We start from the raw sequence: 56531 nt of genomic DNA on the forward strand, positions 1-56531 counted from the left end.
CGTGCGAGGTCTGACGGTGGGCAGTGAACATCTGCCTGGAGGCAACAACAGGTCTGATGTGAAGGGACGTTGGGGATGGGGCTTCAGCTACGCCGCGCCCCCGTCCGAGGGTGTCGAACTGAGACTGAAGATCGAAGGCGACGGACCGCTGAAGCTGCGCCTGCTGGCGGAGTCCCCCGGCTTCCCCGGCGGAGCTCTGAACAAGGAGCGCCCGGCGACCGTCACCTGGGCTCCCTTGGATGCCGGATTCACCCTCGTCTCGAAGGAGTTCACCGTCTGATGGCCCTGCTCGCCGGCGTCCCTGGCGGGTTCGCGTGGAAGCGGCGTGGCAACGGGCGACGGGGCAACGGGGCAACGGGGTCCGGACGATTCCGTGGGGGCACCGGGTGCCGGATGATGGGGAGTGACCGGGGGACAGCGGATGCGAGGGGCGGCGTAGTGACAGACAGCGAATCCAGCCGGGTGGAAACAGACCTTCGGTCGGCCGATGGCGGGTCGGAGACCGACGTGGCCGCCCCCCGGGCCGAGGCCGAGGGCGGGAGTCCGCGTCCTCGGCGGTCCCTGCGGCGGCGGCTGGGCGGAGCTGTGGTCTTCCTCGTCCTCGCCATGCTGTTTTTCGTGCCCTGGTGGACGCTGTTCGCCTCCGGCGTCGACTGGCCGTTCCCGGTCTTCCTGGCCGGCACGGTCGTCTTCGCCTGCTGGCTGGTCTCCTTCCCCTTCCTCATGGCGGCGGGCCACGGGGCTCGGAGGGCCGACCGGGCGGCTCGCGTCGCGGACAGCAGCCTCGGGGCGGTCTGGGTGCTGTTCACCTGGTCGGTGCTGGGCGGGCTGGTGCACCTTGTGCTGATCGGGCTCGATGTCGGCGGAGACGGCGGTTCCGACCGGGCCAGGATCATCGCGGTGGCCGTCGCTGTGGTCTCCGCCGGACTGTTGGGCTGGGGACACTACGAAGCCATGCGCGTGCCCCGGGTGAAGCGGCTGGACATCCGCGTACCCCGGCTCGGCGGCGGTCTGGACGGGGCTCAGGTCGTCGTCCTGGCCGACACCCATTACGGACCGATCGACCGGGCCCGCTGGTCGCAGCGGGTGACCGAGGCCGTCAACGCGCTCGACGCGGACGTAGTGATCCACGCCGGTGACATCGCCGACGGCACCCCCGCCCAGCGCCGAGAGCAGTCCGCGCCGCTCGGGACGATCCGGTCACGGCTGGCGAAGGTCTACGTCACGGGCAACCACGAGTACTTCGGGGAGGCGCAGGGCTGGCTGGACCGCATGGCGGAACTGGGCTGGGAACCGCTCCACAACCGCCATGTCGTGGTCGAGCGCGGCGGGGACTCCCTCGTCCTGGCGGGCGTGGACGACGTGACCGCGGAGTCCTCCGGCCTGGCCGGGCACCGCGCGAACCTGACCGGCGCGCTGGCGGGGGCGGACCCGGACCGGCCGGTCCTGCTCGTCGCCCACCAGCCCAAGTACGTCGCACAGGCCGCCGCCGCCGGCATCGACCTACAGGTCTCCGGGCACACCCACGGCGGCCAGATCTGGCCGTTCAACTTCCTCGTCCGGATCGACCAGCCGGTGGTACACGGCCTGAGCCGACACGGCGAGCGGACCCAGCTCTACACCAGCCGCGGCACCGGCTTCTGGGGCCCGCCCTTCCGGGTCTTCGCCCCGAGCGAGATCACACTGCTCACACTGCGCTCGGACGCCGTCAGCAGTTGACCGCGCCTACGCCCTTCGCGGTGAGCGCGCCCTGTGCATCACCGCTGGCCAGAGCGTTGATGAACCCCGTCCGGACTCCCGCACGAACCACAGGAGAGGCGTTGGGTCGAGCCTGGCCCGGCCGGCGTCCGTCAGGAGGATGGCTGATCAGAATGCAGACGCGGAGCAGCCTCAACCCGATGGGCTTGGAGGCGGTGCGTCCGCCGGCACACGTCCGTGGGTGCTTCCGCATGGGCAAGTGACCAGGCTCTCATCGACTGTTGGGCGACTTCGGCGCAACGCACCGGGAACGTGCGCGAGCAGCGCACGGACGCTTGCTTGTTGACGCTTTCGGCCTCCAGCAGATGGTGTTCCGCCTCGTGTGCCGGACCATGCCGGAGGAGAATCTCTGCCAGCCGCACGTGGTGGAATCCTCGGCCAACCAGCCGTCCGGGAGCCATCTTCTGAGCTTCGACGTAGCGCAGGAGCGCTTTCTGGTATTCGCCCCGGGCCGCCGCCACCCGGCCACGGTAATGCAGGGCAGTGGAGACCGCCTGAGCACGTGCGGGATCATCACGAAGATCGACGGTCACGCCGTCCAGACCGATGGCGATGACTCCCAATTTGCGATCGGGCAGAGAAACCAGTCTTGGATCGTCTTTCCCCAAATGTCGGATGAAGTTCCCGGGCGGCATTCTTCGCCGAGGTCCAGACGATGCGGTTGAAGTGCCCGGTTCGGCGGCACAGGTCGACAGCATCGAAAGCGACTGCAGTTTGGCATGACGGCGCCACCCGTCTTCGGAACCCGTGCCGGCACGTGCGCCTGGCTCGGGCGTCTCGGACGCTGTCACCGCTGCGGCGGCTTGAGTGTTGCCCTCCATCTCCGCGCAACGACAGGAACGCTCCTGCGGTCAGGCAGCCGACGACAGCCACAGCGATCACAGAGGCAAGTGGCCAGCCGCCGAGATTATCTGCAAGAGCGTCAATCAGGTCTTTCAACGTAACTCCCGCTCAAATAGGCGGTGACGGTCCCAAGCCAGCAAGCTGTGGCGCGTCTGCGCCCAGGTCCGCGATCCGCACCCGCATCGCGGGGTTGTGTCACAAATCCCATGTGTGGCAGAGCGCGGCGACCAGCGTGCGCTGTCTGGTCTCCAAGATGGCGGGGGTCCAGCTTTCCGAGCGCACAACCTGTGTGGTCAGAGCGAAGTTGACCACTCCAAGCTTGCCGCTGAAGTACCGGGACTTCTTCGTCACGAAATCATAGTTCTGCGCCTGGGAGTTCTTGTAACGGTTGAGCAGTACGAGGTTGGCAAGCCGGTTGGTCCAGAAGTGCCGTTCATCCTCGGTGAAGTCTGTCAGCCACCCGGATCCGTCCTTCGGGTTCTGCGGCAGAACATGCTCGACCGTGATCAAGGGGTGCGAGTACACAACGCCGGAGCCGTCGGCCAGTACTTCGTCGAGCCGCAGCAGAAGGTACTTACGGGTCTTGATGTCCAGGTATACGGGCCCCTCGATGCGCTCCCGAGTCGCGGCCTGCTCCGCTTCGGTGAGCTGGAAGGAGGGCGAGGAGAGACCTTGGTCCGCGTCCAACTCCTTGAGCAGGTCCGCGTAATGCTGGACCCGTGGAGTCGTGTACACCCGCCGGATGAACATGCTGGCGGCCAGGCGCTCCAGGGCCTGGAAGAAGCGGTCGAGCCAGTCCGGGTCCGCCCCGTGATTCCGCAGTGCCCACAAGGCGGAGGGCCGCCAGTCGTTGTTGTCGATCTGCACCAGCCGCCGGAACCAGGCATTGACCCGCTCCGCGCCGGTTTCGGCATGGTAGTCGTGGTCTCTGATCTGGGCGTAGGCATCCGCGTAGGGCACCAGTACGTCATCGACGAAAGCCTGCGCCTTGCCCGGCAGGAAGTGAGGTTCGAGGACCTGCCGGGGGAACTCCTTGAGCAGCTCCGCCTTGGCGCGTTCCTTCGCGTAGACCATCCGGAGATGCAGAAAAAGATCCGCGAAGTCGTCACGGCCAAGCTGTTCCTCCGCGTCCTCCCACTTGGCGGCCGCCGCGTCCCCGACCTCTCCTTCGCCGATGTCCCCGATGATCCGCGACTTGAAGATGTCGGCCGGAGAGAGGTCCAAGCCGCGGGAGTTCATGACACTGAAGATCCGATGGGCGCTGCTGAGGTCGGGCGTGGTCACGACGACCAGGAAGGTTCGCACGATCAGCATCTGCACCAGCTCAAGCCGCCGATCGGCCGTCCAGGAGGAGATCTCCTCGTAGAGCGCCGTCGCGTTGGCCCGTACAGCCTTTTGCGCGTCCGTCTTCAGCCCTGCCGCCGGCATCTGCAGCAGCGCCGGGACAGACCCCTTCGTCTGCACGTGGATGCGGAAGAAGTCGGCATCCTTGGGGCGCAGAGTCAGCCTCGGCTTTGCCGACAGCCCCTTGGAGATCTTCCCCGGCTCGCAGACCGCCGCGTCGAGTTCTGCCTTTAGGCCCAGATCTTCCGTCAGATCCCGCAACACCGCGAACAGGATCGTCAGGGTGGTCAGCCTTTGCTGACCGTCGATGACGTCGGCGCCGGAGCGGGTCGGCTGCTTCACCAGCACGATGGAGCCCAGAAAATACGGCTCGTCCGAGCCGCTGTCCAGTGCCTCCACCAGGTCGGAGAGTAGCTGTTGGGCCTGATCGACCTCCCACGCGTACGGACGCTGATAGGTCGGAATGCGGAAGTCGTAGTCGCTGCAGAACACCTTGTCCAGCGGCATCTCGTGCGCTTCGAGCTGCTTCATGACGCCATCGTCACTCGGTACACGCGCATACGCCCGCAGAACGCCGATTCTGCCTCGCCCCCTTACGGGGACGGCAGTTCGGGTGCGTCCAGGTGGGCGCGCACCTGCTCGTCGGCGCTACGGGCGACCCAGGGTACGCGTGTCGGTGATCCCTACAACCATCTGCGGGCAACGTGAGTCTGGCCCCGCGTAGCCCACTGGCCTCACACGCCACCGGGGAAGCTTTCTCTCACCGCAAAGGAATGCTCACTGATGCTTGCACGGCACCTTCTGCGCACCACGGCCGTCTCGTTGGCCCTCTCCTCCCTGTTGCTCACAGCCGGCGGTGCCAACGCCGTCGGCGCGGAACCGGGCTGGGAGGTGTCTCTTTCCGGGGCGAGCCATGCCGGGTCCCTGATGTCTGTCTCCTCCGTAAGTGACGACCTCGCGTGGGCCGTTGGAAGAAAGAGCGGCGCGGGTGTCATTCTGCGCTGGGACGGAGCGGAGTGGCATGAGGATGCCACTCCGGCGCTCCCCGCCGTCTGGGAGTGGTCAGCGGTCAGCGCCGTGGCCGCGGAGGATGTCTGGGCTTACGGCACAGTGGGCAGGGACCAGGTCCTCGCGCACTACGACGGCGAAAGCTGGAGCAGCGTTTCGACAGCCGGTCCCGCCGACGACTCGTGGCCCGAGGTACCGATCGACGCCGTTCCCGGACGGCTCTTCAAGGGGGGTACGGCCCTGTACACCTATTCCGGCGGCGTCTGGACGACATTCGCGCTGCCGAGCCACGTCGACATCCGGGACATCGACGCCCTCTCCGCCAACGACGCGTACGCCACCGGTATGCGGTATCCGGTGGAAGGCGGTCACCCGGTGACCTATCACTGGGACGGCACCACCTGGACGCTGATGGACGAACCCCCCGTGCCCAGCGGTACCGATACCGCCAAGATCGTCGCCGAGTCCCCGGCCAGCGTCTATGTCGCCGGGTGGGCCGAGGCCCCGGACGCCGACCCGCCCGTGCCGAGCGTCACCCACTGGAACGGCACCGCCTGGGAGGACATCACAGGAGCCCTCGCCGATTTCTACCTCCAAGCGATCGCCCCGGACGGCAACGGCGGACTGTGGGCCACCGGGAGCGACCAGGCCGAACCTGCCAGTGCCGAGCCTGTCTTCTGGCACTTCGACGGCACCACCTGGACCAAGGAAGCCGGCGCACTGGCACCCGACGGGGAGACACGGTGGCCGGACTACTCGTTCTACGATCTGGCACCGGTCGGCGACTCCGGCGGCTTCTGGGCAGTCGGTGACTACTCCACCCCCATGGACGCGAACGGCGACCAGTCGGTGAACAGCCTGATCGAGCGATCCACGACGCTCCCCGGAACGCCCACCATCCGCTGAAGGACCTCTCGGACGACGATGTGGGCTCCGGCCGTTGGAACGGTCGGGGCCCACGGACATCTCTCGCGTTCGCCGAACTTCCTCGTCGGGTCAGGCCGCCGTCTTGGTGATCAGGTGGTCCGCCGGGATGCCGGCCTTGTCCGGGGCGTAGTAGTCCCGGATGCCCTCGTCCCACGTCGCTACCGCGATGCGGTCGTCGGGTGTGGGGGCGAAGGCGTCGAAGAGGGCGTCGATGTTGGGGCGTTGGAAGCCGATCGCCGTCATCAGGTCGATGAACAGGGGGCGTTCGACGAAGCCGGTGCCGTCCGGGTCTCCCAGGGTGGACAGGGCCGTGGCGAACTGCGCGATCGTCGGCTCGAAGCGCTCCGGGGACAGGACGCAGGCGGTGAATTCCTCGAAGCTGATCTCGCCGTCGCCGTTCGCGTCCAGTTCGACGAGCAGGGTCGTCCAGTAGCGGGCGAAGGCCGCGCGGATCGCCTCTTTGGCGGGTCCGTCGGAGCGGGCTGCCGCGGCGACGACGTTGTCGCTCATCAGGGTGAAGTCCTCGGCGTCGAGGACTCCGTTCCCGTTCGCGTCGAACAGCGAGAAGATCAGTGCGACCCGCTGGATGGCCTCTGTGCGCATGATTCCGACCCCTTTTCCGCGCCGGGTCCCCGGCGCCCGTAATGGCTGTCCATCTGGCCGGTGCGCATTCCGGCAAGCGTCGCCATTCCCCTGAAAGGGGGAATCCGCCGCGATGCGCTTACGCCCCCGCCAGCAGCGGGTCGAACGCGGTCGAGGACCGGCGGCCCGCCATGAAGGAGAGGAAGTCCTGCACGAACTCGCTGCGGGAGTAGCGGGGTTCGGCGCCGGGCAGGGTGCGGCGGAAGGCGGTGCGGAACAGGGCTCGGTACTCCGCCGCGTCGATGAACTCGTTGCCGTCCGCGTCGGTCACGTCGAAGAGCACCTCGGCGACCCTGATCAGCGCGGGGCCTGCCAGGGACGGCACGGCGGCGGCGTACTCGTCCTTGCTGACGCGGCCGTCGCCGTCGATGTCCAGGGCCGACTGGAGTTCCCGCCACCACGCCGCGTACGCGTTGTAGAGCTTGGTCTCCTCCGGTTCGTCCAGATCGAGGCGTGAGGCCAACTCGCGTGCCATGGCGGCGAGATCGGGCCAGTCGAGATAACCGTCCCCTGTCTGGTCCAGGACCGCGCTGAAGAAGTCCTCCGCGCTGCGCCGGGGTGTCGTCCCCTCGGCGGGCTCGCGTGGGGCGGGAAACGGGGTGACCAGCCGGAACAGCGCGCTCGCCCGCTTCATCCGGCCGCGCAGCGCGGTCAGCGTCGCGGTTTCGGAGTCAGCGCCGTCGGGGGACGGATCCGGCGTCAGGTAGAGCAAGTTGGTGAGGCTCTCGGTCTTGAGCCAGTTGTCGGGCAGGAAGCGCGCCAGTCCCGCCGTCAGGTAGATGCTCTGCATCAGCGTCTGCGCGCCGGGGACTTCGGGCAGGCCCGCCCGGCGGCGGAACGGCTCGGGGAGGGACGCCACGGTGATCGTGCCGATCACCGGGCCCGCCAGCGCCCGGCTCGCGGCCCATACGGTGGGCAGGCCGTCCAGCAGGGGCGGCGCGGGGAGATGGTCGAAGAGGCGGTAGAGGATGATGCGCAGCGCCTCCGTGTTCTCCAGCTCCTCCTCCACCATGCGGTCGTAGTACACCCAGAACTCGGGCACCGTGGGCGGCAGATGGCCCGCTTCGCTGCCCAAGGCCGCCAGGAACGCGCGGAATTCGGCGTAGAGCTGCTCCATGGTGTCCTGGTCGAGCGGCTGTCCGCTCAGCCGGCACATCGTGACGGAGCTTTCGAAGAGTGTCGCGACGACCCAGGCGCGCACCTCGGGGTCCATCGCGTCGTAGGGCCTGTTCTGTACGTCGGTGCCGCTCAGCCGGGCGTGCAGCCGGTTGAGCCGGGCCGCTTCCCGTTCCCGTACCGCGTCGTCCGTCCCGAACATGCGCTGCAGACTGACGAGCGTGTTGCGCAGCCTGCGCCACGGGTGGGCCACGAACGTCGAGTTGTCGAGCAGGGCCGCGCCGATCTGCGGGTGGGCCGCCTCCAGCACCGTCGCCCTGACCATCGCGAGCGCCCAGCGCGGGTCGTTGAAGAACCGGTGGAACTGGGAGTTCTCGCCGAACAGCGAGCCGATCTCCGGGGCGGGGGCCGGGTGCGGGGAGCTGGAGGTCGCCTCGGGGGTCGCCTCGGGGGTCGCCTTAGGGTGGGGCTCGGGCTTGGACTTGGTTTTCTTCGTCACGAGTGGTGTTCTCCGATCACGTGCGGCGGCACGCCGCCGAAGCGGCGATTGCGTTGCTGATAGCTGTGCAGGCACTCCAGGAAGTGCGGCCCGCGGAAGTCGGGCCAGAGCACCGGCGGGAAGATCCACTCGGCGTAAGCCACCTGCCAGAGCATGAAGTTGGAGATCCGCTGTTCACCCGAGGTCCGGATGACGAGATCGACGTCCGGGGTGTCGGGAAAGGGCAGATGGGCCGCGAAGTGCCGCTCGTCCACGGCGTCGGCCCGCACCCCGCTCCGGATGAGGGATCTGGCCGCCTCGACGATGTCCCCGCGCCCGCCGTGGTCGAACGCGATCGTCAGCGTCATGCCACGGTTCGCGCTGGTCAGCGTCATCAGATCGGCGAAGTCCTGGGCCAGCGGCGCGGGGATCCTCGGGTCGGCCACGCCGAGGAACCGGCAGCGGATGCCGCGCGCGTGCAGCAGCGCGGCGTGTTTGCGTACGACACGGCGTACGAGCCGCATGAGGAAGTCGACCTCGTCGCTGGGCCGTCGCCAGTTCTCGGTGGAGAACGCGTACAGGCTCAGCCAGCGCACCCCCGCCGTGCGCGCCGCCTCGATGACGTCGATCACCGTCGTCTCGGCCGCCCGGTGACCTGACGTACGGGGCTGGGAACGCAGCGCCGCCCACCGGCCGTTGCCGTCCATCACGCACGCGACGTGGTGCGGGACACTTCTCCGTACTACGGCCACACGTGCTCCCCCGGCTGGCACCGCACTCGGATCGACATGCAGCAGCGTGCCGGTGGCCGCGCCTGGACACACGGTGATCCCGGCATATTCATCCACCGCACGCCTGTCCGAATTACGGCGAATAAGGGGGAGTTATCTCAGTCGGCCGTCAAAGCCCGCTCCCAGGGCGCCAGTTCGTCCTCCGCCGGGAGCTTCCGCGTGGCGGTGTAGCGGCGCATCCCCACGGACACCTTCAGCACCTGGACCGGGACGAGCAGCAGGGAGCGCCTGGTCCTGAGGGTCGCCTCGGTCACCCCGGCCGCCCCTGCGGAGAAGATCCCCTGGAGCACCTTGCCCGCGTGGTCGTCGACGACGTCGTCGAAGATCCAGTCGTCGAGCAGCAGCCGCACCTTGCGCGCGTCCGGTGACTTGCCGGTGAAGGCCACGTACACGTCGGAGTCGGCCAGCTTCCCCGCCCAGTCCGCGAACCACCGGCCGCGCCCCACGGGCCGCTGGTTGAACGAGGCGCGCACACCCAGGGCGCGCAGGGCCGTCTCCGCCTGCGCCACGGCGGGCGACTTGTTCATCCGTTCCGAGGCCATACCCCCACGGTACGGCGATGGCGGCCGGCGCGGTCAGCTCGTACCCGACCCGGCGCTCAGTCGCCCGGCGGCCCGCCAGCGCCCAGCTCTCCCAGCTCCCCCGGCGGCCAGTGCTTCGCCGACTTCCCCGGCGCGAGGTTCTCCACGACCTCGGCCAGCTCCACGCACACCTGCTCGATCTTCCGGTGGACATTGCGCTGCTCCGTCACGATCGCGGCGAGCAGCAGCGCGGTCAGCGCGACCGACCCGTTGAGCGCCTGGAGCGCGATCATGGTCTCGGTCAGGCTGTGGTTGATGAAGGGGCCTGTGCCGTCCGTGGCCGCCACGATCGTCAGTACGGAGACGAGCAGCGCGCACGGCACGGCCCCGGCGAGCTGGAAGCGCAGGGCCGCCCAGATGAGGACGGGGAAGACCAGGAAGAGCAGCGGCACGGTGCTGTGCGTGACCAGCGGTACGACGATGAGCACGACCACCACCAGCGCCGCCGCCTCCACCGTGCGGTACGTGTCGCGGAACGGCCGGACGCCGCCGGGGCCGCGCGCCACGCGGGCCAGCCACGCCTTGCGGATCAGCAGGAACAGCGGGGTGACCACGAGCACTCCCATGGCGTCGCCGGTCCACCACGCCGTCCAGACCGGCCAGAAGCCGTACTCCGGCAGCGTCCCGTCGACCACCAGCACGGCGGTGCCCACCGTGGGACTGATCAGCATGCCGGCGAGCGCGCCGACGACGACCAGGATGAAGCCGTCGCGCAGCCGCTCCATGTCGAGCTGGAACCCCAGCCGCCGGAGCGCGAGATAGACGCAGACCGGGGCGATGGTGTTCCCGGCGAGGATCACGAAGCTCGACGCCCCCAGCGGGCCGAGGGTCAGTACGGTGCCGAGCGCGCCGAGCGCGATGCCCGGCCAGATGCGCAGTCCCATGAAGAGCAGCGCGGCGAGGGCGACACCGGTGGGCGGCCACAGGGGCGTGCAGGTGGCGCCGTCGATGTAGAGCCGCTTGATCAGACCGAGCCGGCCAGCCCCGTAGTAGGCGGCGGCGACGACGACGATCCCCAGAGCGGTCTCGGCAAGGCGTCGGAGTTCCTGGGTACGCACCACAGCAGTCATCAGACAACGTCCCCGGCCCAGGCCCGGCCGTGACACGCGCTACGGAGGGGGCGCTACGGAGGGGGCGCCGCGTCGTGGCGCAGGACCAGGACGGCGGCGTCGTCCGAATGCCCGGTCAGCTCGGCCACCTTCAGCACCTCGGCGGCCAGCTCGCCGGGCTCCGCGTCCGCGCCCTCCCTGACCAGCCGGGCCACCTCGGCGAGGCCCTGGTCGAGCGGGAAGGTGGGGCCCTCGATCACCCCGTCCGTGAGCAGGACGTACGCGCCGGCCCGCGTCAGCCGGTGCCGGGTCACCGGGTAGCTCTCGCCCGGCTGGATGCCCAGCGGCAGCCCGCCCTCGTCCTCGGCGAAGCCGTACCGGCCGTCGACGGTGGCCCAGACCGCCGCCACATGCCCTGCGCGCGCGGTGCGCAGCTCCCACTCGACCGGGTCGAAGGAGACGAAGCTGCAGGTGGCGAAGAGGGTGGAGTCCATCGAGAGCAGCAGCTCGTTGGCGCGGCGCAGCACCTCGCCCGGGTCGGTCGCCGTGTTGGCGACGGCCCGCAGTCCGATCCTGATCTGGCCCATGAACGCGGCCGCGTCCACGTCGTGGCCCTGTACGTCGCCGATCGAGTAGCCGAGCGTGCCGTCGGAGAGCGGGAAGCCGTCGTACCAGTCGCCGCCGATGTCCAGACCGTCCCTGGCGGGTACGTAACGGGCGGCCACCCGCAGCCCCGGTACGGCCGGCAGCGCGGCGGGCAGCATCTTGCGCTGGAGCGCGACGGCCAGCTCGACCCGGGCCTGCTGAAGCTCGGCGCCCTCACGTGCCTGGGCGGTCAGCCGGCCGAGGGTGCTCAGCAGATCGTCCGCGCTCACCGCATGGGAGGGACGCCGCCGAGTCATGCACCACTCCGATGTACATCAGCGAAGGGAAGACCGTGGAATAGGTGGAACGGGAGGGACAGGGCACCCAGTATCCGCAAATGACACGAATGCATTATTTACTGTATTTCGGTACGGCCGTCTCCGCAGCCGGTCAGCTCCGGCGACCGCGGGTGAAGTCGCCCCGCGCCACCCGCTCGGCCATGCCGTCCGGGCTGCCGGACGGCTCCAGCGAGCCGTAGCCCGTCGCCGCCCAGACGCTGTCGCCGGACGGCAGCTCGAAGTACGGCACCTGGACGCCGTCGGCGCGTACGTCCGTCAGCACCTCGGGGGCGCGCTTGGCGCGCACCGCCGTGAGGCAGGCGCCGCACGCGGCGACGTCGAGCCGGTCGCGGCGGCCCATGGGACGCCAGTCGACGCGTCGCTCGGCCCGGCCGTGCAGCGGGTCGAAGAAGCACAGCGGGAGCGCGTCCGACCGGCCCGCCAGCGCGTCACGCCCCGCGGTGACCAGCGCGAGCACCCCGGCCAGGTCCGGCAGACCCCGCGCGCCGTCGAGGACCTTGCCCGCCGCTGCGTACGCGTCGAGCGCCTGCCCGAGGCCCGGCACCGCCGCCACGTCGGCCGCCTCCACCGCCTCGCCGAGCGCGAGCACCTCCGCGTCGGCGCGGCGCCGCAGCTCGCCCTCGTCGGCCGCGCGGGCCGCGGCGAACACCGCCTGCGGGAACGCGAACGGCGAACCGTACGCCCGCCCCCGGCGGCGCCGTACGAGATACAGCGCGCCGCCCGCGCAGAGCACCAGCGCGACGACCCCGATCGTGACCGGCAGCCACACCCCGCCGCCCTTCGACGACGCGGGCCTGTCGCCGGCCGACGACGCGCCACCGCCCAGCCCTGCGGTCTCCCGGTCGTACACCGCCGAGCCGTCCCCCTCGGCTATCAGGTCGACGGCCTTGTCGACACGGTCCGCGAGCCCCGCGTCCTCCATCGAGTCCATGAACCCGACGGCGCTGACCGCGTCCTGCACCTGGTGGGTGTCGGACGGCCATTCGTATCCGGACAGCGAGTCGGCGAAGTCGTCCATGGTGATCAGGACGAGATCACCATGTCCGAACCGCTCATGGATGATGTCGGCCAGGATCTGCGGATCGCCGCCGAAGGCGTCGCCCTTCACCAGCGGTACCAGCGCGACCTTGATCGGCAGGTCCGTCCTGCCGATCCGGGCCACCAGCTCCTTCTGCCGCTGCGGCGGTACGGCGCCCGCGTACGCCGGGTCCACGTACACCGGCGACACCCGCAGCGCGTCGGCGATCTTCTGCCCCGGGCTCGGGGCTGCGGCCGTGGCGGGGGACGCGCCGACCACGGCCAGCGCGAGCAGCGTGAGCGCGGTGAGCGCGGTGAGGAGCGCCGCGAGCAGCGGCTTGCGGTCACTGGACACTGGCGTACTCCCTTACCTTCACGATGAGCTGGGGTATCCCGTCCCGGGCGGCCGGCAGCGCGCCGGCCGCCCGCGCGTACGGGATCCGGCCTCCGCCGCCGTCCGGCAGGGTCAGCCCCGGCGCGACTCCGCCGGCGCCCGTCCGGCACGCCGCGCACAGCCACGGCCGCTGCCTGCGGCCCTTGCCGCTCCGAGCGGCCGGTCCGTGCATCGGGTTGCGTTCGCAGCAGTGCTGATAGGTCTGCTCGGTCCTGAGCATCGCGAGAGCCGTCCGGGCGAGCGCTATCGCCGCAACCAGGTCGGCGACCGGCACGTCCTTGTCGACGAAGCCGTCCGGATCGCGGTCGGTCAGCAGCATCGCGGCGTCGAAGCAGTCCCAGACCTGCGCCCGCACCTCCGCGTTGGCCGACTCCGCCGCGAACTCGGTCCCCAGCGTGGTCAGTTCACGCTGGGCCGTCCGCCGCAGATACGCGAGCGACGGCGCCGCCGGAGCGTCGAAGTCCGTCCCGGCCGTCCCTGCCGTCCCTGCCGTCCCCGGGGAAGCCGTTTCCCGTCCGCGCCGCCGCACCTCCACCAGGCGCGCGATACCGAGCCCTGAGGTGATGAGGCCGAACAGCAGGGCCGCACCGAACGCGCCGATCATCAGCCCCGGCCAGAAGTCTCCCGTGTACAGCCCCGGCAGCGCGTTGTCGTAGAGGGGTTCGGGCGTGGGGTCCGCACCGCTGCCCGAGGTGTCCGGCGCGTCCGCGCTGTCCGAGGCGTCCGAGCGTGGAAGGCCGCTCAGGAACGTCATCAGTTTGTCGAGCCGCTGCGCGAGACGGTGATCGTCGGCGGGATGCTCGTAGTCCTCGTGCCGGATGTCGTCCGGCAACTGGAAGCCGAGCCCGTCCGGGTCCAGTGGGAGGCCGTAGTTGACCAGGTCGATGGTGCCGTTCAGCGGGTCGGCGACGACATAGGCGCCGTCCTTGCCGAGCCTGCGGTGCAGGGCCGCGGCGAACACGTACGGGTCGTCGCCCGACTCGTCGTCGGTGAGCTGCGGTACGACGGCGACATAGACGGGACCGGGCGTGAACGCCTTGATCTCGGCCTCCAGCCGCTTGCGGCTCGCCGGGTCCAGGAGCTGCGGGCTCTCCAGGTCCGTGTAGACGGGGTCCTGCCGCAGTCCCGCGGCCACCCGGTCCAGCCGCGCCGTCAGGTCGGCGCGCGTGGGCGTCACCGTGGCGCTGTCGATCGTCTGGTCGAAGACCTGGGGCGCGCCGACGCCGATCAGAGCCGCCAGGACACCGGCGACGACCAGCTCGATGATGTTCGGCAGGGCCCGCGGCCCGCGCGGAACCCGCTTGATGCCGGATACGCGCTTCGTACCGGATACGCCCTTCGCGCCAGGGACACTCCTCGTCCCGGAAACGCCCTTCGTCAGGGAAATGCCCTTCGCGCGCGGAACGCCCTTCCCGTCCCCTCCATCCGTACGGCGATGCCGCCACCGCCGTACATAAGGACCGGTCAGCAGCACCAGCAGCGGCACACCCAGGAGCAGCATGCCGGTGACGAACGACTGGTTCTCGCGGTCGGTCCGGCTGATGTAGAGGTCTTTGACCTCCGCCTTGTCCCCCGAATGCGCGGCACGCAGGGAATCGGCACGCTGCGCCGCCCGCTCCGGGCCCTGTGCCACGGCGCCGACGAACTCCCGGAACGAGCGCAGCGCTCCCGCGTCGTACGGCAGGGCGTACAGCGCGACGGTCACGGCGTCGGCCGCCGGGGCCCGCACCCCGAAGGCCCGCGCGTCGGTGACGCCCGTCCTGCCGATGAGGACATACAGCCCGTCCTCGCCGAGCCGGTCGTGGACGGCGCCGAGCAGCGACCTGCCACCGCTCCCGTCCGGCAGGACGAGCACGTACGTACGGACGCCGGTGCGCTTCGCGAGCTTCGCGTACGCGGGGGCCGTGGAGCGCGGCACCTCGCGGGGCATCTGATCGCTGACATAGACGGGGTCGCGGCGCAGCAGCTCGGCGAGCCTGGCCGATTGCGTCCCGCCGTCGTCACCCCCCGCGGCCGACGCCGCGGAAGCGCTGCTCATCAGCACCGTCAGCGCCGTCAGCACCGCCACCGTCGCGAAGACCAGGCACCCCAAGACGGCAAGGGGACACCGCACCGCCCCCCGCGCTGTCGTCATACCGAACGGCATGGCCGCCTCCCCCGATTGACCGCGTCGCCCGCAATGCCCCCGTTGGCTGCACACGACAACGAACCCGACTTTACCGGCCACCCCCCACACCGCGCCCCGCCTGTGGACAACCCGGAGAACAGGCAGGTCGGACGGGGTCATGAGAGCGTGGAGGGGGTGTCCGAAGATGTCCGAGGCCGTCAGCCTGCGGCCGGGAAGAGGCGATCAGGATGAGCGATCTGCAGGCGCTGGCCAGTGACGCGTACGTCTACGGCTATCCCATGGTGTTCAACCTCGACGAGGTCGACCGGTTCACCCGCAAGGGCATGAACGCCGTCGGCGCCGCCCCCTTCAACACCTTCAGCCACGCGACGAAACTCGCGGGCCCCGACGACACCTTCGTCAGCGTCAACAACGACACCGTCTACTCGATGGCGCAGATCGACCTCAGCGCGGGCCCGCTGCTGCTCACGGTGCCCGGCACCGGCGGGCGTTACTACGTGATGCAGTTCGTGGACGCCTGGACCAACAACTTCGCGTACGTGGGCCGCCGCGCCACCGGCACCCGCCCCGGCAGCTACCTGTGCACACCGCCCGGCTGGTCGGGGAAGGTCCCCAAGGGCGCGACCCGGATCGCGTTCCCCACCACCGTCGCCTCGATCGTCGGGCGCTGGGCGTGCGCGGGCGAGGCCGACATCGCCGCCGTACGCGCGCTCCAGGACGCCACGGCGCTCGAACCGTACGGCACGCCCGGCGCGGCCGAGGGGCTGCCGGTCGCCGACGTCGGCGTGGTCGACGTCATCGACGGGGGCCTGATGTTCTACGAGAAGCTGCGGGTGCGGATGGCGGCCTTCCCGCCGGCCCCCGCCGACATCGACTACCAGGGCACGTTCGCGCCGCTCGGGCTGCTGAAGGCCGTCAGCCCGTACACGTCACCGGATCCGGGACTGGCGGAAGCGCTGCGGGCCGGGTTCGCCGACGGCAAGGAGAAGGTGGAACTGGCCACCACGCACGGCACGAGCCCGGAGGACAACGGCTGGAAACTGGCGTACCACGCCTTCGACTACAACGCCGACTTCTTCGAGATCGGCACCGTCACCGACCCCGCCTGGATCGTCGAGGACCGGGCCAGGGCCCGGGTCATGCGGGCGGCAGCGGCGCGCGCCGGGCTGTGGGGCAATCACGGGTACGAGGCGGCGTACGCGATGACCTGGAACGACGCGGCGGGCGAGCCGCTGGACGGCGGCAGTGCGTACACGCTGCGCTTCGAAAAGCCGCCGCCCGTCGACGCGTTCTGGTCCGTGACCATGTACGACCTGCCCGAGTACCACCTGGTCGACAACCCTGCGGACCGGTACTCGATCGGCGACCGCACCCCCGGCCTGGTCCGCGCGTCCGACGGTTCGCTGACGCTGCAACTGCGGCGCGAGCGCCCGGCGGACGAGACCGAGGCGGCCAACTGGCTGCCCACACCGCCCGGTCGCTTCCGGCCGATCCTGCGGATGTACGAGCCGCGCGACGCCGTGGTCACCGGCTCCTACAAGCTGCCGCCCATCACGCGCGTCTCCTGAGCGCTCGCGTCCTCGACCCGCGCCTCCCGAACCACCACTTCCCGACCATCCGTCAGCTCCGTCAGATCCGTCAGAACAGCTCCGCCCGCCACGGCATGGCACGCCCCCCGCCCGTCCGCCCTGCTCACGATCCGGCCCGCCTCGACCCGTATCGCGACCTCGGTCTCCTCGCTCACGGCCGGCACACCGGCCGCAGCCGCCACCACTCCCGACGGGTCGACCACCACCTGCAACCCCGGCCAGGCGGCTGTCGGGAACGCCTGGCGCAAGCAGCCGCACAGGTCGGCGACGGCGAGCCTGGCCAGCGGGGCGAGTTCGTCGGGACTGCCGGTGACCAGCACGGCCGTGACGGTCGTGCCCGGCCGCGCCGCCCGTACGGCGTCCTCGACGGACTCGATCCGGTGCAGGCCGAGTACGGCCACCACCCCGTCGCCGCCGAGCCGCGCGGGCGCGTCCCGTACCGCGTCGACCGCGCCCTGCGGCGGGGACCACGGTTCGTCGGCGGGCAGCGCGCGGGTGATCACATGCGTGGGCGCGTAGCGCTCCTGGAGGACGAGACCCGCCAACTGGCGGCAGGCCCGTACGATATTGAACGATTCGACGAAACCCGGTGCCGCGGCCGCCAGTTGGCTCGCGCCGTGCAGCACGGTCAGGACGGCCTCGGCCACCCGCACCAGGCTCCCCGCCTCAGCAGCGGACCCGGCCCCGACCCCGGCCCCGGACCCGACCCCGGCCCCGACTCCGGCCCCGGGCGCCGACGACAGAGCAGCCCCGCCCCGCAACCGCTCCAGCGCCAGCCCCAGCAGCAGCGCGTCCAGCTTCATCAACTGCGCGTACGGGCGCCGGATCCGCTCCTCCGCGAGGACTTCCGGCACCACGTACACCCCGAGTCTGGCCGCGCCGTGCTGCTCGTCCGTGTCGGCGAGCGGCAGCCGCGCCACCCAGGCGCGGGCGAGCACGCCGAGCGCCTCGCCGAGGGTGCGGCCGGGTTCGGGCCGTGGAGCCGCTGATACGCGTTCGGTACGCTCGGCCCGCTCGGCGAGCACGGCGAAGTACAGCCCGCGCTTGCCGGGGAAGTTGGAGTACACGGCGCCACGGGTCAGACCGGCCCGTTCCGCGATACGGTCCACCTTGGCGTCACGAAAGCCGCTGTCGGCGAACTCCCCTTCGGCGGCTGCCAGTACCCTGGCCCTGTTGCGCTCCTGCAGCTCCGCCCTGCTGAGCCGACCCATCACCCTCACACTCACCAATCGATCCGCCCGTCATCCTCCAGATGGTAACGTCATATGTTCTGAGCATTCAGAGCCGTCCGGGCCCCCGGGGTCCGCACAACCGTTGAGGAGACGTTTCCGAGTGGCACGTATCGGTGACGGCGGCGACCTGCTGAAGTGCACGTTCTGCGGGAAGAGCCAGAAGCAGGTCAAGAAACTGATCGCGGGCCCCAGCCCGTTGTGCATCTGCGACGAATGCGTCGGGCTCTGCAACGAACTGATCGAGGAGGAGCCGGACGCGCTCGCGGGCGGCGACCGGGACGGCGAAGGCGCGGGGCCGCACGAGACGCCGAAGCCCATGGAGATCCATGAGTTCCTCGGCCAGTACGTCATCGGGCAGGACAGCGCCAAGAAGGCACTCGCCGTCGCGGTCTACAACCACTACAAGCGGCTGCACGCGCTGGCCGCCTCCAGCGGCCGGCACGCGGCGAAGCAGGACACGATCGAGCTGGGCAAGTCGAACATCCTGCTGCTGGGCCCGACCGGCTGCGGAAAAACGTATCTGGTGCAGACTCTCGCCCGGATGCTCGACGTACCGTTCGCCATAGCCGATGCCACCGCGCTGACCGAGGCGGGATACGTCGGCGAGGACGTCGAGAACATCCTGCTGAAGCTGATTCAGGCGGCCGACAACGATGTGGAGAAGGCCCAGACCGGCATCATCTACATCGACGAGATCGACAAGGTCGCGCGCAGGAGCGAAGGCCCCTCGATCACCCGTGACGTGTCGGGCGAGGGTGTGCAGCAGGCGCTGCTGAAGATGCTGGAGGGCACGACGGCCAACGTGCCGCCGCAGGGCGGCAGGAAGCATCCGCAGCAGGAGTTCATCCAGATCGACACGACGAACGTGCTGTTCATCGTCGGCGGCGCCTTCGCGGGACTTGAGCAGATCATCGAACAGCGGGTCAGCCACCGGGGCATCGGCTTCGGCGGCGCCGTCAGCAGCCAGGAGGAGCGGGCGGCGCGCGACACGTTCGCCGAGGTCATGCCCGCCGACCTGCTGAAGTTCGGCCTCATCCCGGAACTCGTCGGGCGGCTGCCGGTCATCACGACCGTACGGCCCCTGGACGGCGCGGCGTTGAAGCGGATCCTCACCGAACCGCGCAACGCGCTCATCAAGCAGTACCAGCGGCTGTTCGAAATCGACGGTGTGGAGCTGGAGTTCACGGACGACGCCGTCGAGGCGATCGCCGAACAGGCGCTGCTCCGCCGCACCGGCGCGCGGGCCGCCCGCACCATCCTCGAAGAGGTCCTGCTCAATGTGATGTACGAGGTACCGAGCCGCGACGACGTCGCGCGTGTCGTGGTCGACCGCGACACCGTCCTCGACAACGTGAACCCGACCCTCGTACCGCGCGGCAGGCCGCCGAAGCGGGAGCACCAGGAGAAATCAGCGTAGTGACCCGCGAGATCACCTGGCACGACATGGCCATCGCCGTCGCTGCCGTCCTCATCGGTCTGGCCGCCGGTGTGCTGCTGCGGATCGCGCTGCGCTGGCTCGGTGAGCGGGCGAGCGCCACCCGCTGGGGCGGCGACGACATCGTCGTCTCCGCACTGCGTACGCTCGCGCCGTGGGCGGCGCTGGCGATCGGCGGTTCGGCGGCGGCCGCAGCGCTGCCGCTGACCGCCACGGTCGGCCACCGCGTCAATCAGGTGATGATCGCGGTCGTCATCCTGGCCGCCACCTTCGCCACGGCGGGGGTGATCGCCGACCTCGTGAAGTCGGTGACGCTGTCGCGCTCGGCCGTCGCCGGATCGGCCTCGATCTTCGTCAACATCACCCGGGTCACCGTGCTGGCGATCGGCGTGATGGTGCTGCTCCAGACGCTGGGCGTCTCGGTGGCACCGCTGATAACGGCGCTCGGGGTGGGCGGCCTCGCGGTCGCGCTGGCGCTCCAGGACACCCTGGCCAACCTCTTCGCCGGCGTGCACATACTCGTGTCGAAGACGGTGCAGCCCGGCGACTACATCGAGCTGAGCAGCGGCGAGGACGGCTACGTCGTCGACATCAACTGGCGCAACACCGTGGTGCGTCAGCTCTCCGACAACCTGGTGATCATCCCGAACTCCAAGCTCGCCGGCACGATCATGACCAACTACCACCGGCCCGAGCAGCAGATGAGCCTGCTCATCCAGGCGTCGGTGGGGTACGGGAGCGATCTCGACCAGGTCGAGCAGGTGACCATAGAGGTCGCGACGAAGGTGATGTCCGAGGTGACGGGCGGTGTCGCCGACTACGAACCGTCCGTGCGCTTCCACACGTTCACGGAAGCCGGGGTCGGCTATACGGTGATACTGCGCGCGCTGGAGTTCAGTGACCAGTATCTGATCAGGCACGAGTTCATCAAGCAGTTGCACATGCGCTACCGCGCCGAGGGCATCGAACTGCCCGTGCCCGGCAGGTCTGTTGTCGTGCACGAGCGCGTCGGCATCCCGCAGGACCAGGCCGCCGCCCGGCAGGGCGAGGTCACCGCTCAAGCCCGGCCGGCAGTGCCAGGTCCGGCGGCACCGGCGTCGTAGACAGAAGCTCCCGCAGGACAGCCCGTACCGCGACCGGATCAACCTGGTCGCGGCCGTGCGGGTGGTTCTTGAGCCGTACCGCTCCGGCGCGGAACAGATCGCTCCGACGGCTCGTTCCAGCAGGTATGGCAACTCTTGGACTCATTGGCAGTGGACACATCGGCAGCACCCTGGCGCGGCTCGCCGTCGCGGGCGGACTCGACGTGGTGCTCAGCAACTCACGCGGGCCTGAGACGCTCGCCGACCTCGTCGCCGAGCTGGGCCCGCGCGCCAGGGCGGCGACGGCGGCCGAGGCGGCGGCGGCAGGCGACTGGGTCGTGGTGACGATCCCGCTCAAGGCGTATCAGCAGGTGCCGCAGGAGCCGCTGATCGGCAAGACCGTTCTCGACACGAACAACTACTACCCGCAGCGCGACGGCCAGATCGCCGAGCTGGACGCGGGGAAGACCACGGGCAGTGAGCTGCTCCAGGACCACCTGAGCCAGTCGCATGTCGTGAAGGCCTTCAACAACATCTTCTTCAAGCACCTCGCCGACCTGACCCGCCCCAAGGGCGCCGCCGACCGTACGGCGCTGCCGATCGCGGGTGACGACGCTGCGGCGAAGGCGAAGGCGACGGAGCTGCTGGACACGCTCGGCTTCGACGCGGTCGACGCGGGCTCGCTGGCCGAGGGCTGGCGCTACGAGCCGGGGACCCCGGCCTACGGGAAGCCGTACGCGGGCGTGCCCGGTGACGACTTCATGTCGCAGCCCGGCGGTCCGGCTTCGGCGGCCGACGTGTCGGCGGCGCTGGCGGCGGCGCAGCGCTGAGAGCCACACCCTCGCGGTCCGTTCACTCTCTGCCGGCCGGTCCTGCGGCCGGCACAGCGTGAACGGGCCGCAGGTCCGCGCCCCACCTCTCCTCGATCCGGCCGTTCCTCGCGGGTCGGTGAAGCTCCGTCACTGCTTCGACAGGTCGGCGTCGACCACCGGCACGGCCGAGGTCGCCACCAGCGAGGGCCCCATCTTGGCGCGGGCCGGGATGCCGAGGACGACCAGCGCCGCGACCACCGCCGCACCCGTACCGATCATGAAGGCGACGCGGAAGCCGCTCTCGGTGGGGATCGAGACCGGGCCGAGCCGGGTGGTCATATGGGCCAGCACGACACCCATGACCGCGCTGGAGCTCGACGTACCGATCGAACGCGCCAGGCTGTTCAGGCCGTTGGCCGACGCGCTCTCCGACGGCGGTACGGCGCTCATGATGAGCGCGGGCATCGCCGCGTACGCGAAGCCGACGCCGGCGCTGATGATGGCGGCGAACGCCAGCACCCCCCACGTACTGCCCATCAGGCCGAGCGCCGCACCGTAACCGACGGCGATGATCAGCGCGCCGAGCAGCAACGACAGCTTCGGTCCGTACGCCGCCGAGACCTTGGCGGCGAAGGGCGAGACGGCCATCATCACCAGCCCGGCGGGCGCCATCCAGAGCCCGGCGGCGAGCATGGACTGGCCGAGGCCGTATCCCGTACTGCCGGGGAGCTGGAGGAGCTGCGGGGCGACGAGCGACATCGCGTACATGGAGAAGCCGACGACGACGGACGCCAGGTTGGTCATCAGGATCGGCCGCTTGCCGCTGGTCCGCAGGTCGACCAGCGGGGCGGGGTGGCGCAACTCCCAGAGGCCCCACAGCAGGAGGATCACCACGGCCCCGCCGAACAGGCCGAGCGTCGTGCCGCTCGCCCAGCCCCAGTCGGCGCCCTTGGAGATGGGCAGCAGCAGGCAGAGCAGCCCGGCGGAGAGGGCGAGCGCGCCGAGTACGTCGAAGCGGCCGCGGGCGGTGACCGAGGACTCCGGTACGAGCAGCAGCGTCAGCAGTCCGACGACGAGACCGAGCCCGGCCGAGCCCCAGAACAGCGCGTGCCAGTCGGCTCCTTGCGCCACGGCGGCGGAGAGCGGCAGCCCGAGCGCACCGCCGACACCGAGCGACGAACTCATGACGGCCATGGCCGAACCGAGCTTCTCGGCCGGCAGCACGTCCCGCATGATGCTGATGCCGAGCGGGATGACACCCATCCCGAAGCCCTGCAGGGTGCGGCCGATCACGACGGGTGTCAACGAGTCGGCGGGCGCGCACACCAGCGAACCTATGACCAGCAGGGCGGTGCTGATCAGCAGCATCCGCCGCTTGCCGTAGAGATCGCCGAGCCGCCCGACGACGGGGGTGGCGATGGCGCCGCCGAGCAGGGTCGCGGTGATGGCCCAGGAGGCGTTGGCCGCCGAGGTGTGCAGGAGTTGGGGCAGATCAGGGATGAGCGGGACAACGAGCGTCTGCATCACGGCGACGGTGATGCCCGCGGCGGCGAGGACGCCGACGATGACGTTGCTGTTGGTGTTGCCCGGTCGGGAGGCTTGCATCATGCACAGAGTATGCACGATGCAAGGCATGTGCACCATGCACACCTACCAAGGTAGGGTCGGGGGGAACCAGGTGAAAAGCCCCAGGAGGAACAGGCGTGCAGACGGACCGGGATACGGACCGGGATACGGACCGGGAGCCCGACGGGCGTGCGGCCCCCAGGCGGGACGCGCAGATCGAGACGATCGAGCGCGAGCTGAGACTGGTCGGCCGGCACGCCACGATGGGCTCGCTCCACCACTGCCCGCCCGGTGTCCGGCTGGAGCGCAGCGCCCATCTGCTGCTCAGCCGGCTCGAAGCCGAAGGGCCGCTGTCCATCGGCCAGCTCGCCGACGCCTTCGGCCTCGACACCTCCACCGTCAACCGCCAGACGGCGGCGCTGCTCCGCGTCGACCTGGCCGAGCGGATCCCCGACCCGGACGGCGGCATGGCACGCAAGATCCGGATCACCGAGGAGGGGCTGCGCAAGCTGCACGCGAACCGCGCCTGGGCGACGGAGGGCCTCGGCACGGTGCTGGAGGACTGGACACCGGCCGAAGTCGCCACGCTCGCCGACGCGTTGCGGCGGTTCAACACGACGGTGGAGGAGAAGGAAGGCCGCCCGTGGCCCCGCGCAGCCGAGGCGGACGGCTGACACGGGGCGCACGGGCTCGTGCGGGATGGGGACGCCGGCCCGCACGAGCTGACGGACCTTCGCGTACGGACTGACGGACCGTCACGTACGAGCTAACGGACCTTCACGAAGACGGGGTTGGAGTAGAACCACAGGTCGTCCCACGGGCTCTCCAGCCCGTCGGCGAGCGGCTCGGCCTCGTCCCTGCTCGTACCGCGCACCCGGGCGTAGAGGTCGCCCTCGACGTCCTTCAGGGTGTGCCGGATGACGTACTCGTTGCGGTGCTTGTCCCAGTCGCGCGGGCCGAACCGTGCGACGACCTTGGTGGTCGGGTTGGTGTCGGAGTCGAGATTGCGGCTCGGTCCGGTGATCTTGCCGACGATCAGGTCGACGCGGCGGACCTGCGGGCGGTCGCCGTTGGCGTTCTTGCCCTCCAGCGGCCGGAACCTGATCTCGATCTCGACGTCGGTACGGCCCCGGCTGCTCACGCTCAGCGTCTCGCCGACGGCCGCGGAGCGCCCGTGGTTGCTCGCGCTGACGTCGAGGCTGGAGATGAGGTCGCCGGTACCGACCCAGATGCGCCCGTTGCGGAGCCCGTCCATGATGTCGGCGTAGTCCTGGCGCGCCAGCACATGCGTCTTGCTGTACTCGCCGGGCCAGAAGTCGGAGCCGCCGCGCGTCCAGTGCACGTGCGAGTCGGACGTGGCGGTGATCCACCAGCGCCTGCCCTCGCCGAGCAGCGAGTCCCACAGGCCGCCGACCCGGGCGGTCATCTGGTCGAAGCCGCCGTGCGTCGGGTAGTTGCTGTACGAGCCGCGCGCCCCGCCGTTGAGCGGTCCGGCCTGGTGTCCGGGCGCGCCCTCGAAGCCGACGTAGATGTCGGGCGCCGCGTTGTTGCCGTTACGGAACTCGCGGGGCGTGTCCTGCCCGTACACGCCGAGCCCGGTCGCGGACCGCGAGGCGTGGTGGGCGATCACCAGCGGCTTGCGCGGCATGCCCTTCGCGGCCTTGAGGAACTCGACCATCTTGGCCTCGGTGTCCCGCGAGGGGTCCGCGGGGAACGGGTCGAGCTTGGCGAAGCGGCTCTCCAACTCGTAGAGCTGCTGGGCCTCGTCGCTGTGGTGCGGGATCATGAGCGTGTGGTGGTCCAGCGCGGGGGCGTCGAACTCCATCCCCCAGAACTGCAGCACCTCGGGTACGAGCCGACGCGACCGCAGCAGGTCGGGGTAGGCCTGCTCCAGGTTGACCTTGGAGTGCGTGGGGCCGCCGTGGTCGGTGCACATCGCCCAGGAGAGGCCGAAGTTCTTGGCCATGATGGCGTTGGTGACGATGGGGTAGACGGCGTCGGCACCCTTGTGGAAGACCGGCGGGTTCTTCGTCGTGTCGAACTCGCCGCTGTACTCCGAGTGCACGTGGTGGTCGCCGGCCCGCCACACGCGGTTGCGGTCGCCGCTACCGGACTTCCGCGCCTCGTCGTCGTCGGCCCAGGCCGTACCGCCACCCACCAGCGGACTGGCAGCGGCCAACGTGGCCCCGACACCGGCGTACTTGACCAGCCGCCGCCGGGACAGCGCCGCGTTCTCGGGGTCTTCGCTGTTCTTGTCCTTCACGGGAAGCCTCTCGTTCGACCGCTGGGGGGCTCACCGAGTGTCGAAGGGTAAAAGGAACGCAAAGTGAACGGAGGCCCGGCATCACGAGAACAACGCGACGGCCCGCGCGCGTGGTCGCGTCACGCGCTACGTCACCGACGCCGGGGGCTCGGCCGGTATCACCGGCTTGTTCCGGCAGTCGAGACCGCCGATAACCACGCGTGCCGCGTGCAGCAGGTGGGTGAAGTGCGTCCGGGCGCTCTCGTCACCGGTGAGGCTGTCCCGCATGTCCGCCTCGATCGGCACGGCCTTCTCCTGCCGCGCCTGCGTACCCGGCAGCTTGCAGGTGACGAACGCGACGTACATGACGCTCCCGGCATCCTCTTCCCTGATCAGCAGCCGCACATCGGAGTTGACCGGCGTCTCGGTCAGGTTGCCCTTCTCGACGGGAGCGTCGAAGGGCAGGACGGACGGTCGGAAATCAATGGTCACCGCCGGTTCTCTGCCGCCGCCGACCACCCCTGCGCTGCAGACATCTTTGGCGGCCATGAACAACTGGACTCCGTCCGTGGACGGCCGCCACTTCTCGATCTGGCTCCTCAGCAGCGAGCGCGTCGCCGTCAGGTCATGGGCGCTCTGCAGGCTGAGCTTCCCGGCCCCACGCGTCGCGTCCTCCAGCCACTTCACGCCCGCGCCACCGAAAAGCTCCTCGCACGTGGCGCGCTCGGCGGCCACAGTGTCCGCCTTCTCCGCCGTCTCCGCCTTCTCCTCGTCAGCGTTGTCCGCGCTGCACCCACCCGTCAGCAGCATGAACGCCGCAGCGGAAACCGGCAGGACTCGCCTCAGCATCAATATCCTCGAACGTCGTCGGTGTCGGCCGCGTCATCGTCTTGCCGTCGAGCGACGGCATCCCCGTCACGATCTTCCCCTCCTCGGCCACGCCGATTCCGCTGCGCTCCACCCTTGCCGCTCGAACATCCACCGGCAAGTGGACGTTTGGGGGGCCTGGGGGACCACGGGCGGGCTGGGTTCGTGGTGGCGAGTGGTTGGTCGGCGGGGGCGGGTGCCACGCGGCAGTTGCATGGGGCGACTCGGGCCGGCTAAGCGTCCACCCCGGTGGGTGGTCGGCTGGGGTGCATGCCCCGCTGGTCACTGGGGTGTTGTCGGGTGCGGGTCAGGGCGCATGAGCCCGAACCTGTGCGGACCGGAAGGATTAGCCGCCCGTAGGGCCGCCCCCTGAGCTTTGAGTGTCGCGGCTCCGGTCCGGGCGTCAAGGGCGCTCCTTCGTCGCGTCGCTCCGCGATGGGCTGCGCCCACCCTTGACCCCCGAACCTCCACCGCAAGTACCACTTTTTTGGGGGGGGCGGCCGGGAGGACCACGGGCAAGCTGGGATCGTCGTGACGGGTGCTTGCCCGGGTGCGGGTGCCACGCGTCAGTTGCATGGGGCGACTCGGCCCGTCTCGGCGTCCACCCCCACCGGTAGCAGTTGCGACTCATGCCCCGCTGGTCACTGGGTGTGGGTGGGGGACGGGAGGGTGCCCTGGTGGAGGTAGTTGGGCCGGGGCGACGGGCCGGTGGGTGGGGCGGGTGTGACTGGGGTGACGGGGGATAGCTCCTGGGGCGGTGGTCTGGTGCCTTTTGCGTGGGGTGTTGCGTTAGGTGCGTCGCGGAGTGCATCTGGCAGGTGCGGCCCCCGGCGCTGTGGCGTGTGTGACTGGGGTGACGGGGTATGGCTCCTGGGGCGGCCCTTGGACATCTTTTGCGTGGGTGGTTGCGTTAGGCGCGCCATGGGGCGCACCCGGCGGGTGGAGTGACTCCGGGGGTGGGGCGGGTGTGACGGGAGGGACGCGGGGTGGTTCGTGGGGCGGCCATCGGGCGCCTTATGCGTCGGGGGTTGCGTTAGGGGCGCTGTCGAGGGCACCCAGGCCACAGATGGGCCTGATGGCGGGGTGGAAGTGGACGGCCGCCGGGCCTGTTGCGCGGGCGGGCACTCGCAGCCCCTGTCGGGTGCCTCCCTGGGCACACAGGTCACACCCGCCCCACCGCTCGGACACTCCACCGCCCTGATGCGCCCCGACGCGCGCTCAACGCAACCACCCACGCATAAGGCTCCAGATGGCCGCCCCACGGGGCATCTTTCGTCACACCCGTCACATCCGATTCACCCACCGGGTGCTCCCACCGGCCGAGTGTGCCTGGTGGCGCGCTGAACGCAACTCCCCACGCAAAAGGCGCCCGACGGCTGCCCCACGGGCCGTCTTCCGTCACACCCGTCACACCACCCACCTCCAGTGACCAGCGGGGCATGTGCCTCAGCTACTACCCGGTGGGGGTGGACGCCGAGACGGGCCGAGTCGCCCCATGCAACTGGTGCGGGGCACCCGCACCCGGCCAAGCACCCGCCACCACGAACCCAGCCTGCCCGTGGTCCCCCCGGCCGCCCCCCCAAAAAAGAGGTACTTGCGGTGGAGGTTCGGGGGTCAAGGGTGGGCGTAGCCCATCGGCGCAGCCGACGCGACGTAGGAGCGCCCTTGACGCCCGGACCGGAGCCGCGACACTCAAACCCCAGGGGGCGGCCCCACGGGCGGCTAATCCCTCCGGCCCGCACAGGACCCGGCCCATGCGCACTCACCCGCACCCGGCCACCCCCGGTGACCAGCGGGGCATGTGTCTCAGCTACTACCCGGTGGGGGTGGACGCCGAGACGGGCCGAGTCGCCCCATGCAACGGGTGCGTGGCACCCGCACCCGGGCAAGCACCCGCCACGACGAACCCAGCCTGCCCGTGGTCCCCCCGGCCGCCCCCCCAAAAAAGAGGTACTTGCGGTGGAGGGCCGGGGGTCAAGGGTGGGCGCAGCCCATCGCGGAGCGACGCGACGAAGGAGCGCCCTTGACGCCCGGACCGCAACCGCGACACTCACATCTCAGGGGGCGGCCCCACGGGCGGCTAATCCTTCCGGCCCGCACAGCTTCGGGCTCATGCGCATTGACCCGCACCCGGCCACCCCCGGTGATCAGCGGGGCATGTGTCTCAGCCGACCACCCACCGAGTCGCCCCATGCAACCGCCGCGCGGCACCCGCACCCGCACCCGCCACCACGAACCCCGCGCCGCCCGTGGTCCCCCGGCCCCCCGTTACCGTTTTCGTGGCTCCGCAATGGGGCCTCCGGCCTCCGGGGGTGGTGTCACCGGGCCCGGAGGCATAGACGGACCGCCGACCTCTACACCCCGGCGTGCTCGCCCAGTTGGAGGCCCACCCTCTTTCGAAGATCCTGAGGTCGATCGAGGTCGTTGACGGCAGCACCTTCCCGACCGTCGGCCACCTCGCCGCCTACGCCGGACTCGCGCCCGCGACCCGCAGTTCTGGGCCCTCGATCCGCGGTGAACAACCCTCCCGGCGGGGAAACACGCAGCTCAAGCAGGCGTTCTTCCTCTCCGCGTTCGCGGCCCTGGGCGATCCGGGGTCGCGGAGCTACTACGACAAGAAGATCCCCCAAGGGAAGCACCACACCCAGGCCCTGCTCCGCCTCGCCCGTGCGGTCACCTGACCAGTGCTTCCGTGCGGAGGACTACTCGATCAGTCTCGACATCGAAACTGAGCACCGGATGCCCAGGGTCGCTCTCCGGATCCATCAGCACCGGCTTGCCCAAGTAGCCGCCCGATGTCACGGAGGAAGCCACAGAAGGCATCCAGTCGCCTCTGACTCTGCAACTCCCGCAGGTTGACGTCGAAGTCGATCTCGTCGTCGGCATAGAACCGGAAAATGGCCAGCACACCGGCTGCCGGCCAGACCCGCAGGATCGGGCACTCGGCATCCACAGGACGAGCCAGCACGGCCTCCGCGCGAGGCACCGGAAGCACCGTCTCGCCTTCGGCGTACTGCGACTTCCAGCCCCTCTCAACGACAAGATCGAGGACCGACTGCCAGTCCTCCACCGAGGCACCTGGCACACGAACATCCGGCAGCGACCCCATCAAGTCCGGATCGAGGAAACACCTCACGTCGTCCCACAGCAGATCGGCCACGCCGCCATGCTGCCCGCCCCACCCGCACCCTCCCGTGGCCGGCCGTGGCAGGCTTCGTGCATGCCGATCATTGGTGTGTCCCCCGAGGTGTCCATCGCGTACGAGACCTTCGGCGACCCCGGGGACCCGCCGGTCCTGCTCGTGATGGGATTCGGCGCGCAGATGATCGCCTGGCACGAGGACTTCTGCCAGGCGCTGGCAGACCACGGCCGTTACGTGATCCGGTACGACAACCGCGACTGCGGCCTGTCCACCACGTTCGACGATCACCCCGTCGACATGGGCGAGTTCATCGCCGCCGTCAGCTCGGGTGACATCCCCGCCGCGCTCGCGATGGTTCCCTACCGGCTCCTCGACATGGCCGACGACGGCCTCGGCCTGCTCACCGCGCTCGGTATCGAACGTGCCCACGTGGTCGGCGCCTCCATGGGAGGGATGATCGCCCAGACGATGGCCCTCTCAGCCCCGGAGCGGGTACTGACCTTGACGTCGATGATGTCCTCGACCGGCGAGAGCGAATACGGCCGGCCCAGCCCGGAGGCCCAGGCGGTGCTGTTCGGTCCGAAGCCCGCCGACCGCGAGGGCTACGTCGCTGCGGCGGAGAGGGAACTGGTCTGGGCGTCCAAGCGCTACGGCAACGCCGCCGCGTTGCGTGAACTGGCCGCCGCAAGCTACGACCGCGCCTACTACCCGGCGGGGATCGGACGGCAGCTCGGCGCGATGATCCTCAGCGGTTCACGCGCGGACGCACTGCGTGAACTGCGCGTGCCCACGCTCGTGATCCACGGCCTGGACGACACACTGATCGACCCCAGCGGCGGAAAGCGCACCGCAGAGCTGGTGCCCGGTGCCGAACTCCTGCTCATCCCCGACATGGGCCACGACCGCCCACGCGAACTCTGGCCCACGCTCATCGACGCCGTGTTGGCCCACACCCGCCGGACAGGCCCTAGCCGAGGGTGATCCGGATGCCGACGGTCCCGTCCGCGCCCCGGCGCAGGCGGCTGCCCAGCAGCGTAAGCCTGCCGAACACGCCGTACTTACGGGCGAGCAGACCGCGATAGCGCTTGGTCCCGTCGGCGTCGAGGATCTCCGCCCGCCCTGCGACCGGCGCACCTGACGGGTTGCCGCGCAGGTCACAGGCGGAGACCACGACGTCGGCGCGGTTGCGGATCCGCTTGACCTTGCCGGAACCGGTGACCGTCCAGACACCGAGGGCGTCACCGTCACGGATCACCCACACCGGGGTCGGGACCTCCCGGCCGTCCCGTCGGTAGGTGGTGACCAGGAGGTACTTACCTGATGCGAGACGTTCGAGATCCGCTAGGCCATCTGTCATGACGGAAGACTATGCGGACGCGTAGGTGACGAAGTCGCCCCAGGCGGTGGAGGTGAGGGCGAGCTGCGGGCCGTCGGTGTTCTTCGAGTCGCGGACATGTACCGCAGCAGGGGTGGCGGCTACCTCGACGCAGTTCGGGCCGTCGTTGCTGCTGTAGCTGCTCTTGAACCACCGCAGTGTCGAGTCAGTCATGCCATCAACTCCCGGAGGCGTAGCCGATGAAGTCGTTCCAGGCGGTGGGTGCCAGGGCCAACTGCGGGCCCTCGGTGTTCTTCGAGTCACGGACATGTACCGCGCCGGGGGCGGCCGCCACCTCGACGCACTCGGGGCCGTCATTGCTGCTGTAACTGCTCTTGAACCACACCAGCGTTGAACCATTTCCGACAGAAGGCTTGCGGGTCATGTCTCTCCCAGCTTTTTCTCAATGAAGGCCAGTGACTCCCTTGGAGGGAGAGCCTGTGATCGGATGATCCCATACCGCAACTCAAGGAGTCGGATCTCCTTGGGGCTGGTAATCATGCGGCTGAACATCTGTCCCTCCCAGTGTCCCACCGCCGTGCCGTCCTCCATTTTGAGGAGTTGCAGCGGGCCGCCCATCCCTGCGTGTTCCTCCCGGTCCGTCGGCATCACCTGGATCTCGACATTCCTCAACCGCCCTACATCCAGCAGACGTTCGAGCTGTCGCCGCAGCACCATCTTCCCGCCCAACGGCCGTCCCAGCGTCACCTCTTCCAGGACAAACGTCAGCATCGGCAGCGGGCGCCTTTCGAAGATCACCTGTCGTCCCGTGCGCGCCTCGACCTGCCGATCGACGTGGTCCTCCGAGTAAGCAGGGCGGCGCATCTCGAACAGCGCCCGCGTGTACTCCGCCGTCTGCAGCAAGCCATGCAAGTTGTGGTTGCTGTACGCCCCCAGCTCCACCGCCTCACGCTCAACATTCGCCAGCCCCCGAACCCTCTTCGGGTACCGCGCCTCCGCCACATCCTGCTTCATCGCCGAGATCATGCCCCCGGCGTTCAGCACCCTGTCCGCCCGGTCCAGGAACTCCGGCTTCGGGATGCGTGTGCCGCGCTCCACCTTGTAGACCAGGTTTTCGCTGTATCCGATCGCCGCACCCAGCTCCGCCTGGCTCATTCCCGCCGCCAGACGCCAGAGTTTGATCTGCCTGCCCAGCGCCTCAAGGACCGGACCTGAGTCGTCCTCAGGATCCGGCTGCCAGTCGGGCTCGTCGGCCCCGTCCGTCGTGTATTCCGTACCGCTGTCGCTCACGGCCCCGCCTCCGAGACGTCGTTCATCGCTCATGACGCCGCTCACGAAAGGATCGCGCTGGACAGCCCTTACAGGTCTGGACAGCCAGCAGGACAGTCACTGTCCGTACGGGCGTCGTCGCTGTTCAGCGTATGCGCAACCCACCACGCTGTGTGATGTGAATCTCAAAAACTCCCCTCAGGCGTCGGCGCCCGCACAACAGTTCCGTCTCCAGCTCTCCTCGACGCGCCGAGGCGCGCGCCTCGCCCGGCTGCTGAGCGTCGAGCAACTCCGCACGTGGGGGCTGCCCTTCGACGGTGCGGCTCATGTCATCGCCGAACTGGCGTCCAATGCCGTGCTGCACGGCCATACACCGGGCAGGGACTTTCGGCTCGTTCTCACCGTCCTGGCTGAACGCACCCTCCGGATCGAGGTGACCGACACCCAGGGCGACCGGCTCCCCTCCGCACCACGCGCCAGTCACTCCGACGACGAGTCGGGCCGCGGCCTGCTGCTCGTCGAGGCGCTGGCCGACCGGTGGGGTGTGACCTCAGGGCCGTTCCCCTGCAAGACGACCTGGGCCGAACTCGACCTCAAACCCTGAGCCTGTCGGCGGCGTCGGCGGCTCCGCCCGCGCCCAGCAGGCCCGTTGTCACCACCGCACGCCCCTCCCCCTCCAGCTCCGGAAGTTCGCGTCGTGATCTGCGCGTCACCGCCCCCGGAAGCACCGACCGCAGCAAGTACGCGGTCCGCAGCCACGGTTGGGCGTAGACGTGACGGGCCCGGCGTTCGACACCACGCGCCAGGCGGGTAACGGCCGGGGCCAAAGGGGCCGTTCGGTTGGCGGGCCAGGGCATGCGGGCGCGTAGGTCGCGGAGTACGGCGTCGTCGGCCGCGCCGCGTGCCATGTCCGTGTCGGTCCAACTGAGGTAGCCGACGCCGACCGTCACCCCGTGGTGGGCGACCTCCGTGTGCAGGGTGTGGGCGAAGGACTCCACGCCGGACTTCGACGCGCAGTAGGCGCTCATCATCGGGGCGGGCGCGAGGGCCGCCAGTGAGGCGATCTGGAGGTAGTAGCCACGGGCCGCCAGCAGCGCCGGGAGGAACGCGCGGGCCGTGACCGCGCTGCCGATGAGGTTGACCTCGATGACGCGGCGCCACGCGTCCGCGTCGGAGTGCAGGAAGAGGCCGCCGGCCGCGACACCGGCGTTGGCGACGACGATGTCGACCGTCCCGAAGCGGTCCAGGACCTGGGCCGCCGTACGGGACATGGCGTCCGCGTCCGTGACATCCGCGTACCAGTGGCCGGCCTCGCCCGGCAACGACGCCGCAACACGCGCCAGTTCGGTCTCTTCGAGACCGACCAGCGCGAGTCGCGCGCCGCGTGCGGAGAGCGCGTGGGCCAGTTGCTCACCCACGCCGCGCGCCGCGCCGGTGATGACTGCCGTACGTCCCCGAAGGGCCAATTTCGTACTCACAGAGACTCCTTCGGGGACGTAACGGCAGTGACGTGCAGGCGGATACCGGAACCGTCAGGCGCGTTCCAGCGCCACCACCGCGTTGTGCCCCCCGAACCCGAACGAGTGGCTCACCGCCCGGTCGATCCGGTCCAGCAGCCGTGGCTGCTTCGTCACGCAGTCGATGTCGAACTCCACCGACGGCGCGTCCAAGTTGGCGATCGGCGGTACGACGCCGTGCTGCAAGGTCAGCACGGTCAGTCCCGCCTCGATCGCGCCCGCAGCGCCCATGCAGTGGCCGAGCACGCCCTTCGGGGCCGTGACCGGGGGCCGGTGGGGGTAGACCCGGCTGATCAGCGCCGCTTCGGTCGCGTCGTTGAGGGGGGTCGACGTGCCGTGCGCGTTGACGTGATCGACGTCGTACGCGCTCCAGCCCGCGTCCAGCAGCGCCGCCTCGACCGCGCGCTGCGCCACGGCGCCCGACGGGTGCGGGCTCGTGGGGTGGTGGGCGTCGGTGGTGGCGCCGGTGCCGGCCAGCAGCGCGCGGGGGACGGCGCCGCGCGCCCGCGCGTCCGCCTCCCGCTCCAGCACCATGATCGCGGCGCCTTCCCCCATGACCAGACCGCGCCGGTCGGCGGCGAAGGGCCGGCACAGCAGCGCCGGGTCGTCGTCGGGTCCCGCCGTCGCGGCCGCGCCCGAGCGGGCGAGACCGGTCATGGCGACGGGGAAGACGATCGACTCGGTGGCGCCCGCCACCGCGATGTCGCACTGCCCGGTCGCCAGCAGGTCGCGGGCCACCGACAGGGCCGTCACTCCGGACGAACAGGCGGTGCACGGCGCCATGCTGGGGCCCGTGGCCCGCATCTTGATGGCGATCTCGGCCGCAGGCATGTTCGGGATGGTCAGCAGGATGCCGGTGGGCGAGGTGGCCTCGGGGCCGCGCCGGTCGAGGGCGACGGCCTGTTCGGTGAGGCTCGCCGAGCCGCCGCTGCTGGTGCCGACCACGACGGCGACCCGGGTGCCGTCCCAGGTGGCCGGGTCGAGCCCGGCGTCGGCGACCGCCTCGCGCGCCGCGAGCAGCGCGAACTTGACGTACCGGCCCATCCGGAAGGCGGTACGGCCGCCGACCGCGGCGTCGAGGTCGATGCCGTCGACCGTGCAGGCGAAGTCGACGACGCAGTCGCGCAGTTCGGAGACCCTGCGGGCCGGTGAGACCCCGGCGTTGACGCCGGCCCAGGTGGAGTCGGTGTCGTTGCCGACGGGGGTGATCATGCCCAGCCCCGTGACGGCGACTGCGGGTTTCGGCGGGAGGGGTGCGCTCGTCACGACAGGCGGCGCGATGGATGCGCTCACGGCGTGACGCCCACAAGTGCCTTGTCCAGGAAGGCGGAGATGTCGGCGAGGGTCGCGGTCCTCAGTACCTCTTCGGCGTCGGCGTCGACGCCCAGCGTCTCCTTGATGATGACGGCGAACTCGGCGACGGCGAGGGAGTCCATCTCCAGGCTGTCCATCGTGGCGGAGGGGATGATCTCGTCGGCCGGCACCTTGAAGGTCTCGGCGAGTACCTCGGTGATCTTGGGGTGGATCTCGTTCATGTCAGTTCCTTTCGAGCAGAGTTGAGGGAGCGGGTGAGGGAGCGAATGGGGCTGCTGCTTGGGCGGGGACTCGGCCAGCAGGTAAGCCGCTCCCCAGTACGTGCACAGGACAGCGCGCAGGCCCCAGCCGGCCGCCGCCTTCCGTACGCGTCGTGCCGTGCGGTTCGCTCTCACCGCGTCCGCTGGAGGGACGGCTGAGCTGACAGCTCGGCGGACGGCTGAGCGGACGGCTGAGCAGACGGCTGAGCGGATGGTTCGTGAGCCGACTCGTGAACCGGCTCGTGAGCCCGTTCGGTGTGCCATGGCGCGGCCGGATCGTCGTACGCGCCGGTGTAGTGCGCCCGGCCGATGGGGTGGTCGGCCAGGAGTTCTTCGGGCAGGGCGAACGCCGCCACGAGGGTCGGGGCGCTGCCCGCAAGTTCTGCGATCAACCGTTCAACGACGTCAGGCAGTTGATCGATGTGGTGGGCAGTGAGCCGGCCGCGCGCGAGCAGATCGCCGCTGTTGCGGTCGATCCAGCGCAGCGCGAACAGCCGTTGCAGGGCTCGCAGCAGGCCGTACGCCTCGGTCCCCGGCGCCAGCGTGTCGACCGCCGTCGCGAACGCCTCGGCGGCCCGCCGGTACGCGTGGGCCTCAACGGCGCGCAGGGCCGCGCCGGACGCCGCGTTCCAGCGGGCGACGGGGTTGCCGTGCGGTACGCCGCCCATGCGGGCGCGGGCGCGGGAGAGCCACATCTCCTCCACCTCGCCGAGGAGTTCGGTGAGGTAGCTGGTGTCGCGGAGATGGCCAGCGTCACCGGAACCAGTACCGGCCCCGGCCCCGGCCCCGGCACCAGCACCCACACCCGCACCCGCACCCGCCGAACCACCACCCGCCGCACCCCCACCCGCCGCACCCCCACCCGCCGCGAACAGCATCTCGGCCGCCGCCTTCGTGTAGATCGCGACGTTGTCGCCCTCGGCCGTGATGGCGCCCTCGATGCCCGCCATCAGGTCCGTCATGCCGTTGCTCTCCAACAGCCCCTGTGCACCGCACCGTTCGCGGCACTCCAGGATGATGTCCCTGGCCTGCCAGGTGATCCAGCCCTTCGCGACGGCGACCAGCCGTTCCGCCTCGGCCTTGGTCTGCTCGGTGTGCGACTCCCACGCGGCGACGGCCGTACGGTGCAGCAGGGTCATCGCGAAGACCGTCGCCAGCGCCTCGACCAGCGGGCCGTGGTGGGTCCGGTGCGCGATGACGGGGACCCGGTCGGCCGCGCGTGAGCCGCTGATCAGCCGGTTCCCGCCGTACCGCACGGCGAGCGCCAGCGTCAGCCGGGCCGAGCCGACCGCGCAGGCGCTCATCGACAGCTTGCCCGGCGTGACCCGCCCGATGGAGGCCAGGAACCGACGGCGGCGGTTGCTCTGCGCGCTGCTGAACCCGCCGTCGGCGCCGAGCCTGCCCTGTTCCCCGCCGAGCAGCGCGTCGCGGCCGACGAAGACATGGTCGAACGAGGTCAGGCAGTGGTCGACGGGGCTGCCGATACGCGGCGGCAGCCGCCGTACCCGTACGCCGGGCAGCGCCCGTACGGTGTCGGTCAGCGACGTCAGGAAGAGGAAGACGCCGTGGTCGGTGCCGTCCACCAGCAGCCGGGCCGCCACGACGCCGCTCTTGGGACCGCCGGCCGGGCTGGTGTTGGGCATGAACTTCTGCGCGCCCGCGTGCGGGGTGTGCAGCACGAATCCGGCCCGGTCGCGGTCGTACGTGGCTGTCGTCTCGACGGCGGCGGCGTCGTTGCCGTGCGCCACCTCCGTACAGAGGAAGGTGCCGACGCGGCGCAGCGTCAGGAAGTCGGTCAGATCGCGGCCGCCTGGCGCGTCTCCTAGCCCGCCGTCGTGGTCCAGCAGGCTGCCGAGGAACAGGTTGTAGTGGATGCCCGCGACCGTCGTGAAGGCCGGATCGACCGGGCCCAGCCACTCGTGCAGCGCGGCGAGGCCCCGGGGGTCGGCGGCCAGCGCCGCCGGGCTGTCGAGGGTGTCGTTGACGGTGCGCAGCCGCGCGTACGCACGCGAAAGGCGCTCCTGAGGCGAGAGGGCGGAAGGACGGGGACCGCCAGGCGCGGCCATTTGGCGGAACGATTCTGCGGCGGCGATCCTGCGCCATGGTGCGTGCTCGCGGTGGAAGTCCGTACCGAACAGCACATCGGTCAGCCGGCCCACGACAGGGCCGGAGACGGGGCCGGAGACAGGGCCGGAGACGGAGCCGGGGGTGGGGTCCACGGCGGTGTTGTTGATCATCACGGTCACGCGAGGAGAACGACAGCGAACTCCTGAAGAAACGACACTTCAGCACTCCCGCGCGTGAAACATTCGTTCGGCCGTATACCTCGTCCACTTGGGCGTCGACCACCCGGATCAGCGGTTTCACCCGGCCGTTCGGCGCAGCGGCACGCCGCACACCGCGGAACAGCGCACACAGCAAGGCACCCGGCCGGCGACCTCGCCGACCGGGTGCGCCTGGGTGCGCCCGGGTGCGCCCGGGTGCGGTCGCAGGAGAGACCTCAGGCGCGGCTGAACGCCAGCGCCACGTTGTGGCCGCCGAAGCCGAACGAGTGGCTGACCGCCGTTTCCACCCGCTGCCGCCTCGGCTGCTTGACCACGAGGTCGAGATCGCCGCCGAAGTCGATGTCCGGCGCGTCCAGGTTCGCGATCGGCGGGACCACGCCGTGCTGGAGCGTGAGGACCGTCGCCACCGCCTCGATCGCCCCGGCCGCCGCCAGCGTGTGCCCCACCACGCCCTTGGCGGCCGTGACCGGCGGCCGGTGCGGGAAGACCCGGCTGATCAGCGCCGCCTCCATCGCGTCGTTGAGGGGCGTCGACGTGCCGTGCGCGTTGACGTGTTCCACGTCGTACGCGCTCCAGCCCGCCTCCCCCAGCGCCGCCTCGACGGCCGCCTGCGCGCCGCGGCCCGTCGGCTCGGGGGCCGTCGGGTGGTACGCGTCGGTGCTCGCGCCCGCGCCCGCCAGCAGCGCGCGCGGCGCCCGGCCGCGGGCCAGCGCCGCCGACTCCCGTTCCAGTACGAGCATGGCGGCGCCCTCGCCGATGACGAACCCGTCGCGGTCGGCGGCGAACGGCCGCGAAGCGCCCGCCGGATCGTCCGTACGCCGGGACAGCGCGCCGAGCCGGGCGAAGGCCGTCACCACCAGCGGGGTCAGCACGGACTCGGCGCCGCCCGCCACGACCAGGTCGCACTGGCCGGTCGCCAGCAGGTCCTTGGCGGCGGCGATGGCCGTGGCCCCGGATGCGCAGGCCGTGGCGGGCGCCAGGCTGGGGCCCTGCGCCTTGAGCGCGATGGCGACCTCGCCCGCCGCCGCGTTCGGGATCATCATCGGGACCAGCAGCGGCGAGACCGCCTCCGGCCCCTGCTCGTGCAGCTTCAGCGCGTTGTCGACGAGTACGGACACGCCGCCGACCCCGACGCCCAGCACCACACCGACCCGGCTGCCGTCCCAGGTCTTCGGGTCGAGTCCGGCGTCGGCCACCGCCTGGCGCGCCGCGATCAGCGCCAGCTTCACGAACCGGGCCATCCGCCAGCCGGACCGGCCGCCGACCGCCGCGTCCACGTCGTAGCCGCCGGTGCCACCACTGCCGTCCCGACCCCGCGTACCGCCGACCGCGCAGGCGAAGTCCACCGGCTGATCCGCCAGTTCGGGCAGCCGGGAGGCGAACGAGCGCCCGGCGCACAGGCCCTGCCAGAAGGACTCCTCGTCGGCGCCTGCCGGGGTCACCAGACCCACGCCGGTCACCGCCACCGAGCCCGCCGCTGTTTTCGTCACGATGACGGATTCCTTTCGTCGTTCTGCGTACCGTTGTTCTGCGTGCCGTTGTCCTGCGCACCGTCGTTCTGCGTGCCGGGCCAGCGGAACGCCGCCGAGCCCCAGGTGAGACCGCCGCCGAAGGCCGTGAGCAGCACCCGGTCGCCGGTGTGGAACCGGCCACGGCCCGCCGCGTCCGCCAGGGCCAGCGGGATGGACGCGGCGCCGGTGTTGGCGACCCGGTCCAGGTGGATGACGCAGCGCTCCGCCGCGATACCGACCCGGTCGGCGACGGAGCGCAGAATCCGGGCGTTGGCCTGGTGGGGTACGAAGTGGTCGACGTCCGACGCCGCCCAGCCGACCTCGTCCAGCAGGGCGCGGCAGGAGCCGGTCATCCGCTCGACGGCGTGCTGGTAGACGGCGCGGCCCTGCATCCGGAAGAACTCGTCGCCCGCCGGGGGCGGTTCGGCCGTCGCCGGAGAACGGGAGCGAGCCCCGGCCCGGGAGCGGGCGCCGCCGCCCGGCACGGTGATCAGCTCGTATCCCGTGCCGTCGCTGCCGAGGTCGAAGGCGAGCAGTTCACCGGGATCGCCGGTCCGACCGGCCGCGATCAGCGCGGCTCCCGCGCCGTCGCCGAACACCACACCGGAGGAACGGTCCTGCGGGTCGAGCCAGGTCGAGTACACGTCCGCGCCGACGAGCAGCACCCGTTCGTAGAGGCCGGAGACCACCAGCCCCCGGCAGACGGCGAGTCCGTAGACGAAACCGCTGCACACCGCCCCGATGTCGAGGGCGGCCACGGTCCCGAGGCCGAGGCGCGCGGCGAGCGCGGGTGCGGTGGCCGGGCAGAGGTGGTCGGGGGTCGCGGTGGCGAGCACGACGGCGTCCACCGTCCGGCCCGCCGCCGCCGACGCGCGCACCAGCGGCTCGGCCGCCTCGTACGCGAGATCGCCGGTCGACTGCCCCGGCGCCGCGCGGTGTCTGCTGCCGATGCCCGTACGGCCGCGCACCCACGCGTCGTCCACGCCCCAGGCGGCGGGCAGCGCCTCGTTCGGGACGGGCTCCCCCGGGACGCGTCCGGAGACGGCTTCGAGCACCGCCGCCGTACGCCCGTCCCCTCCGTGCCTCCCCGGCCCTCCGTGCCTCCCAGGCCCTCCGTACCGCTCACGCGCATATCCGTTCGCCACCCACGGCCCCCATCCACTCGATCTGCGTCGACCGGATGGCGAACGGATCACACCCCGCGAGGGTTACGGTGCCATTTGGGGCACAGCCGGGACAGCACCCCCAGAACCGGCCGAACTACCCGCCGGCAGCAGGATCCTGGCCGCCGATGTGCCGCGCCCGGTCAGCGTCGGCGGCATCCAGCGCGGCTCGGCGCGGTCCTGGAGCAGGTCCGACTCCTTGTAGCGGTGGCAGCCCGCATGCCAGACGAGAATCCCGGAGAGCCAGTTCTCCAGCTCCTTCACATATCCGTCGAGCACCTCCCGCACCTCAGCGCTCAGGTCGAAGTCGTCGTACAGCACGGGCAGTTCGTTGGCGGCGACATGCTGGAACTGGCGCATGCGCGAGTTCATCAGGTCGTCGACGATGTGCAGCGCCGTCGGATAGTCGCAGTTGAAGAAGTTCTGGACGACGAGCACGCCGTTGTGCACCTCGCCCTCGAACTCGATCTCCTTCTGGTACGAGAAGACGTCGTTGAGCAGGCACGCGTAGTCCTGCGCCGCGTGCTCCAGGGCCTGCATCGGTCCGCTGCGGTAGATCTCCTCCGGTACGACGTTGCCGTGGCCGATCCGGCACAGGCTCATCGTCATGTCCGAGCCGAAGGTCGCCCGGCGCATCTCGATGTAGTCGACGGGCTCGGGGATACGGTTCTGCACCTGGTTGGCCAGCTCCCACAGCCAGCTCTCCGTCATGTCCTTGACGGCCTTGCGGAACGTGCGCCGGGCGTCGACGTCCATCGGACCGGCCGTACGCGCCCACAGGTCGGCCAGCGCGCGTTCGAGCCCGGTGGCGGGCGGTGGTGCGGCCTCCAGGGACTCGACCGGCATGAACAGCGACAGGCGCTCGTTGCACGCCTTCGCGCCCGCCAGGTCGCGGGTGGTGCCGTAGACGACCGGGAAGTAGTCGTCCCCGTACGTCCCCCAGGCCAGCCAGTCGGACGACAGGTCCAGGCCCTCCGGCGTCGCGTCCGGGTGGATGCCGGCCGCGCAGAGCGGCAGGTCGATACGGCGGATCCGGTCCGCGTCCCACACGCCCGAGTTCGGGATGCCCGGCTGCTCCTCCAGGATGCCCATCCGCGCCGCCCAGGCGACGACATGCTCGCGCGAGGCGTCCAGATGCGGGCTCAGCGTCGCCTCGAACGGCATCTGGAAGTCGGGCAGTTGCGAGGGTCCCACGCGCTGGAACGGGACATGGCTGTGGCTGCGCAGCCGGGCCGGACCGCCCGCGGTAAGCGTCTTGAGGAAGTCGGATGCGGCCGTGCCCCGGCCGACCGGGGTCTTCGGGAAGAGCGGGCCCGCCGTCTCGTCCGTGTCGGCACCGCCCCCGTTCATGTACCGGCTGGAGCGCATGTGCCATTCATGGCCGCCCGACTGCCAGTCCTGGAGGCCCTTCACATAGGCGAGGGTGTCGGCGACGGACGCCGGGTCGGTGCCCTTCTCCACGAACAGCGGGCCCAGTTCGGTGAGGGCCGTGTTGTCGAACTGCTGGAGGCGCGCGGTCAGCAGGTCGTTGACGGCTTCGGCCGCCTCCTGCGTCGTGCAGCCGAGGAAGGTCTCCAGCACGAGCACGCCGTTGCTCAGCTCGCCCTCCTCCTCGATCTCGCGCTGGTACGAGAACAGGTCGTTGCGCAGATGGACGCCGTCCGAGAACGTGTCCCGCAGGACCCGCAGCGGCCGCGTCTCGGCCAGGGCCGCCGGGACCTCGGCGCTGACGTACTCGATGAGCCCGGCGGACCAGGGCGCCCCGCCGACCTTGCGGCGCATCTCGATGTACTCGACGGGGTTGGAGACCCGCTCGGCGTTGATGTTCGAAAGCTCCCAGAGGGATTCGTTCAGCAGATTCTCCGTGGACTCGGCGAACCGCTGCCGCCACGCCATGGACATGCTGGGGACCGTACGGGCCCAGAGGTCGGCGAGCCCGGCTTCGACCGGGTTGGTCGGCTTGGGGAACCCGTCGGTCAGATCCATCGGCATGAAGAGGGGCAGCCGGTCGAGATACGCCTTGCCGCCCTCCCTGTCATGGTCGCGCTTGAAGATCTCCAGGAAGTGGTCGTCGAAGAAGAACACCCACACATACCAGTCCGTGACCAGCGACAACTGGGGCCCGTCGCAGTCCGGGTGCGTGTACGAGCAGAGCAGCGCGTAGTCGTGGGAGTCGAGGTCGTGCTGCTCCCAGATGCCGGAGCCCTCCAGCATCCCCATCTCCCTGGCCCATCTGCTGGAATGCTCCCTCGCCTCCTCCAGGTGCGGGTTGAGCCGGGCCGGATATGGCATGTAGAAATCCGGCAGTTCAAAAGGCTGTGTCACCGGTGCGCGGCCTTTCCCGAAGGTTCCGGTCCCGAAGGGTTCCGGAATCAGTTCTCCTGGGCCGGGCTCTACCCTTCCGCCGGTTGGGCCATTCGCGCGACGAAACAGTCATATGAACACATGGGAATTGCGTGGCGTGCATGCGCCCGCCCGCGAGCCGCGAGATCATTCCCGAATGAGCACCACAATTCGGCTCGCCCAGCAGCCCGAGGCCGACGCCCTGCTCGGCCGCAGCCCGCTGGCCGCCCTGGTCGGCATGCTGCTCGACCAGCAGGTCCCCATGGAGTGGGCCTTCTCCGGCCCGTACACCATCGCCGTACGCCTCGGCGGCGACGACCTCGACGCGCGGCAGATCGCCGCCTACGACCCGGAGGCGTTCGCCGCGCTGCTCTCGGAGAAGCCGGCCGTGCACCGGTATCCGGGGTCGATGGCGGGGCGCGTCCAGCAGCTCTGCCAGTATCTGGTCGACCATTACGACGGAGATCCGACGACGATTTGGCGAGAAGTCGCCACCGGCGCCGAGGTACTCGAACGACTGAACGCATTGCCCGGTTTCGGAAAGCAGAAGTCGCAGATTTTCCTGGCCCTGCTGGGCAAGCAATTCGACGTGCGGCCCACGGGCTGGCGCGCGGCGGCGGGCGCGTACGGGGACGAGGGCTCGTACCGCTCGGCGGCGGACATCACGGGGCCCGAGTCGCTGGCGAAGGTGCGGGCGTTCAAGCAGGAGGCGAAACGGGCGGCGAAGGCGGCCAAATCCGCGAAGTCCGTGAAGTCCGTGAAGTCCGCGAAGTCCGCGAAGGAGGGCGAGAAGTGAGCGGACCTTCCCGCGGCCTCGTCGCCACCCTGGCCGCCACCGCCCTCACCGTCCCGCTGATGCTGGGCGCCGCCCCGGCGCACGACCCGGCCCGAGATGCTGCCACGGACGCCGCCCGGGACGCGGCGCGGCTCTCCCGTGAACTCGTACGGGACGCGTCGGCCGAGAGCGCGTACCGCCATCTGGAGCGGTTCCAGGCCATCGCCGACGCGTCCGGCGGCAACCGCGCCGCAGGCTCGGCCGGTCATGACGCCTCGGCGCGCTATGTGCACGACCAGCTCGAAGACGCCGGCTACGACGTCTCGTACGAGCCCTTCGACTTCACGTACATCGAGACGCTCGCCGAGAAGCTGACAGTACGGGCGCCCGAGCGGCGCGAGATCGCGATCACGGCCATGTCGTACACGAAGTCCACGCCCGAGGGCGGCATCACGGCGGCGGTCGCCGCCGTCCCCGTGGACGCGACGACCGGCTGCGAGCCCGCCGACTACGCGTCCGGGAGCGTCACGGGGAAGATCGCGCTCATCGAGCGGGGCGGCTGCGACTTCGCGGTGAAGCAGCGGCGCGCGGCGGCGGCTGGAGCTGTCGGAGCGCTGATCTACAACAACGCGGACGGCGCGCTGAGCGGCTCCCTCGGCAGTGCGGAGAGCAGCACCGGCCCCACGGATGGCATCCCCACCGGCGGGATCGCGCGCAAGGACGGTACGGCGCTGGCCGCTGCCGTCAAGAAGGCCGCTGCCGTCAAGAAGGCCGCGGCAGTCAAGAAGGCCGCGGCGGGCGGGGCAGCGCGCGGGGCCGCCGACGCGGTGCGGGTCACCATGGACGTACGGCAGCTCCAGGAGCGGCGCACCACCCGCAACGTGATCGCCGAGACCAGGGGCGGCGACCCCGCGCGTACCGTCATGCTCGGCGCGCATCTCGACTCGGTCGGCAAGGGCCCCGGCATCAACGACAACGGCTCGGGCTCGGCCGGACTGCTCGAAGTCGCCCTGCGGCTCGCCGCGACCCGCGAACGCCCGGACAACAAGGTGCGCTTCGCCTGGTGGTCGGCCGAGGAGCTGGGGCTGCTCGGCTCCGAGGCGTACGTGAAGGCCCGTACCCCCGCCGAGCGCTCTGCCGTCGCGCTCTATCTGAACTTCGACATGATCGCCTCGCCGAACTTCGCCCAGCTCGTGTACGACGGCGACGATTCGGACGGTACGGGCGCGGGCCCGGGACCGGCCGGCTCGGCGCAGGTGGAGCGGGGCATCAACGCCTTCCTCGACCGCCGCGGGATCGCGCACAAGGGCGCCGATTTCGACGGCCGTTCCGACTACGGGCCCTTCGTCGCCGCCGGTATCCCGTCCGGCGGTACGTTCACCGGCGCGGAGGTGGTGAAGACGCGGGGTGACGCGGAGCGGTTCGGCGGCGAGGCGGGTGTCGCGTACGACGCCTGTTACCACTTGGCATGTGACGACCTGTCCAACATCAAAATGACCGCTTTCGACAACAACATCGATGTGATCGCCGACGCCGTCGGCACGTACGCGCACGATCTGGCCCCGCTGACGGCCGCGCCGGGGACGGCGCCGCAGCGCCCGTAAACCCGGCCACAGACCCGTTCGAGGGAACCACCGGAGCGGAGGGAAGCGCTCCACTCGTGCGCCACTCCCGCTTTAACGGTGAATGTCACTTTTGGACTACGTCGCCTTGGCTGCGCCCGGAGCCGCTCGACCGGTAGGCTTTCCGTGTGATCTTCAAGCGCATCGGTAACGGGCGGCCGTATCCCGACCACGGCCGGGAATCCACCCGGCAGTGGGCGGATGTCGCGCCGCGCCCGGTCCGCCTCGACCAGCTCGTGACCACGAAGGGCCAGCTCGACCTGGAGACGCTCCTCGCGGAGGACTCCACGTTCTACGGCGACCTGTTCGCGCATGTCGTGAAGTGGCAGGGCGACCTCTATCTGGAGGACGGACTGCACCGCGCGGTGCGTGCCGCGCTCCAGCAGCGCCAGGTGCTGCACGCGCGGGTGCTGGAGCTGGACCGAGGCTGAGCGAGCGGCCTGATCCGAGGCTGAGCGGTCCGATCCGAGGCTGAGCGGTCCGATCCGAGGCTGAGCGGCCGGGGAAAAGCCGTCCCGGCGGACCCTCGGGAGACCGTTCGGCCGATCGTCGACTGAGCCTTTCGGGGGCATTCCCACCCTCTCGGCCCAACCCGTTGATCATTTAGTAGGAAACACACTCGGCGCGCACTACGCTTCGCACATGAGCATGCTCACTCCCCCCGGCATGGGCGGCAAGTACCGCATCACGGGTGACAAGTACCCCCGCATGCGCCGCCCACGTCATCGCCGCAGGATCGTGCTCGTGTCCGTCGCCGCCGTCGTCGCCCTCGGCCTGGCCGGCTGGGGGACCTTGCAGCTCATCCACGTCTTCGACGGCGACGGCGAGCAGACCAGCGCGGCGGACCGCAAGCCCGCCTGCAAGCCGTCGAAAGCACCGGTGAAGGCGCTGCCGAAGCCCGGTCAGATCAAGGTCAACGTCTACAACGCGACACCGCGCGGCGGGCTGGCGCAGAGCACCGCCGACGAGCTGAAGAAACGCGGCTTCGTCATCGGCAAGGTGGGCAACGCGTCCGCCGCGTACGACAAGAAGGTCCCCGGCACCGGGATACTGCTCGGCGCCCCGACGGCATCGGACACGTCGCTGTCCGTCCTCGGCACCCAGCTCAAGGGGGCGACGCCGAAGACGGACACCCGCAAGACGCGGGACGTCGACCTGATCCTCGGCACGGCCTTCAGGCAACTGACGGTCCCGAAGGACGCGAACCAGGCGCTGGCCGCGCTGTCGAAGCCGGCGGCCGACCCCGGCTGCACGGCCGAGCTGGGGTCACCGGCGAAGTCGATCAGGGCGACGGAGCACTGAGCGCGAGCGACGGAGCACTGAGCGCCGCCGACGGGTACCCGGCCTGAGGCCGAGTACGGGGCCCAGGTCCTGACCGGCCCAGGTCCTGACCGGCCCAGGTCCTGTCCCGCCCCGGTCCTGTCCGGCCTCGTCCCGGCCTAGTCGACGGTGCCGTACATCCGGTCCCCGGCGTCGCCGAGGCCGGGGACGATGTAGCCGTGCTCGTTCAGGCGCTCGTCCACGGCGGCGGTGACGACGGTGACCGGCGTGCCCGCCAGCTCGCGTTCCATCACCTCGACGCCCTCGGGCGCCGCGAGGAGCACCACGGCGGTCACGTCGTCGGCGCCGCGCTTGATCAGTTCGCGGATCGCGGCGACCAGCGTGCCGCCGGTGGCCAGCATCGGGTCGAGCACGTACACCTGACGGCCCGACAGGTCCTCCGGCATGCGGCTCGCGTAGGTCGACGCCTGGAGCGTCTCCTCGTTCCGCATCATCCCGAGGAAGCCCACCTCGGCGGTCGGCAGCAGCCGCACCATGCCGTCGAGCATGCCGAGACCGGCCCGCAGGATCGGCACGACCAGCGGACGCGGGTGCGACAGACGCACGCCTGTCGTCGCCGTGACGGGGGTTTCGATGTCGACCTGTTCGGTACGCACATCCCTGGTGGCCTCGTAGGCGAGCAGCGTCACCAGTTCGTCGGCGAGGCGCCGGAAGGTGGCGGAGTCGGTGCGCAGGTCGCGCAGCGTGGTGAGTTTGTGCGCCACCAGCGGGTGGTCGACGACGTGAATGCGCATGGCGACCACAGTAACGGCCGGGCCGGTGAGCGAAGGCCATGGCTGTACACACGGGCATCAACCCCGGCCCCTGCGGGAAGGTGTGAGTGGAGGACCCGCAGCCAAGGGGTGGTGAGAGCGTCGATGCCGGACCAGGAGCCGCAGAGCGACCCCGCACAGGACGATGCCGAGGCGGAGGCCGCCCGGCGCAGACGCCGCGCGCAGTTCCTGCGCGAGCTGAACGAGGCGAAGGCGTTGCGTGAGCGGGTGAAACCCCGGCAGGCGCGGGCGGCGCGGATGCGCCAGCAGATGCGGATGCGTACGTTCCGGTGGTGACGGCGGCGCGCACTCGTCTGCCCCCCTCAACTCTCCGCACCACCGTTTCCCTACGCACGGGTAACCGGGGGTGACCCGCGGTAGCCCGCCGGGCGCGCCCGACGCCGTTCCCGATTCGTGACCGTCCAGACGCGGCCCGAGGGGTATCCGGCGCTTGGCGGCGAACGGGCGGTGAATAAAATGGCCGCACGACGCAACGGTGGAAGACCTCTCGCACAGCGCGAGTTTCTGCCACGATTCCGAGTGGGCGGGGCACAGAGCAGCGCACCGCCGGACCGTCACACCTCTGACCAGTGGGAGAGTCACGGTGTACTTCGCCGCACTGCTCGCGCGCACCGAAGACGGGTGGGAAGCGAGCGATACAGATCTCGACGATGTGGAAACCCTGTCGGACCTCACCGACCTGGCCCGTGAAGCCTCGGTTGACGAGGAGACAGTTCTCCTCTTCATCGAGCAGGAGGATGCCTGGTTCGGCATCGTCCGTGTGGAGGGCGAGGAAGATCCTCGTTTCTACGTCTCTGACGCGGCCGCGGCCGCACGCTCCTCGTACGGGGAGATTCTCATCGATGAACTGATCGGCGCGGACGATGATGACCCGGCAGCCGACCTGGACACGCTGGACCTCGACGGTACGGAGGACGGCGAACCGGACGTGAGCGACGAGGAGGACGACGACGACACCCCCGCCACGAGCGGGGAGGCCGCGACGGCAGGACCGATCGGGGACCGCGAGATCCTCGCCGACCTCGGGCTGTCCGAGTCGGACCTGCTGGCACTGGAAACGGACGCGATGGCCGAGATCGCGGAGGCTCTCGGCGCCGCCGACGTTCTGGAGACTGTCCGATAGTGCTGGGGCACGAACCCGTGCCCGACCCGGTACGCGATCCATGGCAGGCGCCGATGCGCCAGGCCCTGGCCGAGGCCGCACGGGCGGCGCGAGCCGGCGATGTGCCGGTCGGCGCCGTCCTGCTGTCCCCGGAGGGGGCGCTGCTTGCCGCCGCCCACAACGAACGTGAGGCCACCGCCGACCCGACGGCCCACGCGGAGGTTCTCGCCATCCGCAGGGCGGCCGGCAAACTCGGCGCGTGGCGCCTCACCGACTGCACCCTGGTCGTCACCCTCGAACCCTGCACGATGTGCGCGGGCGCGATCGTCCAGTCCCGGCTGGACCGCGTGGTCTTCGGCGCCCGCGACGAGAAGGCGGGCGCGACCGGCTCGCTGTGGGACGTCGTACGCGACCGCCGCCTCAACCACCGCCCCGAGGTGATCGAAGGGGTACTCGCCGACGAGTGCTCCCACCTCCTGACGTCCTTCTTCCGCACCCTCTGACGCGCCTCGGACGCGTCTCTGACGCATCTCTGACGCGTCTCTGAGGCAGCTCTGAGGCAGCTCTGAGGCATCTCTGCGAAACGGATTTCGGACCACGGCCCACCGTGGGCTAGGATCTCTCCCGGTAGCGTGTCCGAGCGGCCGAAGGAGCTCGCCTCGAAAGCGAGTGTGGGGAAACTCACCGAGGGTTCAAATCCCTCCGCTACCGCCAGCAAGAACCGCCTCTGACCTTGGAAGCCAGGTCAGGGGCGGTTTTTCGTTGCCCGTCGTACGGTGGGGTTGGGGAGGTTTTTCCGCTGCGTCTTCGGTCAACCGAGAGACGAAGGCCAAGGGACAACGGCCGGAGGAGAGTGCCATGCCCGCAGGTTCCAGCCCCAAGCGTGAGCGCCAGTACGAGCACGTCAAGGAGAGCGCCGAGAAGCGCGGTATCTCCGCCGGGCGAGCGGAGGAGATCGCCGCGCGGACGGTCAACAAGGAGCGCGCCAGGTCCGGCGAGGCGAAGACCGCGAGCAAGGTCTCGACCAAGGACCCGAAGTCGGCCTCCCAGCGCGGTGGCGAGCGTTCGCACAGCGGCGCTCAGGGGCCGACGAGGGATCAGTTGTACGAGGAGGCCAAGGAGAAGAACGTCGAGGGCCGCTCGTCGATGAACAAGCAGCAGCTCCGCAAGGCCCTCGGCCGCTGACGGCACCGGCTAGGACGGGGCGACCCGTACCTCGTCCGTTTCGTCGTCGGAGAGGAACGCCGCCATCGCCCGGCCCTCGTCGGTGACCGCTGTGCGGACCGGCCGGGAGAGGGGGCGCAGGGGCGTGACCGTCACCGCGCCGGATTCCACCGTCCAGGTCGCGGCGACCCGGCCGTCGACCAGGACGACGCGTTCGCCCGCCACCGACAGGCCCCGGTGGGCGGCGTCGATGACGCGGGTGCGGTCCTGGTAGCCGAGGATCGCGTTGTCGAAGGCCGGCAGGAACCGTACGGGGGCGGGGGTGTCCGGGTCGGGGCGCGGGGCGTCGGGGAGGTCGAGGAGCTGTCGGCCGCTCTCGTCGCGGAAGCTGACCAGCTCGTGGCGAATAGCCGCCACCGCTGCCGGCAGGCCCGCGAGGCCGGACCAGGCACGCAGGTCGGCCGAGGACGCCGGGCCGAAAGCGGCCAGGTAGCGGCGTACCAGCGCCTGGCCCACCGGATCGGTGGCGTCCGGGGACGGCGGGTCGATCTCGCGGCCCAGCCAGGACGAGAGCAGGACGTTGCGTACCCCCGCCCGGGTGCGCCACAACCCGCGCGGCGGCAACTGCGCCATCGGGACGAGCGCGGCGATCACCATCTCGCCCAGCGCCCGGTGGCCCGGGGCCGGCCAGCGTTCGGCGAGCGCCCGCGCGAGTTCGGTCATCGAGCGCGGCTGGCCGTCGGCCATCACCGCCAGGGCAGCGGCGGCGAGTTCGTCGAGGTCCACGGCGGCCAGCTCGGCGCGGTAGACGCCGAGCACCCGCTGGCGCAGCATGGCGCCGTGCCGGGACCGCCAGGCCAGTACGTCGTCGGCGGTGACGAGATGGACCGTGCGGCGCATGAGATGGGTGCGCACCACGCTCCGTCCGACCAGCAGCCCGGAGAGCACCGCCGGGTCGAACGCGCGCAGCCGCGACCAGAGCCCCGGATACGGCTCCTGCGGTTCCTGCGCCTGTAGACCGCCGAGGTGCGCGACCGCGTCGACGACCGGGATGTCGGCGCGGTCGAGCAGCAACTGGCGGGCGAGCGTGGCGCGGTTGAGCGCGCGGGTGGTGAGAACGGTCATCTCGTGGCCGCCGGGGTCTTCGTCACGTTCGGTCAGATCCTGGTGTGTGGTCGGGGTCCCTCGGACGTCAAGGCCGCTCAGGTCGCGGTACGGCCGTCCAGCGTCTCGCGCAGGATGTCCGCGTGTCCCGCGTGCTGGGCCGTCTCCGCGACGAGATGCGTCAGCACCCGGCGCACGCTGCGTACCGCTCCCGGCTCGTGCCAGGGAGCCACGGGCAGCGGGTGCGTCACCGACAGGTCGGGGAGGGAGGCGACGATCTCCTCGGTCCTGGCGGCGACCTGCTCGTACCGTGCGAGGACCCCGGCCAGCGTCTCGCCCGGCAGCATCCGGAAGTCGTTCTGGTGGTCGATCATCCACTGCGGGATCTCGCGTGCGGTGCCGGCCGCCAGATCGGCCCAGCTCACGCCCTCGGGCAGGTCGTGGTTCATGGCCGAAGGGCCGTCGACCGCGAAGCGCAGCCAGCCCTCCTCGATGGACGCGACATGTTTGATCAGCCCGCCGAGGCACAGCGCGCTGGCGGTGGGACGCTCCCCGGCCTGCTCGTCGCTGAGCCCGGCCACCGTGCCGGTGAGGGCGGATCGCGCCGCCGCGAGTGCGTCGAGCAGGTCGGCGCGCTCGGCGTCGAGCGTTGAGGGGGGCGTAGACATGGTGATCGGGTCCTTCCGGTCGTTCTCGTTGCTGTTGCCGTTGCCGTTGCTGTCGCTGTCGCTGTTGCTGTTGCTGTTGCTGTTGCGAATGCCGTCTCTGTTGCGGTCGTCGCTCTCCGGCACATGGCACACATTCGCAGGAGTAGTGGTCAGGTGCTGTCCGCTACTCGGGGCATCCTGGGCTCATGCCGAAGACCTCAGCACGGCTGCTCTCGCTGCTCCAGGCCCGCAGGGACTGGCCAGGGGCACTGCTGGCGGAGCGGCTGGACGTCAGTCCGCGGACGGTACGCCGCGACGTGGACCGACTGCGCGAACTCGGCTACCCGATCGTCGCCGCCAAGGGCCCGGACGGCGGGTACCGGCTCGGGGCCGGTACGCAACTGCCCCCTCTGCTGTTCGACGACGAGCAGGCCGTCGCCCTCGCCGTCGCGCTCCGGACGGCCGCCGCCACCGGGGCCGGGATCGAGGAGGCGGCGGCGCGCGCCCTGAACACCGTCCGGCAGGTCATGCCCGCGCGGCTGCGGCACCGTATCGACGCCTTCCAGGTCACCGCCGTCGAGCAGCCCTGGGGCCGGGGCAGGCAGGAACCGCAGGCCGACAGCGGCGTACTCGTGGCGCTCAGCGCCGCCGTCCGCGCCCATGAGGTGCTGCGCTTCGACTACGCGCCCGCCGGGTCCGCGCAGCGCCGGGTGCAGCCGCACCATCTCGTCGTGCGGGGCGGTCGCTGGTATCTCGTCGCGTGGGACCTCGACCGGGATGACTGGCGCGTCTTCCGCGCCGACCGGATCACCCCGCGTACCCCCACGGGCCCCCGCTTCACCCCGCGCGAGCTGCCCGGCGGGTCGGTGGCGGGCTTCGTGACCGGGCGGTTCCGCGGCGCGGCGGAGGGAGGGGGCGGCGGCAGCGACAGCGCCGGCGGCGGCTCGGGCGGCGGCTCGGGCGGCGGCTCGGGCGGCGGCTCTGGCGACGGCTCCAGCTCCGGCTCCGGCGACTGGCCCTGCCGCGGTGAGGTCGTCCTCGACCTGCCCGCCGCCGATGTCGCCCGCTTCGCCCGCGACGGAGTCGTGGAGGAACTCGGCCCGAACCGCTGCCGGCTCGTCCTGGGCTCGTGGTCCTGGCCGGCCCTGGCCGCCGCCGTCGGCATGTTCGACGCCGCCATCGAGGTCGTCGGACCGCCCGAGCTGACGGCCGCTTTCGGGCTCCTGGCGCGCCGTTACGCTGCAGCCGCCGAGGGCGCGGCCGATGCCTCCGACAGCGTCTGACCTGGAACTCCCCCGCCGGGCAGGCCACTTGCCCGGGTACGCCCAACACGCCCGTCCCCCCGGTGACTTCGCCCGTCCCCCCACCGGCGATGATGCCGGGATGTCACTGACTTCGCTGCCTTCGACGTGCCTGTGCCTGGTGACCCGGACCGCGGCCGACGGGCGGCGGGAGGTGCTGCTCGGCCACAAGAAGCGCGGGATGGGCGCCGGGAACGTCGTGGGCCTCGGCGGCAAGGTCGAGCCCGGCGAGACACCGGTGCGAGCAGCCGTGCGCGAACTGGCCGAGGAGTCGTCACTCGTGGCCGCCGAGAGCGACCTGCGCCAGGCGGCGCAACTGGTCTTCCGCTTCCCGGCACGGCCGTCCTACGACCAGCAGGTGACGGTGTTCGTCACCGACAAGGCCGTCGGGACAGCTAGGGAGTGCGACGAGATCGCCCCGGCCTGGTACCCGGTCGACGACCTGCCGCTCGCGCGGATGTGGGACGACAACAGGTACTGGACGGCCGAGGTGCTCGAAGGCCGACAGGTCGACGCGGAGTTCGTCTTCGCCGACGACTGCCGGACCGTCAGCCGGGCTGCGGGACAAGGGCTCAGCGATCTTATTTCTTGACCGGAACCGATCAGTTGCTGTCCGGTCCCGTTCATACGGTTAGACTCACGCGACTGCATCGGGGCGGCAGGGGAGGCAGCACACAAGATGGCAGCGGCTAAGAAGATAATTCTCTACGGAGCGGTCGTCTTCGTGCTGTATACGATCATCACCTCGCCGGCCAAAGCCGCCGAACTCGTCCAGGTAGGGTTCGAGGGCATATCGAGCGCCGCGCAAGGCGTCGGCGAGTTCATGACCCAGCTCGTCCAGTGACCCTCACCTGACGATCCGCACATGACGACCCGCACATGACGCGGTCCTGCTGTGGCGCTCCCGTCGCCCCCAAGGAGTGTCCGTGATCCGCCACCTGGTCCTTTTCAAGCTCAACGACGGCGTCTCCCGGGACGAGCCGCGCGCCGTCGCCGGCGCGCGGGCGTTCGAGGCGCTCGGCGGGCAGATCCCCGAGCTGGAGTTCTGGGAGTGCGCCTGGAACATCAGCGACCGGCCGATCGCGTACGACTTCGCCATCAACTCCGCCACGGCGGACCGCGATGCGCTGCGGCGCTACATCGAGCATCCGGCGCATCAGGCGGCCGTCGCGCAGTGGCGTGAGTTCGCCACCTGGGTGATCGCCGACTACGAGTTCTGAGCCCTTGGCCTCCCCTGCCCCACGCCGCTACGGCGTGGGGCTTTTGGGCTTTTTGCCCCAACTTGCCGTCAACACGGAGTGATCAGGTGCTTGCGCACGGTGGACATGTCTTGTGATGCTATGACCGCTTTTGACGGATGAGTTGACCGCAGTCGACCGCAAAGGGGTGGCGTGACCGTGCCGGCCAGTACTACGCCTCAAGTGCCGCCCCAGCCCGAGAGCCCCGCCGAGCCCGAACCGGCACCCAGAGCCGGCCCCGGTGCCGAGCCCGACGCCACGTCTCAGCCGGAACCTCGGACCGCGCCGACGACCGCGCCGACCACCGAACCGGTCACGGAAACCGAGACCGGGACCGAGACCGAGCCGCGTACCGCCGCGCAGAGCCGCGGCGCCGACACCCGCGCCCTGACCCAGGTGCTCTTCGGCCAGCTCAAGAACCTGGAGCCGGGCAGCCACGAGCACGGCCGGGTACGGGCAGCGCTCATCGAGGCCAATCTGCCGCTGGTGCGGTACGCCGCCGCCCGCTTCCGCAGCCGCAACGAGCCGATGGAGGACGTCGTCCAGGTCGGCACGATCGGGCTCATCAACGCCATCGACCGGTTCGACCCCGACCGCGGGGTGCAGTTCCCCACCTTCGCGATGCCCACCGTCGTCGGCGAGATCAAGCGGTACTTCCGCGACAACGTACGGACCGTCCACGTACCCCGGCGGCTGCACGAGCTGTGGGTCCAGGTCACCGGCGCGACCGAGGACCTGACGACCGCTCACGGCCGCTCGCCCACCACCGCCGAGATCGCCGAGCGGCTGAAGATCTCCGAGGACGAGGTGCTCGCCTGCATCGAGGCGGGCCGGTCGTACCACGCGACGTCGCTGGAGGCCGCCCAGGAGGGCGACGGGCTGCCGGGGCTGCTGGACCGGCTCGGGTACGAGGACCCGGCGCTCGCCGGCGTCGAGCACCGCGATCTCGTCCGCCATTTGCTCGTACAACTGCCCGAAAGAGAACAGCGGATCCTGATGCTCCGCTACTACAACAATCTGACGCAGTCCCAGATCAGTCAGGAACTGGGAGTGTCTCAGATGCATGTGTCAAGACTTTTGGCCCGTAGCTTTGCGCGACTGAGATCCGCAAATCGGATCGAAGCGTAACCCTCCCGAGTTTGCGGATATGTTTCTTCTCCGCGTGGCCGAAATGATCCTCACACCCCCTCCGGGCTGGGCAGACGTGGTTGTAGCTTGTCGACATGTCACTACAGCGTGTTGACGACTTGTGACATTCTGCGGGAACCGCGTTTGCCGCAGCCCCGCCTCCGGTATTCAGGTGGAGGCTGCGTTCCTCCGACGGGAGCGGCCACCGCGACCGTCAGCGACCTCAAGGGGGTGGCATGTCCGAAGAACAGGGCAGCTCGAAGGTGCTCACGCTTACCAAAAGCGATCCCGAGCCCAACGCTCTCGACACCGTGACCGTGGTTCAGCCGCGCGTGTCCCAGCCGGAAGCCATCGATACGCGCACTCTGTCCCGCTCCCTGTTCCTGCGCCTCGCCGTGCTGGTCGGCGAGGGCCAAGAGGCGGACAGCCCCGAGCGCACCTATGTGCGCGACACCCTCATCGAGTTGAACCTGCCGCTTGTGCGGTACGCGGCGGCCCGCTTCCGCAGCCGCAACGAGCCGATGGAGGACATCGTCCAGGTCGGCACGATCGGCCTGATCAAGGCGATCGACCGGTTCGACTGCGAAAGAGGCGTCGAGTTCCCGACCTTCGCGATGCCGACGGTCGTCGGCGAGATCAAACGATTCTTCCGTGACACCTCATGGTCGGTACGGGTGCCGCGCCGGCTCCAGGAGCTGCGGCTCGCGCTGACCAAGGCCAGCGACGACCTGGCGCAGAAGCTCGACCGCTCGCCGACCGTGCCCGAACTCGCCGCCGTGCTGGGCGTGTCCGAGGAGGACGTGGTCGACGGCCTCGCGGTCGGCAACGCGTACACGGCCTCGTCGCTCGACTCGCCCTCGCCCGAGGACGACGGCGGGGAGGGCTCGCTCGCCGACCGGCTCGGCTACGAGGACATGGCGCTGGAAGGCGTCGAGTACCGCGAGTCGCTGAAGCCGCTGCTCGCCAAACTGCCGCCCCGGGAGCGGCAGATCATCATGCTGCGGTTCTTCGCGAACATGACGCAGTCCCAGATCGGCGAGGAGGTCGGCATCTCGCAGATGCACGTCTCGCGGCTGCTGACCCGCACGCTGGCGCAGCTTCGCGAGGGCCTGATCTCGGACTAGGGCAGACGGAGACCCCGCCCAGCACGCAAGGCGTCGGGCGGGGTTCCGGTGGTGCGGGTGCTCAGCCGGGCGGGGTTCCGGTGGTGCGGGTGCTCGGCCGGGCGGGTTCCGGTGGTGCAGATGCTCAGCCGAACCGTGCGGGTGCTCAGCCGAAGGCCAGCCAGGCCACCACGGCCAGGATCACGACGACGGCCACGACGCCGACGATCACGCCGACCTTCGGTCCGCCGCTCTGCTGAGGTGCTGCCTGACGGCGCTGCGGCTCTCCCTCGTCGACGAAGGCGCGGAACATCTGGGTGCTGCCGGCCGGGTCGGGGTTGCCCTCGGGACCCTGCGGGGCATGGGGATTGTGTGCCATGTGCCAGGACCCTAGCGAACGTACGCGTCCGGCCCAACCCCGGGCCCGCCCTGGATTGTCATATGCATGGTTCGGACCGCTCCTGATCGCGAACCGACCCCAGGTCCGGAGTGACCTTTCGAACACACACGCCGCCGTTTGACCATAACCATGCGATCTGTTTTGAATTCCTTTGCCGCTCTCCGCCCGATTTCGTTTGCCTGCAGCAACCAACAGATTCTATGGTTGCCCCAAGCAACAAGATGCCGGGAGGGTCCATGGCCGCACACAGCCAGTACGCGGAACTGGCCCGGCAACTGTCGGCCATCGGCGCCATCAAACGGGGCCTGACGCGCATCCTGCCCGCCGAGTGCCCGAGCGGCTCGGCCGCCGTACTCACCCTGCTGGACCGGCACGGCGAGATGCGGATGAGCCGCCTCGCCGAACTGCTCGCCGTCGACATGTCGGTAACCAGCCGCCATGTGGCGCACGCCGCGCAGCGCGGCTGGCTGGAACGGTCCCCCGACCCCGGCGACAAGCGCTCGCGCATCCTGCGGCTGACCCCCGCGGGCGTGCGCATGCTCGACGAGCTGGCCGGCCGGACGACCGAGATGTTCGCCCGCGTGCTCGACGACTGGACCGACGACGAAGTCGGACAGCTCAGCTCACTGCTGAACCGGCTCCGCGCCAGTTTCGGTGACTGCCGCGAATGGCACACGACAGACCGGTTCGACCACGGGACGCCGGAACACCGGCCCTACGAGGACGACTCGTACTCCCGTACACCCGCGCATTCAGACACGTAAGACAAGGAATTTCATGGCTACGACCACACCCACAGGTGTGCGGGGCGGCCACGCCAAACACGGGGGCGAAGCAGCGCCCGGCAA

The 56531-nt window shown here is 70.2% G+C and carries 53 protein-coding genes, 1 tRNA gene and 2 pseudogenes (1 of these 56 running past the window's edge); 26 read left to right on the top strand and 30 right to left on the bottom strand.

All coding sequences use genetic code 11. From position 1 onward, the window contains the following. Positions 1–280, top strand: partial view of a M20/M25/M40 family metallo-hydrolase gene (locus ACZ63I_RS28885; protein WP_469342096.1) — the final stretch only. The gene continues 2087 nt to the left of window position 1, outside the view; only the last 280 of its 2367 coding nucleotides appear in the window; its start codon lies beyond the left edge, outside the window; it ends in the stop codon at positions 278–280. Positions 281–507: 227 nt separating this feature from the next. Continuing rightward, positions 508–1719: a metallophosphoesterase gene (locus tag ACZ63I_RS28890; protein WP_469342097.1), complete on the top strand. Its 1212-nt coding sequence runs from the start codon at positions 508–510 to the stop codon at positions 1717–1719. A 131-nt stretch (positions 1720–1850) separates the two neighbouring features. Here the strand turns inward: ACZ63I_RS28890 and ACZ63I_RS28895 are convergent, their stop codons facing one another. Both ACZ63I_RS28895 and ACZ63I_RS28900 read right to left on the bottom strand, forming a co-directional pair. After that, positions 1851–2579 carry a hypothetical protein gene (locus tag ACZ63I_RS28895; RefSeq protein WP_469342098.1) on the bottom strand — a complete coding sequence of 243 codons (729 nt, stop codon included), beginning with the start codon at positions 2577–2579 and terminating at the stop codon, positions 1851–1853. A 217-nt stretch (positions 2580–2796) separates the two neighbouring features. Further along, on the bottom strand, positions 2797–4476 hold the full coding sequence (locus ACZ63I_RS28900; RefSeq protein WP_469342099.1) for a DUF262 domain-containing protein: 1680 nt from the start codon (positions 4474–4476) through the stop codon (positions 2797–2799). A 546-nt stretch (positions 4477–5022) separates the two neighbouring features. On the opposite strand from ACZ63I_RS28900, the gene ACZ63I_RS28905 reads away from it, so the two are divergent. Beyond that, complete coding sequence (locus ACZ63I_RS28905) at positions 5023–5859, top strand: hypothetical protein (RefSeq protein WP_469342100.1); 837 nt, start codon at positions 5023–5025, stop codon at positions 5857–5859. A gap of 90 nt (positions 5860–5949) precedes the next feature. Here the strand turns inward: ACZ63I_RS28905 and ACZ63I_RS28910 are convergent, their stop codons facing one another. The 8 genes from ACZ63I_RS28910 to ACZ63I_RS28945 form a co-directional block, all read right to left on the bottom strand. Next, positions 5950–6483, bottom strand: a complete 534-nt coding sequence (locus ACZ63I_RS28910; RefSeq protein WP_469342101.1) for an EF-hand domain-containing protein — start codon at positions 6481–6483, stop codon at positions 5950–5952. 118 nt (positions 6484–6601) lie between these two features. Continuing rightward, positions 6602–8032, bottom strand: coding sequence for an oxygenase MpaB family protein (locus tag ACZ63I_RS28915; protein WP_469342197.1), 1431 nt, complete (start codon positions 8030–8032; stop codon positions 6602–6604). A gap of 101 nt (positions 8033–8133) precedes the next feature. Next, positions 8134–8868: a polyprenyl diphosphate synthase gene (uppS, locus tag ACZ63I_RS28920; RefSeq protein WP_469342102.1), complete on the bottom strand. Its 735-nt coding sequence runs from the start codon at positions 8866–8868 to the stop codon at positions 8134–8136. 137 nt (positions 8869–9005) lie between these two features. Further along, the gene (locus tag ACZ63I_RS28925) at positions 9006–9449 is read right to left on the bottom strand and encodes a hypothetical protein (RefSeq protein WP_469342104.1); all 444 of its coding nucleotides are present in this window, start codon (positions 9447–9449) and stop codon (positions 9006–9008) included. A 56-nt stretch (positions 9450–9505) separates the two neighbouring features. Continuing rightward, entirely contained in the window at positions 9506–10549 is a 1044-nt protein-coding gene (locus ACZ63I_RS28930; RefSeq protein WP_469342198.1) for an MASE1 domain-containing protein, read from the bottom strand. Between the two features lie 62 nt (positions 10550–10611). Next, positions 10612–11439 carry a PP2C family protein-serine/threonine phosphatase gene (locus ACZ63I_RS28935; RefSeq protein ID WP_469342105.1) on the bottom strand — a complete coding sequence of 276 codons (828 nt, stop codon included), beginning with the start codon at positions 11437–11439 and terminating at the stop codon, positions 10612–10614. A gap of 133 nt (positions 11440–11572) precedes the next feature. Next, positions 11573–12853: a hypothetical protein gene (locus ACZ63I_RS28940; protein WP_469342106.1), complete on the bottom strand. Its 1281-nt coding sequence runs from the start codon at positions 12851–12853 to the stop codon at positions 11573–11575. Continuing rightward, the gene (locus ACZ63I_RS28945; protein WP_469342107.1) at positions 12843–14984 is read right to left on the bottom strand and encodes a PulJ/GspJ family protein; all 2142 of its coding nucleotides are present in this window, start codon (positions 14982–14984) and stop codon (positions 12843–12845) included. Before ACZ63I_RS28945 ends, ACZ63I_RS28940 begins: the two co-directional genes overlap by 11 nt. 263 nt (positions 14985–15247) lie before the next feature. Here ACZ63I_RS28945 and ACZ63I_RS28950 point away from each other — a divergent pair, with 263 nt between their 5' ends. After that, a complete protein-coding gene (locus ACZ63I_RS28950; protein WP_469342108.1) occupies positions 15248–16588 on the top strand; it encodes a DUF1254 domain-containing protein in 1341 nt (446 codons plus the stop codon). On the opposite strand, the gene ACZ63I_RS28955 is transcribed toward ACZ63I_RS28950, so the two are convergent. Further along, positions 16555–17820, bottom strand: coding sequence for a TetR/AcrR family transcriptional regulator (locus tag ACZ63I_RS28955; RefSeq protein WP_469342199.1), 1266 nt, complete (start codon positions 17818–17820; stop codon positions 16555–16557). The genes ACZ63I_RS28950 and ACZ63I_RS28955 overlap by 34 nt on opposite strands. 121 nt (positions 17821–17941) lie before the next feature. Between ACZ63I_RS28955 and clpX the strand changes: the two genes are divergently transcribed. The 3 genes from clpX to ACZ63I_RS28970 all read left to right on the top strand — a co-directional run bounded on the left by clpX (position 17942) and on the right by ACZ63I_RS28970 (position 21188). Then, the gene (gene clpX, locus ACZ63I_RS28960; protein ID WP_469342109.1) at positions 17942–19258 is read left to right on the top strand and encodes an ATP-dependent Clp protease ATP-binding subunit ClpX; all 1317 of its coding nucleotides are present in this window, start codon (positions 17942–17944) and stop codon (positions 19256–19258) included. After that, positions 19258–20379, top strand: a complete 1122-nt coding sequence (locus ACZ63I_RS28965; RefSeq protein ID WP_469342110.1) for a mechanosensitive ion channel family protein — start codon at positions 19258–19260, stop codon at positions 20377–20379. Before clpX ends, ACZ63I_RS28965 begins: the two co-directional genes overlap by 1 nt. Positions 20380–20504: 125 nt before the next feature. Further along, positions 20505–21188 (top strand): NADPH-dependent F420 reductase, encoded by a 684-nt coding sequence (locus tag ACZ63I_RS28970; protein WP_469342111.1) that lies wholly within the window; start codon positions 20505–20507, stop codon positions 21186–21188. A 129-nt stretch (positions 21189–21317) separates the two neighbouring features. On the opposite strand, the gene ACZ63I_RS28975 is transcribed toward ACZ63I_RS28970, so the two are convergent. Beyond that, the gene (locus ACZ63I_RS28975) at positions 21318–22778 is read right to left on the bottom strand and encodes an MFS transporter (protein WP_469342113.1); all 1461 of its coding nucleotides are present in this window, start codon (positions 22776–22778) and stop codon (positions 21318–21320) included. A 221-nt stretch (positions 22779–22999) separates the two neighbouring features. Here ACZ63I_RS28975 and ACZ63I_RS28980 point away from each other — a divergent pair, with 221 nt between their 5' ends. Continuing rightward, positions 23000–23410: a MarR family winged helix-turn-helix transcriptional regulator gene (locus ACZ63I_RS28980; RefSeq protein WP_469342201.1), complete on the top strand. Its 411-nt coding sequence runs from the start codon at positions 23000–23002 to the stop codon at positions 23408–23410. Positions 23411–23502: 92 nt separating this feature from the next. On the opposite strand, the gene ACZ63I_RS28985 is transcribed toward ACZ63I_RS28980, so the two are convergent. Then, a complete protein-coding gene (locus ACZ63I_RS28985; protein ID WP_469342114.1) occupies positions 23503–24999 on the bottom strand; it encodes a phosphoesterase in 1497 nt (498 codons plus the stop codon). 126 nt (positions 25000–25125) lie between these two features. Next, complete coding sequence (locus ACZ63I_RS28990) at positions 25126–25827, bottom strand: hypothetical protein (protein ID WP_469342115.1); 702 nt, start codon at positions 25825–25827, stop codon at positions 25126–25128. Between the two features lie 2363 nt (positions 25828–28190). Here ACZ63I_RS28990 and ACZ63I_RS28995 point away from each other — a divergent pair. Next, positions 28191–28514: pseudogene (locus ACZ63I_RS28995) on the top strand (transposase); the annotation flags it as partial. A 4-nt stretch (positions 28515–28518) separates the two neighbouring features. Here the strand turns inward: ACZ63I_RS28995 and ACZ63I_RS29000 are convergent. Further along, positions 28519–29005, bottom strand: a pseudogene (locus ACZ63I_RS29000) (hypothetical protein). Positions 29006–29065: 60 nt separating this feature from the next. Between ACZ63I_RS29000 and ACZ63I_RS29005 the strand changes: the two are divergent. Further along, a complete protein-coding gene (locus ACZ63I_RS29005; protein WP_469342116.1) occupies positions 29066–29968 on the top strand; it encodes an alpha/beta fold hydrolase in 903 nt (300 codons plus the stop codon). On the opposite strand, the gene ACZ63I_RS29010 is transcribed toward ACZ63I_RS29005, so the two are convergent. Genes ACZ63I_RS29010 through ACZ63I_RS29025 form a run of 4 tightly spaced genes read right to left on the bottom strand, consistent with a single transcriptional unit; the run spans position 29955 to position 31613 of the window. Then, positions 29955–30344 carry a PPOX class F420-dependent oxidoreductase gene (locus ACZ63I_RS29010; RefSeq protein ID WP_469342118.1) on the bottom strand — a complete coding sequence of 130 codons (390 nt, stop codon included), beginning with the start codon at positions 30342–30344 and terminating at the stop codon, positions 29955–29957. The genes ACZ63I_RS29005 and ACZ63I_RS29010 overlap by 14 nt on opposite strands. A gap of 9 nt (positions 30345–30353) precedes the next feature. Beyond that, complete coding sequence (locus ACZ63I_RS29015) at positions 30354–30536, bottom strand: DUF397 domain-containing protein (RefSeq protein ID WP_469342119.1); 183 nt, start codon at positions 30534–30536, stop codon at positions 30354–30356. Positions 30537–30540: 4 nt separating this feature from the next. Beyond that, a complete protein-coding gene (locus tag ACZ63I_RS29020; protein WP_469342121.1) occupies positions 30541–30747 on the bottom strand; it encodes a DUF397 domain-containing protein in 207 nt (68 codons plus the stop codon). After that, a complete protein-coding gene (locus ACZ63I_RS29025) occupies positions 30744–31613 on the bottom strand; it encodes a helix-turn-helix domain-containing protein (RefSeq protein WP_469342122.1) in 870 nt (289 codons plus the stop codon). The genes ACZ63I_RS29020 and ACZ63I_RS29025 overlap by 4 nt, the downstream gene beginning before the upstream one ends. Before the next feature lie 157 nt (positions 31614–31770). On the opposite strand from ACZ63I_RS29025, the gene ACZ63I_RS29030 reads away from it, so the two are divergent. Next, a complete protein-coding gene (locus ACZ63I_RS29030; RefSeq protein ID WP_469342123.1) occupies positions 31771–32196 on the top strand; it encodes an ATP-binding protein in 426 nt (141 codons plus the stop codon). Here ACZ63I_RS29030 and ACZ63I_RS29035 read toward each other — a convergent pair. The 7 genes from ACZ63I_RS29035 to ACZ63I_RS29065 form a co-directional block, all read right to left on the bottom strand. Then, positions 32186–33070 (bottom strand): SDR family oxidoreductase, encoded by an 885-nt coding sequence (locus ACZ63I_RS29035; RefSeq protein ID WP_469342124.1) that lies wholly within the window; start codon positions 33068–33070, stop codon positions 32186–32188. The genes ACZ63I_RS29030 and ACZ63I_RS29035 overlap by 11 nt on opposite strands. A gap of 54 nt (positions 33071–33124) precedes the next feature. Further along, positions 33125–34375 carry a beta-ketoacyl-[acyl-carrier-protein] synthase family protein gene (locus ACZ63I_RS29040; protein WP_469342202.1) on the bottom strand — a complete coding sequence of 417 codons (1251 nt, stop codon included), beginning with the start codon at positions 34373–34375 and terminating at the stop codon, positions 33125–33127. Positions 34376–34398: 23 nt separating this feature from the next. Continuing rightward, entirely contained in the window at positions 34399–34644 is a 246-nt protein-coding gene (locus tag ACZ63I_RS29045; RefSeq protein ID WP_041987002.1) for an acyl carrier protein, read from the bottom strand. Positions 34645–34814: 170 nt separating this feature from the next. Continuing rightward, positions 34815–36920, bottom strand: coding sequence for an acyl-CoA dehydrogenase family protein (locus ACZ63I_RS29050; RefSeq protein WP_469342125.1), 2106 nt, complete (start codon positions 36918–36920; stop codon positions 34815–34817). Positions 36921–37183: 263 nt separating this feature from the next. After that, positions 37184–38458, bottom strand: a complete 1275-nt coding sequence (locus tag ACZ63I_RS29055) for a beta-ketoacyl-[acyl-carrier-protein] synthase family protein (protein WP_469342126.1) — start codon at positions 38456–38458, stop codon at positions 37184–37186. Then, positions 38455–39534 (bottom strand): beta-ketoacyl-ACP synthase 3, encoded by a 1080-nt coding sequence (locus ACZ63I_RS29060; protein WP_469342128.1) that lies wholly within the window; start codon positions 39532–39534, stop codon positions 38455–38457. Before ACZ63I_RS29060 ends, ACZ63I_RS29055 begins: the two co-directional genes overlap by 4 nt. Before the next feature lie 153 nt (positions 39535–39687). After that, positions 39688–41967, bottom strand: coding sequence for a terpene synthase family protein (locus ACZ63I_RS29065; RefSeq protein ID WP_469342129.1), 2280 nt, complete (start codon positions 41965–41967; stop codon positions 39688–39690). 175 nt (positions 41968–42142) lie between these two features. On the opposite strand from ACZ63I_RS29065, the gene ACZ63I_RS29070 reads away from it, so the two are divergent. From ACZ63I_RS29070 to ACZ63I_RS29085, 4 genes are all read left to right on the top strand, one after another. Then, positions 42143–42781, top strand: a complete 639-nt coding sequence (locus tag ACZ63I_RS29070) for an HhH-GPD-type base excision DNA repair protein (RefSeq protein ID WP_469342130.1) — start codon at positions 42143–42145, stop codon at positions 42779–42781. Then, the gene (locus ACZ63I_RS29075; RefSeq protein ID WP_469342132.1) at positions 42778–44364 is read left to right on the top strand and encodes a M28 family peptidase; all 1587 of its coding nucleotides are present in this window, start codon (positions 42778–42780) and stop codon (positions 44362–44364) included. Before ACZ63I_RS29070 ends, ACZ63I_RS29075 begins: the two co-directional genes overlap by 4 nt. A 146-nt stretch (positions 44365–44510) precedes the next feature. Further along, positions 44511–44813 (top strand): type II toxin-antitoxin system VapB family antitoxin, encoded by a 303-nt coding sequence (locus tag ACZ63I_RS29080; RefSeq protein WP_041987019.1) that lies wholly within the window; start codon positions 44511–44513, stop codon positions 44811–44813. Between the two features lie 235 nt (positions 44814–45048). Beyond that, positions 45049–45684 (top strand): LytR C-terminal domain-containing protein, encoded by a 636-nt coding sequence (locus ACZ63I_RS29085; protein WP_469342204.1) that lies wholly within the window; start codon positions 45049–45051, stop codon positions 45682–45684. A gap of 137 nt (positions 45685–45821) precedes the next feature. On the opposite strand, the gene upp is transcribed toward ACZ63I_RS29085, so the two are convergent. Continuing rightward, the gene (gene upp, locus ACZ63I_RS29090; protein WP_469342133.1) at positions 45822–46457 is read right to left on the bottom strand and encodes a uracil phosphoribosyltransferase; all 636 of its coding nucleotides are present in this window, start codon (positions 46455–46457) and stop codon (positions 45822–45824) included. Positions 46458–46580: 123 nt separating this feature from the next. Here upp and ACZ63I_RS29095 point away from each other — a divergent pair, with 123 nt between their 5' ends. The 5 genes from ACZ63I_RS29095 (at position 46581) to ACZ63I_RS29115 (ending at position 48783) form a co-directional block, all read left to right on the top strand. Next, positions 46581–46772, top strand: a complete 192-nt coding sequence (locus tag ACZ63I_RS29095) for a hypothetical protein (protein ID WP_469342135.1) — start codon at positions 46581–46583, stop codon at positions 46770–46772. 307 nt (positions 46773–47079) lie between these two features. Continuing rightward, on the top strand, positions 47080–47619 hold the full coding sequence (locus ACZ63I_RS29100) for a tRNA adenosine deaminase-associated protein (RefSeq protein WP_041987028.1): 540 nt from the start codon (positions 47080–47082) through the stop codon (positions 47617–47619). Positions 47620–47672: 53 nt separating this feature from the next. After that, positions 47673–48101 carry a tRNA adenosine(34) deaminase TadA gene (tadA, locus tag ACZ63I_RS29105; RefSeq protein ID WP_469342205.1) on the top strand — a complete coding sequence of 143 codons (429 nt, stop codon included), beginning with the start codon at positions 47673–47675 and terminating at the stop codon, positions 48099–48101. 123 nt (positions 48102–48224) lie between these two features. Continuing rightward, a tRNA-Ser gene (locus ACZ63I_RS29110) sits at positions 48225–48312 on the top strand. Between the two features lie 144 nt (positions 48313–48456). Then, positions 48457–48783, top strand: coding sequence for a plasmid stabilization protein (locus ACZ63I_RS29115; RefSeq protein ID WP_469342137.1), 327 nt, complete (start codon positions 48457–48459; stop codon positions 48781–48783). Positions 48784–48792: 9 nt separating this feature from the next. On the opposite strand, the gene ACZ63I_RS29120 is transcribed toward ACZ63I_RS29115, so the two are convergent. Both ACZ63I_RS29120 and ACZ63I_RS29125 read right to left on the bottom strand, forming a co-directional pair. Next, the gene (locus tag ACZ63I_RS29120) at positions 48793–49887 is read right to left on the bottom strand and encodes a winged helix DNA-binding domain-containing protein (protein WP_469342139.1); all 1095 of its coding nucleotides are present in this window, start codon (positions 49885–49887) and stop codon (positions 48793–48795) included. Positions 49888–49964: 77 nt separating this feature from the next. Next, positions 49965–50534 (bottom strand): DinB family protein, encoded by a 570-nt coding sequence (locus tag ACZ63I_RS29125; RefSeq protein WP_469342206.1) that lies wholly within the window; start codon positions 50532–50534, stop codon positions 49965–49967. Positions 50535–50719: 185 nt separating this feature from the next. Here ACZ63I_RS29125 and ACZ63I_RS29130 point away from each other — a divergent pair, with 185 nt between their 5' ends. From ACZ63I_RS29130 to ACZ63I_RS29150, 5 genes are all read left to right on the top strand, one after another. Continuing rightward, the gene (locus tag ACZ63I_RS29130; protein WP_469342140.1) at positions 50720–51796 is read left to right on the top strand and encodes a helix-turn-helix transcriptional regulator; all 1077 of its coding nucleotides are present in this window, start codon (positions 50720–50722) and stop codon (positions 51794–51796) included. Positions 51797–51896: 100 nt separating this feature from the next. Further along, positions 51897–52406 (top strand): 8-oxo-dGTP diphosphatase, encoded by a 510-nt coding sequence (locus tag ACZ63I_RS29135; protein ID WP_469342141.1) that lies wholly within the window; start codon positions 51897–51899, stop codon positions 52404–52406. A gap of 334 nt (positions 52407–52740) precedes the next feature. Continuing rightward, positions 52741–53034 carry a Dabb family protein gene (locus tag ACZ63I_RS29140; protein ID WP_469342143.1) on the top strand — a complete coding sequence of 98 codons (294 nt, stop codon included), beginning with the start codon at positions 52741–52743 and terminating at the stop codon, positions 53032–53034. A gap of 177 nt (positions 53035–53211) precedes the next feature. Further along, a complete protein-coding gene (locus ACZ63I_RS29145; RefSeq protein WP_469342144.1) occupies positions 53212–54180 on the top strand; it encodes an RNA polymerase sigma factor SigF in 969 nt (322 codons plus the stop codon). Positions 54181–54416: 236 nt separating this feature from the next. Continuing rightward, entirely contained in the window at positions 54417–55304 is an 888-nt protein-coding gene (locus ACZ63I_RS29150) for an RNA polymerase sigma factor SigF (RefSeq protein ID WP_041987043.1), read from the top strand. 145 nt (positions 55305–55449) lie between these two features. Here ACZ63I_RS29150 and ACZ63I_RS29155 read toward each other — a convergent pair whose 3' ends face one another. After that, complete coding sequence (locus tag ACZ63I_RS29155) at positions 55450–55662, bottom strand: hypothetical protein (protein ID WP_041987044.1); 213 nt, start codon at positions 55660–55662, stop codon at positions 55450–55452. Positions 55663–55919: 257 nt separating this feature from the next. Here ACZ63I_RS29155 and ACZ63I_RS29160 point away from each other — a divergent pair, with 257 nt between their 5' ends. After that, positions 55920–56447, top strand: coding sequence for a MarR family winged helix-turn-helix transcriptional regulator (locus ACZ63I_RS29160; RefSeq protein WP_469342146.1), 528 nt, complete (start codon positions 55920–55922; stop codon positions 56445–56447). Positions 56448–56531 lie beyond the last annotated feature (84 nt).

Source organism: Streptomyces sp. NPDC087906 (assembly GCF_055584925.1).

Coding starts and splice junctions, on each gene's coding strand:
- ACZ63I_RS28895 (WP_469342098.1), bottom strand. CDS start 2,579: ATGGAGGGCAACACTCAAGCCGCCGCAGCGGTGACAGCGTCCGAGACG.
- ACZ63I_RS28900 (WP_469342099.1), bottom strand. CDS start 4,476: ATGAAGCAGCTCGAAGCGCACGAGATGCCGCTGGACAAGGTGTTCTGC.
- ACZ63I_RS28910 (WP_469342101.1), bottom strand. CDS start 6,483: ATGCGCACAGAGGCCATCCAGCGGGTCGCACTGATCTTCTCGCTGTTC.
- ACZ63I_RS28925 (WP_469342104.1), bottom strand. CDS start 9,449: ATGGCCTCGGAACGGATGAACAAGTCGCCCGCCGTGGCGCAGGCGGAG.
- ACZ63I_RS28935 (WP_469342105.1), bottom strand. CDS start 11,439: ATGACTCGGCGGCGTCCCTCCCATGCGGTGAGCGCGGACGATCTGCTG.
- ACZ63I_RS28950 (WP_469342108.1), top strand. CDS start 15,248: ATGAGCGATCTGCAGGCGCTGGCCAGTGACGCGTACGTCTACGGCTAT.
- ACZ63I_RS28955 (WP_469342199.1), bottom strand. CDS start 17,820: ATGGGTCGGCTCAGCAGGGCGGAGCTGCAGGAGCGCAACAGGGCCAGG.
- ACZ63I_RS28970 (WP_469342111.1), top strand. CDS start 20,505: ATGGCAACTCTTGGACTCATTGGCAGTGGACACATCGGCAGCACCCTG.
- ACZ63I_RS28975 (WP_469342113.1), bottom strand. CDS start 22,778: ATGATGCAAGCCTCCCGACCGGGCAACACCAACAGCAACGTCATCGTC.
- ACZ63I_RS28980 (WP_469342201.1), top strand. CDS start 23,000: ATGGGCTCGCTCCACCACTGCCCGCCCGGTGTCCGGCTGGAGCGCAGC.
- ACZ63I_RS28990 (WP_469342115.1), bottom strand. CDS start 25,827: ATGCTGAGGCGAGTCCTGCCGGTTTCCGCTGCGGCGTTCATGCTGCTG.
- ACZ63I_RS29005 (WP_469342116.1), top strand. CDS start 29,066: ATGCCGATCATTGGTGTGTCCCCCGAGGTGTCCATCGCGTACGAGACC.
- ACZ63I_RS29010 (WP_469342118.1), bottom strand. CDS start 30,344: ATGACAGATGGCCTAGCGGATCTCGAACGTCTCGCATCAGGTAAGTAC.
- ACZ63I_RS29015 (WP_469342119.1), bottom strand. CDS start 30,536: ATGACTGACTCGACACTGCGGTGGTTCAAGAGCAGCTACAGCAGCAAC.
- ACZ63I_RS29020 (WP_469342121.1), bottom strand. CDS start 30,747: ATGACCCGCAAGCCTTCTGTCGGAAATGGTTCAACGCTGGTGTGGTTC.
- ACZ63I_RS29045 (WP_041987002.1), bottom strand. CDS start 34,644: ATGAACGAGATCCACCCCAAGATCACCGAGGTACTCGCCGAGACCTTC.
- ACZ63I_RS29050 (WP_469342125.1), bottom strand. CDS start 36,920: ATGATCAACAACACCGCCGTGGACCCCACCCCCGGCTCCGTCTCCGGC.
- ACZ63I_RS29070 (WP_469342130.1), top strand. CDS start 42,143: ATGAGCACCACAATTCGGCTCGCCCAGCAGCCCGAGGCCGACGCCCTG.
- ACZ63I_RS29085 (WP_469342204.1), top strand. CDS start 45,049: ATGGGCGGCAAGTACCGCATCACGGGTGACAAGTACCCCCGCATGCGC.
- upp (WP_469342133.1), bottom strand. CDS start 46,457: ATGCGCATTCACGTCGTCGACCACCCGCTGGTGGCGCACAAACTCACC.
- ACZ63I_RS29095 (WP_469342135.1), top strand. CDS start 46,581: ATGCCGGACCAGGAGCCGCAGAGCGACCCCGCACAGGACGATGCCGAG.
- tadA (WP_469342205.1), top strand. CDS start 47,673: ATGCGCCAGGCCCTGGCCGAGGCCGCACGGGCGGCGCGAGCCGGCGAT.
- ACZ63I_RS29115 (WP_469342137.1), top strand. CDS start 48,457: ATGCCCGCAGGTTCCAGCCCCAAGCGTGAGCGCCAGTACGAGCACGTC.
- ACZ63I_RS29120 (WP_469342139.1), bottom strand. CDS start 49,887: ATGACCGTTCTCACCACCCGCGCGCTCAACCGCGCCACGCTCGCCCGC.
- ACZ63I_RS29125 (WP_469342206.1), bottom strand. CDS start 50,534: ATGTCTACGCCCCCCTCAACGCTCGACGCCGAGCGCGCCGACCTGCTC.
- ACZ63I_RS29130 (WP_469342140.1), top strand. CDS start 50,720: ATGCCGAAGACCTCAGCACGGCTGCTCTCGCTGCTCCAGGCCCGCAGG.
- ACZ63I_RS29135 (WP_469342141.1), top strand. CDS start 51,897: ATGTCACTGACTTCGCTGCCTTCGACGTGCCTGTGCCTGGTGACCCGG.
- ACZ63I_RS29150 (WP_041987043.1), top strand. CDS start 54,417: ATGTCCGAAGAACAGGGCAGCTCGAAGGTGCTCACGCTTACCAAAAGC.
- ACZ63I_RS29155 (WP_041987044.1), bottom strand. CDS start 55,662: ATGGCACACAATCCCCATGCCCCGCAGGGTCCCGAGGGCAACCCCGAC.
- ACZ63I_RS29160 (WP_469342146.1), top strand. CDS start 55,920: ATGGCCGCACACAGCCAGTACGCGGAACTGGCCCGGCAACTGTCGGCC.